Annotated in this window: 49 protein-coding genes and 1 pseudogene (2 of these 50 cut by a window edge); 17 read left to right on the top strand and 33 right to left on the bottom strand. The window is 68.4% G+C overall.

Annotated elements, in window-relative coordinates; translation table 11 throughout:
• The 3 genes from FHU13_RS13285 to bluB form a co-directional block, all read right to left on the bottom strand.
• A protein-coding gene (locus FHU13_RS13285; protein ID WP_183436350.1) for an MFS transporter crosses the window boundary here: on the bottom strand, positions 1-503 show its 5' portion. 748 nt of this gene lie to the left of the window's left edge; 503 of the gene's 1,251 nt are visible here — the first part of the coding sequence; its start codon is at positions 501-503; the stop codon falls past the left edge of the window.
• 312 nt (positions 504-815) lie between these two features.
• The gene (locus FHU13_RS13280) at positions 816-1,331 is read right to left on the bottom strand and encodes a L,D-transpeptidase (protein ID WP_183436349.1); all 516 of its coding nucleotides are present in this window, start codon (positions 1,329-1,331) and stop codon (positions 816-818) included.
• 204 nt (positions 1,332-1,535) lie between these two features.
• Positions 1,536-2,201, bottom strand: coding sequence for a 5,6-dimethylbenzimidazole synthase (gene bluB, locus FHU13_RS13275; RefSeq protein ID WP_183436348.1), 666 nt, complete (start codon positions 2,199-2,201; stop codon positions 1,536-1,538).
• 462 nt (positions 2,202-2,663) lie between these two features.
• Between bluB and FHU13_RS13270 the strand changes: the two genes are divergently transcribed.
• On the top strand, positions 2,664-3,035 hold the full coding sequence (locus FHU13_RS13270; RefSeq protein WP_183436347.1) for a DUF2794 domain-containing protein: 372 nt from the start codon (positions 2,664-2,666) through the stop codon (positions 3,033-3,035).
• Between the two features lie 54 nt (positions 3,036-3,089).
• Here the strand turns inward: FHU13_RS13270 and FHU13_RS13265 are convergent, their stop codons facing one another.
• The 6 genes from FHU13_RS13265 to FHU13_RS13240 form a co-directional block, all read right to left on the bottom strand.
• Entirely contained in the window at positions 3,090-5,267 is a 2,178-nt protein-coding gene (locus FHU13_RS13265; RefSeq protein WP_183436346.1) for a TonB-dependent receptor, read from the bottom strand.
• A gap of 429 nt (positions 5,268-5,696) precedes the next feature.
• Entirely contained in the window at positions 5,697-6,317 is a 621-nt protein-coding gene (eda, locus tag FHU13_RS13260) for a bifunctional 4-hydroxy-2-oxoglutarate aldolase/2-dehydro-3-deoxy-phosphogluconate aldolase (protein WP_183436345.1), read from the bottom strand.
• 50 nt (positions 6,318-6,367) lie between these two features.
• The gene (edd, locus tag FHU13_RS13255; protein ID WP_183436344.1) at positions 6,368-8,197 is read right to left on the bottom strand and encodes a phosphogluconate dehydratase; all 1,830 of its coding nucleotides are present in this window, start codon (positions 8,195-8,197) and stop codon (positions 6,368-6,370) included.
• 385 nt (positions 8,198-8,582) lie between these two features.
• A complete protein-coding gene (locus FHU13_RS13250; protein ID WP_183436343.1) occupies positions 8,583-9,599 on the bottom strand; it encodes an Hsp33 family molecular chaperone in 1,017 nt (338 codons plus the stop codon).
• A gap of 247 nt (positions 9,600-9,846) precedes the next feature.
• Positions 9,847-11,958 carry a carbohydrate porin gene (locus FHU13_RS13245; RefSeq protein WP_183436342.1) on the bottom strand — a complete coding sequence of 704 codons (2,112 nt, stop codon included), beginning with the start codon at positions 11,956-11,958 and terminating at the stop codon, positions 9,847-9,849.
• Positions 11,959-12,324: 366 nt separating this feature from the next.
• Entirely contained in the window at positions 12,325-12,855 is a 531-nt protein-coding gene (locus tag FHU13_RS13240) for a DUF2147 domain-containing protein (protein WP_183436341.1), read from the bottom strand.
• A 334-nt stretch (positions 12,856-13,189) separates the two neighbouring features.
• Between FHU13_RS13240 and ndk the strand changes: the two genes are divergently transcribed.
• Both ndk and FHU13_RS13230 read left to right on the top strand, forming a co-directional pair.
• Positions 13,190-13,612 (top strand): nucleoside-diphosphate kinase, encoded by a 423-nt coding sequence (ndk, locus tag FHU13_RS13235; RefSeq protein ID WP_183436340.1) that lies wholly within the window; start codon positions 13,190-13,192, stop codon positions 13,610-13,612.
• Positions 13,613-13,804: 192 nt separating this feature from the next.
• Positions 13,805-14,188 carry a hypothetical protein gene (locus FHU13_RS13230; protein ID WP_183436339.1) on the top strand — a complete coding sequence of 128 codons (384 nt, stop codon included), beginning with the start codon at positions 13,805-13,807 and terminating at the stop codon, positions 14,186-14,188.
• 98 nt (positions 14,189-14,286) lie between these two features.
• Here the strand turns inward: FHU13_RS13230 and FHU13_RS13225 are convergent, their stop codons facing one another.
• From FHU13_RS13225 to FHU13_RS13195, 7 genes are all read right to left on the bottom strand, one after another.
• Positions 14,287-15,426 carry a M48 family metallopeptidase gene (locus tag FHU13_RS13225; RefSeq protein WP_183436338.1) on the bottom strand — a complete coding sequence of 380 codons (1,140 nt, stop codon included), beginning with the start codon at positions 15,424-15,426 and terminating at the stop codon, positions 14,287-14,289.
• A gap of 7 nt (positions 15,427-15,433) precedes the next feature.
• Positions 15,434-16,723 (bottom strand): YjgN family protein, encoded by a 1,290-nt coding sequence (locus tag FHU13_RS13220; RefSeq protein ID WP_183436337.1) that lies wholly within the window; start codon positions 16,721-16,723, stop codon positions 15,434-15,436.
• Between the two features lie 391 nt (positions 16,724-17,114).
• Positions 17,115-17,348 (bottom strand): YbdD/YjiX family protein, encoded by a 234-nt coding sequence (locus FHU13_RS13215; protein WP_183436336.1) that lies wholly within the window; start codon positions 17,346-17,348, stop codon positions 17,115-17,117.
• A 7-nt stretch (positions 17,349-17,355) separates the two neighbouring features.
• Positions 17,356-19,413 (bottom strand): carbon starvation CstA family protein, encoded by a 2,058-nt coding sequence (locus tag FHU13_RS13210; RefSeq protein ID WP_183436335.1) that lies wholly within the window; start codon positions 19,411-19,413, stop codon positions 17,356-17,358.
• A 305-nt stretch (positions 19,414-19,718) separates the two neighbouring features.
• Positions 19,719-20,345 carry a TPM domain-containing protein gene (locus tag FHU13_RS13205; protein WP_183436334.1) on the bottom strand — a complete coding sequence of 209 codons (627 nt, stop codon included), beginning with the start codon at positions 20,343-20,345 and terminating at the stop codon, positions 19,719-19,721.
• Positions 20,335-21,126: a TPM domain-containing protein gene (locus FHU13_RS13200; protein ID WP_183436333.1), complete on the bottom strand. Its 792-nt coding sequence runs from the start codon at positions 21,124-21,126 to the stop codon at positions 20,335-20,337. Before FHU13_RS13200 ends, FHU13_RS13205 begins: the two co-directional genes overlap by 11 nt.
• Positions 21,127-21,151: 25 nt before the next feature.
• The gene (locus tag FHU13_RS13195) at positions 21,152-21,787 is read right to left on the bottom strand and encodes a LemA family protein (RefSeq protein ID WP_183436332.1); all 636 of its coding nucleotides are present in this window, start codon (positions 21,785-21,787) and stop codon (positions 21,152-21,154) included.
• Between the two features lie 328 nt (positions 21,788-22,115).
• On the opposite strand from FHU13_RS13195, the gene FHU13_RS13190 reads away from it, so the two are divergent.
• Together FHU13_RS13190 and FHU13_RS13185 are read left to right on the top strand one after the other, a co-directional pair.
• The gene (locus FHU13_RS13190) at positions 22,116-22,430 is read left to right on the top strand and encodes a SelT/SelW/SelH family protein (RefSeq protein WP_183436331.1); all 315 of its coding nucleotides are present in this window, start codon (positions 22,116-22,118) and stop codon (positions 22,428-22,430) included.
• Between the two features lie 100 nt (positions 22,431-22,530).
• Complete coding sequence (locus FHU13_RS13185; RefSeq protein WP_183436330.1) at positions 22,531-24,672, top strand: sensor histidine kinase; 2,142 nt, start codon at positions 22,531-22,533, stop codon at positions 24,670-24,672.
• An 8-nt stretch (positions 24,673-24,680) separates the two neighbouring features.
• On the opposite strand, the gene FHU13_RS13180 is transcribed toward FHU13_RS13185, so the two are convergent.
• From FHU13_RS13180 to FHU13_RS13165, 4 genes are all read right to left on the bottom strand, one after another.
• A complete protein-coding gene (locus tag FHU13_RS13180; RefSeq protein WP_183436329.1) occupies positions 24,681-25,517 on the bottom strand; it encodes an aldo/keto reductase in 837 nt (278 codons plus the stop codon).
• A gap of 154 nt (positions 25,518-25,671) precedes the next feature.
• Entirely contained in the window at positions 25,672-26,451 is a 780-nt protein-coding gene (locus tag FHU13_RS13175; RefSeq protein ID WP_183436328.1) for a Crp/Fnr family transcriptional regulator, read from the bottom strand.
• A 119-nt stretch (positions 26,452-26,570) separates the two neighbouring features.
• Positions 26,571-28,103 (bottom strand): glycogen synthase GlgA, encoded by a 1,533-nt coding sequence (glgA, locus tag FHU13_RS13170; protein WP_183436421.1) that lies wholly within the window; start codon positions 28,101-28,103, stop codon positions 26,571-26,573.
• 285 nt (positions 28,104-28,388) lie between these two features.
• Positions 28,389-30,017 carry an alpha-amylase family glycosyl hydrolase gene (locus tag FHU13_RS13165; RefSeq protein ID WP_183436327.1) on the bottom strand — a complete coding sequence of 543 codons (1,629 nt, stop codon included), beginning with the start codon at positions 30,015-30,017 and terminating at the stop codon, positions 28,389-28,391.
• A gap of 338 nt (positions 30,018-30,355) precedes the next feature.
• Between FHU13_RS13165 and FHU13_RS13160 the strand changes: the two genes are divergently transcribed.
• A complete protein-coding gene (locus FHU13_RS13160; protein WP_183436326.1) occupies positions 30,356-32,902 on the top strand; it encodes a glycogen/starch/alpha-glucan phosphorylase in 2,547 nt (848 codons plus the stop codon).
• Between the two features lie 177 nt (positions 32,903-33,079).
• On the opposite strand, the gene FHU13_RS13155 is transcribed toward FHU13_RS13160, so the two are convergent.
• The 3 genes from FHU13_RS13155 to FHU13_RS13145 form a co-directional block, all read right to left on the bottom strand.
• Entirely contained in the window at positions 33,080-34,033 is a 954-nt protein-coding gene (locus FHU13_RS13155; RefSeq protein ID WP_183436325.1) for a ferredoxin--NAD(+) reductase, read from the bottom strand.
• A 42-nt stretch (positions 34,034-34,075) separates the two neighbouring features.
• The gene (locus tag FHU13_RS13150) at positions 34,076-34,456 is read right to left on the bottom strand and encodes a CCDC90 family protein (RefSeq protein WP_246714643.1); all 381 of its coding nucleotides are present in this window, start codon (positions 34,454-34,456) and stop codon (positions 34,076-34,078) included.
• 208 nt (positions 34,457-34,664) lie between these two features.
• The gene (locus tag FHU13_RS13145) at positions 34,665-37,589 is read right to left on the bottom strand and encodes an EAL domain-containing protein (RefSeq protein WP_183436323.1); all 2,925 of its coding nucleotides are present in this window, start codon (positions 37,587-37,589) and stop codon (positions 34,665-34,667) included.
• A 310-nt stretch (positions 37,590-37,899) separates the two neighbouring features.
• On the opposite strand from FHU13_RS13145, the gene FHU13_RS13140 reads away from it, so the two are divergent.
• Positions 37,900-38,907 carry a glycosyl transferase gene (locus FHU13_RS13140; protein ID WP_183436322.1) on the top strand — a complete coding sequence of 336 codons (1,008 nt, stop codon included), beginning with the start codon at positions 37,900-37,902 and terminating at the stop codon, positions 38,905-38,907.
• Between the two features lie 10 nt (positions 38,908-38,917).
• The gene (locus FHU13_RS13135; RefSeq protein ID WP_183436321.1) at positions 38,918-39,841 is read left to right on the top strand and encodes an NAD-dependent epimerase/dehydratase family protein; all 924 of its coding nucleotides are present in this window, start codon (positions 38,918-38,920) and stop codon (positions 39,839-39,841) included.
• 86 nt (positions 39,842-39,927) lie between these two features.
• Here FHU13_RS13135 and FHU13_RS13130 read toward each other — a convergent pair whose 3' ends face one another.
• Positions 39,928-40,539 carry an FMN-dependent NADH-azoreductase gene (locus FHU13_RS13130; RefSeq protein ID WP_183436320.1) on the bottom strand — a complete coding sequence of 204 codons (612 nt, stop codon included), beginning with the start codon at positions 40,537-40,539 and terminating at the stop codon, positions 39,928-39,930.
• 76 nt (positions 40,540-40,615) lie between these two features.
• Here FHU13_RS13130 and FHU13_RS13125 point away from each other — a divergent pair, with 76 nt between their 5' ends.
• Positions 40,616-41,023: a winged helix-turn-helix transcriptional regulator gene (locus FHU13_RS13125; RefSeq protein ID WP_183436319.1), complete on the top strand. Its 408-nt coding sequence runs from the start codon at positions 40,616-40,618 to the stop codon at positions 41,021-41,023.
• Positions 41,024-41,042: 19 nt separating this feature from the next.
• Here the strand turns inward: FHU13_RS13125 and FHU13_RS13120 are convergent, their stop codons facing one another.
• The 6 genes and pseudogenes from FHU13_RS13120 to FHU13_RS13095 all read right to left on the bottom strand — a co-directional run bounded on the left by FHU13_RS13120 (position 41,043) and on the right by FHU13_RS13095 (position 47,085).
• The gene (locus tag FHU13_RS13120; RefSeq protein ID WP_183436318.1) at positions 41,043-43,016 is read right to left on the bottom strand and encodes a nucleoside-diphosphate sugar epimerase/dehydratase; all 1,974 of its coding nucleotides are present in this window, start codon (positions 43,014-43,016) and stop codon (positions 41,043-41,045) included.
• 103 nt (positions 43,017-43,119) lie between these two features.
• Complete coding sequence (locus tag FHU13_RS13115; RefSeq protein WP_183436420.1) at positions 43,120-43,971, bottom strand: DUF1206 domain-containing protein; 852 nt, start codon at positions 43,969-43,971, stop codon at positions 43,120-43,122.
• A 6-nt stretch (positions 43,972-43,977) separates the two neighbouring features.
• Positions 43,978-44,319: a hypothetical protein gene (locus FHU13_RS13110; protein ID WP_183436317.1), complete on the bottom strand. Its 342-nt coding sequence runs from the start codon at positions 44,317-44,319 to the stop codon at positions 43,978-43,980.
• A gap of 25 nt (positions 44,320-44,344) precedes the next feature.
• Positions 44,345-44,911, bottom strand: coding sequence for a Uma2 family endonuclease (locus FHU13_RS13105; RefSeq protein ID WP_183436316.1), 567 nt, complete (start codon positions 44,909-44,911; stop codon positions 44,345-44,347).
• Between the two features lie 71 nt (positions 44,912-44,982).
• A pseudogene (locus FHU13_RS13100) lies at positions 44,983-45,530 on the bottom strand (Uma2 family endonuclease).
• 106 nt (positions 45,531-45,636) lie between these two features.
• Positions 45,637-47,085, bottom strand: coding sequence for a homospermidine synthase (locus tag FHU13_RS13095; RefSeq protein WP_183436315.1), 1,449 nt, complete (start codon positions 47,083-47,085; stop codon positions 45,637-45,639).
• Between the two features lie 277 nt (positions 47,086-47,362).
• Between FHU13_RS13095 and FHU13_RS13090 the strand changes: the two genes are divergently transcribed.
• Positions 47,363-47,551, top strand: a complete 189-nt coding sequence (locus tag FHU13_RS13090; protein ID WP_183436314.1) for a hypothetical protein — start codon at positions 47,363-47,365, stop codon at positions 47,549-47,551.
• A gap of 145 nt (positions 47,552-47,696) precedes the next feature.
• Here the strand turns inward: FHU13_RS13090 and FHU13_RS13085 are convergent, their stop codons facing one another.
• Both FHU13_RS13085 and FHU13_RS13080 read right to left on the bottom strand, forming a co-directional pair.
• Complete coding sequence (locus FHU13_RS13085) at positions 47,697-48,254, bottom strand: GNAT family N-acetyltransferase (protein ID WP_183436313.1); 558 nt, start codon at positions 48,252-48,254, stop codon at positions 47,697-47,699.
• A 183-nt stretch (positions 48,255-48,437) separates the two neighbouring features.
• Complete coding sequence (locus FHU13_RS13080; RefSeq protein ID WP_183436312.1) at positions 48,438-49,604, bottom strand: type III PLP-dependent enzyme; 1,167 nt, start codon at positions 49,602-49,604, stop codon at positions 48,438-48,440.
• Positions 49,605-50,276: 672 nt separating this feature from the next.
• On the opposite strand from FHU13_RS13080, the gene FHU13_RS13075 reads away from it, so the two are divergent.
• From FHU13_RS13075 to FHU13_RS13060, 4 genes are all read left to right on the top strand, one after another.
• The gene (locus FHU13_RS13075; protein WP_183436311.1) at positions 50,277-51,914 is read left to right on the top strand and encodes a glucan biosynthesis protein G; all 1,638 of its coding nucleotides are present in this window, start codon (positions 50,277-50,279) and stop codon (positions 51,912-51,914) included.
• The gene (locus FHU13_RS13070; RefSeq protein WP_183436310.1) at positions 51,911-52,423 is read left to right on the top strand and encodes a GNAT family N-acetyltransferase; all 513 of its coding nucleotides are present in this window, start codon (positions 51,911-51,913) and stop codon (positions 52,421-52,423) included. The genes FHU13_RS13075 and FHU13_RS13070 overlap by 4 nt, the downstream gene beginning before the upstream one ends.
• A 155-nt stretch (positions 52,424-52,578) precedes the next feature.
• Positions 52,579-53,667, top strand: coding sequence for an alkene reductase (locus FHU13_RS13065; protein ID WP_183436309.1), 1,089 nt, complete (start codon positions 52,579-52,581; stop codon positions 53,665-53,667).
• A 95-nt stretch (positions 53,668-53,762) separates the two neighbouring features.
• On the top strand, positions 53,763-54,497 hold the full coding sequence (locus FHU13_RS13060) for an HAD hydrolase-like protein (RefSeq protein WP_183436308.1): 735 nt from the start codon (positions 53,763-53,765) through the stop codon (positions 54,495-54,497).
• On the opposite strand, the gene FHU13_RS13055 is transcribed toward FHU13_RS13060, so the two are convergent.
• Positions 54,434-54,931, bottom strand: coding sequence for an outer membrane protein assembly factor BamE (locus FHU13_RS13055; protein ID WP_183436307.1), 498 nt, complete (start codon positions 54,929-54,931; stop codon positions 54,434-54,436). The genes FHU13_RS13060 and FHU13_RS13055 overlap by 64 nt on opposite strands.
• A 157-nt stretch (positions 54,932-55,088) precedes the next feature.
• Between FHU13_RS13055 and FHU13_RS13050 the strand changes: the two genes are divergently transcribed.
• From FHU13_RS13050 to plsX, 3 genes are all read left to right on the top strand, one after another.
• A complete protein-coding gene (locus tag FHU13_RS13050) occupies positions 55,089-55,673 on the top strand; it encodes a ubiquinol-cytochrome C chaperone family protein (RefSeq protein ID WP_183436306.1) in 585 nt (194 codons plus the stop codon).
• Positions 55,670-56,188, top strand: a complete 519-nt coding sequence (locus FHU13_RS13045) for a DUF177 domain-containing protein (protein ID WP_183436305.1) — start codon at positions 55,670-55,672, stop codon at positions 56,186-56,188. The genes FHU13_RS13050 and FHU13_RS13045 overlap by 4 nt, the downstream gene beginning before the upstream one ends.
• 163 nt (positions 56,189-56,351) lie before the next feature.
• Positions 56,352-57,142 carry the 5' portion of a phosphate acyltransferase PlsX gene (gene plsX / locus FHU13_RS13040; protein WP_183436304.1) on the top strand. It continues 280 nt past the right edge of the window, so 791 of the gene's 1,071 nt are visible here — the first part of the coding sequence; the start codon lies at positions 56,352-56,354; the stop codon falls past the right edge of the window.

Raw genomic sequence — 57,142 nt, 5'->3', positions numbered from 1 at the left:
AAGAGACCGCCGAGCGAGGCGCCACAGAGTTTGGCCGAAGCGACGTAGGGCCGCCGCTCCGGGCCGACCGTCTCGACCACGAGGGCTTCGAGGGCGATGTCCATAGTGGCGACGCAGAAGCAGATGGCCAGCGCGAGCCCGAACAGGGCCGGCAGCGGCCACGTCTCGCCCCGGCTTAAGCCCAGAAGCAGGGCGATGCCCGCCCCCTGCATCAGCACGATCCAGCCGAGCCGGTGCGGCAGTCGCGGCAGGCGGATGCGGTCCACGAGCATCGCCCAGAGGAAGGTGAGCCCGACCGGCAGGTTGATGAGCTGGAGAAAGCCGACCTCGGCGAGATCGAGACCGCGGGCTCGCAGGATCAGCGGCGCGCCGCTGATCAGGAAGCCGAGCGTGGTGCCGAAGGTGACGTAGAGGCAGAAGAACGGCGCGAGCTGCGCCGCCCAGCCGGGCCTGTCCCGCTCAAGCGTCGGCGCCGTATCGCGTGCGGGATCGAGACGACTCACGTCTCCGAACCCCCTCGGTCAAGCGGAGGCCCCCAACGATCCGGCCCCCGTCCGTGCTCCATCCCCGGTCCTTCGCGCCGTGATGCCGCCTCACCGCTCCATAGGCCGGCCGGCGCGTTGCCGCCCACTCTTTCTCGGCGGCCCAGGGCATCGTCCTGGATATCGGATCCAGGACGATGCCCAAGGTCCTTGATGTTGCATCGTCCCGAAAGCCGGCAACCACCTTTCGGGACGATGCTCCAGGTCTGCGAATGATCCGCCCACGGGGCCGCAGCGACTCCTCCATGAGCCGCGCGCGGTTCGAACCGCCGCTCACCGCATCACATAGACCTGCGTGCCGACCGCGACGCGCTCGAACAGGTCGGCAATGTCCTGGTTGTACATGCGGATGCAGCCGTAGGACGCGAAGGTGCCGATCGAGTGCGGTCGATTGGTTCCATGAATGGCGTACTCGCCACCGCGCAGGGTCATCGCCGCCACCCCCATCGGATTGCTCGGCGAGCCACCGCGGATAAGGTTGGGCAGCCGCGGGTTGTCACGCTTCACCTCCGCCGGGGGCGACCAATCGGGCTGGTAGTACTTGCCGTCGATCTGGGTGGCGCCGCTCCACTGCTTGCCCGGCCTGCCGACCGCGACCGGGTAACGGATCGCCGTGCCGTCGCCGTTGACGAGATAGAGCCGGCGCTCGTTCGTGCGCACCACGATCGTGCCCGCTCCGATCCCGTCGGCGAAGGGGACGACCTCCCGGGCCTGCGCGGCCGCCGCCGCACACAGCACTCCCATGAACGCGCCCGCGAGACGCGCCCTGTACTTGCCTGTTCCCAACATCGAAGATCGCCTTTCCAAGCTGGAGCGTAACTGGCGAAGACGATCCAACGTTCCAGCTTGCCGTTCTGCTTCACGCGCAGGGAAATGCGGGCCTCATGCACGGCCTCTTGGTGGGACGGCGGATCCCGAGCTCAGAAATTGCGACACATTTTAAGTAACGGGGCCAATGTCCGGTGACGGCCTAGGCACGTCCTCTCCGCGCCCTCAGCGCTCATGGAGGCGGAGCGTCTCCGGGCACCGCTCCTGCCAGCCGTGGCGGACGAGTTCCGGGTCTGCATGCTCCTCGACCGGATGGCCGACACAGAGATAGGCGATCAGATCCCACGTGCCCGGTACGTCCAAGGTCTCCGTCACGGCAGCGGGTTCGAGGATCGACACCCAGCCGACGCCGAGGCCGTGGGCGCGGGCGGCAAGCCAGAAAGCGTGGATGCAGGCCGCCACCGAGTAGCGCAGCATCTCCGGCATGGTCGCCCGACCGAGTCCGTGGCCGGCTTCGGTCCCGGAATCGCAGAACACCGCCAGGTGGACCGGGGCCTCACGCAGGCCCGCGAGCTTCAGGCGGGCGTAGAGCGCACCCCGGTCGTCGGCGTAGCCCGCGCGGGCGGCGGCGTTGCAGCGCTCGAAGCTCGCCGCGACCGCGGCGCGCCGCCCGGCATCGGCGACCCGCACGAACCGCCAGGGCTGGCTGTTGCCGACCGAGGGCGCCAGCGCCGCCAGATCGAGACAGGTCCGCAGGTCGGCCTCGTCGACCGGGTCGTTGCGGAAGCGCCGCACGTCCCGCCGCCACGCGAAGAGATCCGCGAGACGTGCCCGGAAGGCATCGTCGAAGACGGGTGGACCGATCGACGGGGGAGGAGGGAACTCGGACATCGCCGCTGCTTCTCGCGCCGGCGGGCGCGGCTGCCAAGATGGTCATCGTGACCGCGGCATTGCCCTCGTCCGGCATCGACACGAAAAAAGGGCGGCGCTCCGAGGAGGCCGCCTGAAGTCCTTGGGTCTCGAAACCTCCGGGTGTCGGCTCGCCGAGATCCGCGGCATTGCCCGAGGGCTGGGGAGCTCGGGTTCAGGCGCCGCCGCGATGGAGAGACCGACGAGGTTTCAGGTCACAGTGAAAGCGTTTCGCGGTGGCGATGGCAAGGCGAGATCGCGGCAAGACGGTGATGTTTGCCACCTCACCGTGCGGCGACGCACATGAGTCTTGCGCCGGGCGTAAAAAATCGACGTGTGAACGACGGCTGGAACGATGGCCGGCGAAGCACCTTGCGGGCGCTCCCGACGAGTCCCATCATCTCCGCTGGCCGCAGGAAGGCCGGCACCGCTACGGGAGCGACGATGAGTGAGGGGCAGAGCGTCGATCACCGCTCGAACGACCGAGAGAATCAGGTCATCCCGTTTCCGTCCTCGACGAGCCCGCAAGTCGCCTTCCAGCGCGACGAGCTGCGAACCATCTTCAATCTCTACGGACGGCGCGTCGCCGAGGGCGAGTGGCGCGACTACGCCCTCGATTTCCGCCGGGACAAGGCGGTGTTCTCGATCTATCGCCGCACCTCCGAGATGCCGCTCTACCGGATCGAGAAGGATCCCAAGCTCGCCCGCCGCCAGGGCGCCTACGCGGTGATCGCGGCCAGCGGCCTCGTGATGAAGCGCGGCAATGATCTCGCCCGCGTCATCGGCGTGCTGGAGGGACCCTTGCGGGCCGTCTGATCCCGCCTCCGGGCCTGCCCGGAAGCGGGACTGATCGCGGCATCGCGCAGGCGGCTACCAGCGCACGACGATCTGGGCCCTGACCGTGCGGGGGGCACCGGGCAGGATGTTGTTGTTGTTGTGCGCCGTGATGATGTAGCGGCGGTCGAACAGGTTCTCGATGTTGACCTGTGCGCGCGCGTTCTCACTGATGTTGTAGAACAGCCCCAGATCGAAGCGAGAGTAGCTCGGAAGGCGCACGGTCTGATCCGAGCTCGCGAAGGTATGGGACTGGTTGATGAAGCCGACGCCGATCGAGAAGCGCGGATCGATGTCGAACTTGTTCCAGAGCGTGAAGGCGTTCAGCGGAACGAGGCCGACGAGGTTGCCGGCGACGATCGTCGGCGAGAGGTTGTTGGTGATGCGCGCATCGGTGAAGGCGTAGCCGCCCGCGACCGACCACCAGTCGGTGATGGCGCCATTGGCGCCGATCTCCGCGCCCTGCGTGTTGGTCTGGCCCGAGGTCAGGAAGAAGCCGGCCCGGTTCGGATCGGCGATGCGCTGATTGCTGCGGTCGAGGTTGAACAGCGCGCCGGTGAGCTGAAGCACGGGTGACACGTCGTATTTCACGCCGACTTCCGTATTCTCGAACTTCTCCGGCTGGGCGATGACCAGGCCCGGCGTCAACGCGCTGAACTGATCGCCGGACGAGGGCAGGTAGGAGACGCTGTAGCTCGTGTAGAAGGCGAGGTTCGGCAGCGGCTTCACGACGACGCCGGCGCGCGGCGAGACCAGATCGTCGACGCGGGCATTGGTGACGTTGGTACGCCGGTCGGTCGATGCGAAGTCGAAATGATCGAAGCGCAGGCCGCCGATGAGCTGGACATACTCGTTCAGTTCGATCTGGTCCTGCAGGTAGGCCGCGGCGAGCCCGAGATCGTAGCGGCTGTTGGCGTCGGTCTGGGTGTTGCGGAAGGTGACACCGACGCGCGACACCGGCGAGAGCGGGTTGACCACGAGGCTCTGCGGCGCGCCGGGTGTCGCGAAGAAGCCGGTCTCGCGTAGGCTCAAGCCCTCTTGGTAGCCGAGTTCGAAGCCGCCGAGCAGGGTGTGCTTCACGGGACCGGTCAGGAATTGATAGGTGAAGTCGGTCTGGTTGAAGTAATTCGTCCGGTCCGTCTGACTGTTATAGGCCGAGAGGGAGACGGCCGTGCCGGCAGCATTGACCGCTCCGCCGGGGAAGACGTTCTGGTAGAACTTGTTGTAGTCGGCGAACCGCGACTGGCTGCGCATGACGACGCCGTTCTCGAACACGTGGTCGAGTTGCGCCGTCGCGATATGGGCGTTGACGTAGGTCTGCGACAGGAATGGATTGCCGAAGAAGGTCGCCGTATTGTCGCGGTAGCGGTAGGGCCGGCCGAACTGCGAGGGGATGCCGCGATCGGTGGTGCGGTCGTCGTGGAAATACTCGTAGGACAACCGCAGCGTCGTCTGCGGTCCGAGCAGGAATGTCATCGTCGGGTTCACGCCGTAGCGGCGGATGTCGACGAAGTCGCGGTAGGTCGCCGTGTCCTCGAACACACCGTTCATGCGGAAGAACACGCTGTCCGAGACGCGGTCGCCGACATCGAGCGCCACGCGCTTGTTCGCGAACTGGCCACCCTGGGCGACGATCTCGCGGACCGGTACGCCGTCGGCTTCCTTGAGCACTCGGTTGATGATGCCGCCGCCGCCGCCGCGGCCGAAGATCATCGCGTTGGGGCCTTTCAGCACTTCGATGCGCTGAATGTTGTAGAGATCGCGGTAGTACTGCACGTCGTCGCGGATGCCGTTGACGAAGAAATCGGCATTCGAGCGCTGTCCGCGGATGACCAATTCGTCCCGGTTGCCCTCGCCCTGGGCCTGGATCACGCCCGGCACGTAGCGCATCGCCTCTCCGATCGACTGGAAACCCTGGTCGCGGATCTGCTCCTGCGTGATGACCGTGACGGATTGCGGCGTGTCGAGCAGGGGCGTCGGCGTCTTGGTGGCGGTGCGCGTCGCCTTGCCGAGATATCCGACCGTGACGCCCCCCTGCGGCTCGAGGCGCCGGGCGCCGCGACCGAGGCCCTCGACGGCCAGTTCATCCAGCGCGACGACGGCCGGTGCCTCCAGCACCGGCGCGACAGGCTGTGCCTGCACAGGGACCGCAAACGCAGCGGCTGTCCCGGTCAGCAGCACACGCGCGACTTCATTCGTTCCCCGACGTCTCACTTTCTTGCCCCCGTCTTCTTGTCGATATTTGACGACGTCGTTCCGCCGTGTGGGCGGTCATGACGGCATCTTCTGACGGGGATCAAGCGGGCTCAGTGTTACAACAAACATCAGAATTTATAATTTTACTTGGAACAATTACACTGTTGGCGCTAAGCCAATGTAATTTAAGGCAATCCTCTTAGTTTGGAAGCTCTAAAATCTTTACAATCCAGCAAGAATGTTGCCGAATGGCCACGGCTTGATTGGGAATGATTGTAATTTATCCGAGCTCTAGCGCCGAAGTCGGACTGTCATCCGCGAAAATCCTACGGCTGGCTGCGAAACGCGGCGGGCGAGCGCTCAGAGAAATCCCCGGCGCCGATGCGGCGTCCGGAGATTCGGGTATGCCGCGACGAGGCGGGCTCACCCTTTCCAGGCCGGTGGCTCCTAGCGGTTTGGGCGCAGTGTCGCGGCCCCCTCGGCAAGCCGGCGGATCACTGCCGGATCGGGTTTACCCGCCGGGACCACCCAGCTTCCGCCGACGCAGAGCACCGCCGGGTGGGCGAGCCAGTCGCCCGCACTCGCCTCGGTGATGCCGCCCGTCGGGCAGAACCGCACCTGCCCGAAGGGCCCGGCCAGCGCCTTCAGCGCCTTCAGGCCGCCCGCGGCCTCCGCCGGGAAGAACTTGAAGCGGTCGAGCCCGTGGTCGAGGCCGCGCATGATGTCGGCGGAGGTCGCGACCCCCGGCAGGTAGGGCACGCCGGAGGCGATGGCCGCCTCCGTCAGCGGCGCGGTCAGGCCGGGGCTGACGATGAACTTCGCGCCCGCGCCGATGGCGGCATCGAGATCGCGTGCGTTCAGCACCGTGCCGGCGCCGACCACTGCGCCCTCGACGCTCGACATCGCTCGGATCACGTCGAGCGCCGCGGGGGTGCGGAGGGTGACTTCGAGGGCGGTGAGCCCGCCGCCGACCAGAGCCTCGGCGATGGGCACCGCATCGGCGGCATCCTCCACCACCAGCACGGGGATGACGGGAACGGAGCGCATCAGCGCGTCGATGGTGCTCATCGGGGTCTCCTCCGGTGGGGGTTCGACGTTTCGCGGGTCGTCGGGGCGCCTCAAAGCCCCGCCGCGGCCAGCATCGCCGAGCCGCCGCGCTCGGCATCGTCGGCGCCCTGGCGCATGAAGGCGAACAATTCGCGGCCGGTGCCGAGGCCGTCCGGCGGCTGCACCGCGTCCTCGCGGCTGTCCCACTCGGCCGGATCGACGAGCACCTCCAGCAAGCCGTCCTCCGCCGAGAGGCGGATGATGTCGCCGTCGCGGATGCGGCCGATCGGTCCGCCGCCGACAGCCTCGGGGCTGAGGTGGATCGCCGCCGGCACTTTGCCGGAGGCACCCGACATCCGTCCGTCGGTGACGAGGGCCACCTTGTGGCCGCGGTCCTGCAGAACGCCCAGAGGCGGGGTGAGCTTGTGCAATTCCGGCATGCCGTTGGCGCGCGGGCCCTGGAACCGGACCACCACCACGACATCGCGCTCCAGCTCGCCTGCCTTGAAGGCGGCGATCACGTCGTCCTGATCGGAGAAGACGCGGGCCGGGGCTTCGATGGTCCGGCGCTCGGGGTCGACCGCGCTGGTCTTGAAGGTGGCGCGGCCGAGATTTCCCTTTACCAGCCGCATGCCCCCATCCGGCTGAAACGGGTTGGAGGGTGGGCGCAGCATGGCTTCGTCGAGCGGCTCGGCCGGCGCCTCCTCGAAGGTGAGGTCGTCGCCGTCTCCCAAAAACTTCGGGTCGCGGGCGTGGTCGCGCAGGCTGCGGCCGGCGACCGTGAGGATGTCGTCGTGCAGAAGGCCGGCATCGATCAGCGAGGCGATGACGTAGGACATGCCGCCGGCCGCGTGGAAGTGGTTCACGTCGCCCGCGCCGTTGGGGTAGACCCGCGCGATCAGCGGCACCACGCCGGAGAGCCGGTCGAAATCCTCCCAGTCGATGACGATACCGGCCGCCCGCGCCATGGCCGGCAGGTGGATCGCGTGATTGGTCGAGCCGCCGGTGGCGAGCAGGCCGACGATGGCATTGACGATCGCCCGCTCATCGATGCAGCGCCCGAGCGGGCGATAATCGTTGCCGTTCCAGCCGATCTCGGTGAGCCGGTGGATCGCCGCGCGCGTCACCGCCTGCCGCAGCCGCGTGCCCGGATTGATGAAGGAGGCGCCGGGCATGTGCAGGCCCATCACGTCCATCATCATCTGGTTGGAATTGGCGGTGCCGTAGAAGGTGCAGGTGCCGGCTCCGTGATAGGAGGCCGACTCGCTCTCCAGAAGCTCTTTGCGGCCGACCTTGCCTTCGGCGTAGAGCTGGCGGATGCGCTGCTTCTCCTTGTTGGCAAGCCCCGAGGGCATCGGGCCTGCCGGGATCAGGATCACCGGCAGGTGGCCGAAGCGCAACGCCCCGATGATCAGGCCCGGCACGATCTTGTCGCAGATGCCGAGCAGGGCCGCGCCCTCGAACATGCCATGGCTCAAGGCCACCGCGGTCGAGAGCGCGATGGTATCGCGGGAGAACAGCGACAGTTCCATGCCGCGCTGGCCTTGGGTGACGCCGTCGCACATGGCGGGCGTGCCACCCGCGACCTGAGCCGTCGCCCCGACCTCACGGGCGAAAATCTTGATCTGCTCCGGGTAGCGTCCGTAGGGCTGATGCGCCGAGAGCATGTCGTTGTAGGCGGTGACGATGCCGATGTTCATGGCCCGGCCCGCGATGATCGCTGGCTTGTCCTCGCCCGAGGCCGCGAAACCGTGGGCGAGGTTGCCGCAGGCGAGCTTCGGGCGGTGGACGCCCGCCTCGCGCTCGCGCTCGATCAGGTCGAGATAGGCGCGACGGCTGTCGCGGGAGCGCGCGATGACGCGCCCGGTGACCGCGGCGACTTCGGGGTGAAGCTCCGGCATGGCTCGTTCGCCTCGTTCGGATATCGACGGCACGGGCAGGCCCGCAAGAATGAGGCCCGCGCTCCCCTTTACATGGAGAGAGTCCAAACAGCATCACGCTCGTGAGAACGTTTTCATCAGCCGGCAGGCGCCGACCGGACATGCGAACTTTTCAGTTGCCGCCCGCGTCGCGACCGGTCACGAGACCGCCGGAACGCGAGCCTCCAGCGCTCAAGCCGCGCGTTCGCGGCGGGTGACCGACGTGATCGGGTTGCCGACCCTGACCATCACCGTGAGTGCGAACGCGACCGTGTGGCCGTTGGACCAACACGATCGCGTCGTTCACCGTCGAAGCGCTCAGTCAGGTTCCCGCGGCCGTTCTCGTCAAGCGTGCGGACAGGTCCCCTCACGCGCCCGGCGCGGCAGCGATCTGCCGCTCGACCTCGACCGGGTCGAGCACGTAGCGGCGCGAGCAGAATTCGCAGGTGATGGCGATGGTGCCGTCATCCGCCACCATGTCCCGGCGCTCCTCGCCCGAGAACGAGCGGATCATGCCCATCACCCGTTCCTGCGAGCAGCGGCAGCGCTCGACCACGTTCTGCGCGTCGAACACCCGCACGCCGCGCTCGTGGAAGAGCCGGTAGAGCAGCCGCTCGCTCGATACCGCCGGATCGACCAGTTCGTGGTCCTCCACAGTCCCGACGAGGCTGCGCGCCTCGGTCCAGGCGTCGTCCTCGGCGGAGGCGCCGGTAAGGATCTCGTGGCCCTCCGGCGCGTCGCCAGGCGGCAGGTCGGCCTGGCGCATCCGATCGGGCGAGGTCGGCAGGAACTGCACAAGCAGTCCGCCGGCCCGCCAGCGGCTCTCCCCACCCTCCATTTGCTCGGCAACCGCGAGGCGCACCAGCGTCGGGATCTGCTCGGACTGGCGGAAATACTGGTGCGCGGCTTCCTCCAGGCTCTGCCCTTCAAGGGCGACGACGCCCTGATAGCGGCTCTGGGTCGGCCCCTGGTCGATGGTCATGGCCAGATGCCCGTGGCCCATCAGGTCGGCGGCGCGCGCCTTCGGGCCAAGGGCCGCCACCGGCTCCGCCTCGAATCGGGCGGTGGCGCGCACCCGGTCGGGCGCCTCGAAATCGACCACCAGCATGTTCACCGGTCCATCGGTCTTGGTCTGGAGCTGGAAGCGGCCTTCGAGCTTGAGCGAGGCGCCGAGCAGCACGGTGAGCGCCGCCGCCTCGCCGATCAGGCGGGCGACGGCGTCGGGGTAGTCGTGACGGCGTAGTATGGTGTCGATCGACGGTCCGAGCCGTACCGCGCGGCCGCGCAAGTCCAGCGCCTCGACGGCGAACGGCAGAACGGCGTCGTCGCTGCCTTCGAGAGAGGTCGTGGACGGCATCGAGGAAGGGGCGTGTCCGGAGCTCATGGGCTCTCCGTGTCGGGGCTGGGAGGAGGGGCTGGGAGGGCGGCCGATCCGGCGGCATCACGCCAAACCGGCGGAAGCGCAAGGCGCGGCGCACGTCCTCGATGAGCCCTCATATGGGGAGCGCCGTGCCGCGGCGCGAGATCGGCGTATGATGCCGCCGGCCGGGACCGTCACGCAAATCCTGGACATGCGGCCCGGCACTACGGTGCCGGAGGCATCGGCCGAAGTGTCGTGTTGACGAGTCGCGTCAGAAATCCGTGTGCAGCCGCGTTCCGAAGAAGTCGGCCGGGCCTCGGTCTCGGTTATAGGCCGGGTTCTCGACGTGCTGGTAGTCGAAGGACATCGTCACGGCCTTCGTCAGGTTGAGCGCGTAATAGACCTCGACCGCCCGCTCCGGCGCGTAGTTGTCGAGGCGACCGTCGCCGATCAGCAGGCCCAGCCCGCCATTGGCGAAATAGGCACGGTGGGAGGGCGAGATCCGGTTGGCCGAAGCGCCGAGGCCGATCGTGTCCTGCGGCCGGCCCCAGGCCGTGCCCTTGAGTGAGAGCCCCCCCGAGATCGAGCCGTCGACATCGGTAAACGACAGGCTCTCGTTGCGCCCGTCATTGACGCTCGCCCGCGCGAACAGGCCGAGATCGGGCGTGAGGGCCTGTTCGAGATTGATGTAGACGCCGCTCTTGCGCCGGGGCTCCCGGGTCGCCAGCACCGCGGTGCCGATATCGGGAAAGGCGCCGGCTTGGGTCAGTGCCACGACCTGCCGGAAGTTGGCGGTGTTGCCGACATTCGAGAACAGTCCGAGCCGCAGCTTGCCCGGCTGGTCGAGCACCGGCAGCGTGTGGCGCTCCTCGAACTCGATGACGGCGCCGGCCCGTTCGAACACGCGCGGATCCAGTACGTCGGAGGAGGGCTCCTTCGGCACCTGCGTGTAGGCGGCGCGGACCGCAAACTCCGCCCGGTTGTACTCGACCATCACGCCTTGCGTGAAGCCGGGGAGGTTGGCCGGAAAATCCCAGGCGGCGGAGGCCCAAAGGCCCCAGTTCATGAAGTCGACCCGTGGGTCATGGGCGTAGACGTTGCCGTCGAAGAAGTCGCCCAGCGCGAACTTGCCGGCAATCACCGTGATGCGCTCGACGTCGCGCGTGCCGGCGATGGAGTTCGGCCCGTCGGGCACTTCCTCGGTGTCGCCGCCGAGGCCAAAGGTCTGACGCACGAAGTAGCGGTTCGAGCGCAGCTTGGGGAACGGCGCACCGGCCTTCTGCGCCTCGCCGTTGACGAAGCCGGCCACGCCCAGCGTGCGCGACAGGCCGAAGCCCTGGCTGAATTCCGGATTGTAGTAGAGTTCAGTGCCCTCGAAGAGCTTGAGGCCGAGGAACAGCGTCGCGGTCGTCGTCGCCTGCGCCTGGTCCGGCACGAGGCTCTGCGGGCCGCGATAGGGCGAGCGGAAGCCCGTCACGCCCTGGTTCACGAAAGTGGTCTGGCCGTGCAGCGAGAAGCGGGCGTCCTTCGGGACCTCGTCCTCCTCCTCCGGCACCAGGTTCAGCGCCTGGGGGTGCCAGATCAGCCGGGCCATCATCTGATTGGAGACGAAGCTGGTGCGGGTCGTCACCGGCCCGCCATCGAAGCCCGGGAGCGTGCCGAGGCCGAAGCGGCGGCTCTCGCCGAGGTCGCTGTAGCGGTAATCGATCCCGAGCGAGAGATGCGGATCGACCGCGAACTGCACGCCCGCGCCGAGCGTGAAGCCGAGATAGGAGACGTCGCGGGCGAACGTCGCCGTCGGTCCTCCGGTCAGATCCGGGTAGGTGGCGAGCACCCGCCCGTTGGCGCCCGTGAGCCCGGCGGTTGCGTAGATCAGGTTGTTGCCGAAGGCGTAGCCGAATCGTGCGCGGGCACTGCCGAACACGTCCGTCTTCTCGCGAACCAAGGCGAAGGGCGGATCAATCCCCTCATAGCCGAAGCCTATCGCGTCGGAGCGCGCGCCACGCTTGAGGTTGGCGCCAGCGAGGTCGGCCTCGATGCCGTAGACGAACGCTCCCTCCTGCCAAGTCCATCCGGCAAAGGCGCCGCCCACCACTGTCGTGGCGTCGCCGCCGAGGTCGCGGCTGCCGGTGGCGTCGCCCGTCGAGATCGACCGGACGCGGCGCGGTCCGATCGTGGTCGGGCCGAAATCGTGGTTGCCGAAGGACGCACCGGCGCTGCCCTGCAGCCCGGCATAGAAGCCGGACCAATCGAGGAAGCGGGGCCGGACGCGCTCGGCGAGGTCGGCGGCCGCTGCGGTGCCGGCATGGAGGCCGAGGGCCGCGACGAGGCTTGCCGAGGCCGCCCGACATTTCCGGATGTTCCCCGCGCGCACCTTGGACACTTGCGCCAGCCCCCGCCGCCACCTGTTGAGCGGCCTAGCAGATGCCGTTGCCGCCGTAATGGGGCCACGACCGGCAGAAGTACGAGGCTTCCGAACGGTTGCATGGGCGCCACGATGGTACGGAGAGCTGAAACATCCGACAGGACGATGACAGGCGCGCTGGCGGGGCCAAAGAACGCAGGAATCGCAGGAGGCAAGGAGCGGCTCTCGCCATTTCAGCGGCGCACGGCCAGTTGCCGCGCGGAAGCTTGGCCCTAGCTCCGGTGGGCCGTGACCCCCATCAGGTTAGGCAAACTTCAGGGCGCGTCCGCGAGGGCGCGCCCTTTTTCCGATGCGTGCGACGTCCGTGGACGTGTGCGACGCGCGTTACTCCGCAGGAGCGGCGGGCGCCTTGGCCGGAGCCGGCTTGGCGGACTTCGCGGGCTTGGCCGACACGTCCACCGGCGCTGCGGCGGCCTGTTGGTTCACATCAGGCACGCGGGTCCAAGTCTGCGAGCCGCACAGCACCTTGAGCATACAACCCTGCACGTTCAACTCGCTCTCGCTCTCGCGCTCCAGGCTGACCTGGTAAATCTTGCCCTCGTCGGCGTTGTAGATCTCGCCCGCGAAGCCCGCATCCTCGGGCTTGAGGTTGTCGAGGAGCGTGAGACCCATGATCGGACGCACCCGCTTCTTCGGATCGGGGTTCTTCGCATCGGTGCGCGGCGCCCCGGCCTCGTCGGTCGGGGACTTCAGCCAGACCACCTTGCCGCAGGCATTGCCGCCGCTCGGGCCGCAGCGATCGATGCGGATCTTGGCGCGCCCATCCCCCGTCAGCCACGTGCCAGAGAGATCCTTGGGGCCGGCGAAGGCCGTGCTCGAGGCCAGGAGAGCGGCGAGACCGAGGGCGATACGCATGAATTGGCTCCTGAGACTGAGCCCGAAACGGGCCTGAGGCTTGCGGAGAAGGGATCGTCCCGGCGGCGAGCCGGGGCAGGCGAACCGTTCGCCGACTCAGCCCGCGCAATCCGGCGATTTTTCGGCAGTGTTGCGCTGAAGCCATGGCAGGACCGAAAAAGGCCGCGCTTAACCCGCATGGGCCTGTCGCCGTGCGCGGCGCTTGCCGGTCGGTTGAGGGGCTATCACTCCGCCGCTATAAGCCCGGCGCGCCGGCAGCCCTCCGGGTGGTTTTCGAGCCGCCCTCAATCCAGCGCGTCGCGCGCCCCCTTTCTCCAACGAACCGGACCGGACCATGGCCAACGAGCGCACCTTCTCCATCCTCAAGCCCGACGCGACCCGCCGCAACATCACCGGCGCGGTCAACGCCGTGATCGAGGCCGCCGGCCTGCGGATCGTCGGCCAGCGCCGCATCCGCATGACCCGCGACCAGGCGGAGAAGTTTTACGAGGTGCACAAGGAGCGCCCGTTCTTCGGCGAACTGGTCGAGTTCATGACCTCCGGCCCCGTCGTCGTGCAGGTGCTTGAGGGCGAGAATGCCGTTGCCAAGTACCGTGAGGTGATGGGCGCCACGAACCCGGCCCAGGCCGCCGACGGCACCATCCGCAAGCAGTTTGCCGAGTCGGTCGGCGAGAACACCGTCCACGGCTCCGACAGCGCCGACAACGCCCGGCTCGAGATCGCGCAGTTCTTCACCGACGCCGACATCGCCGCGTAAGACACTCCCTCGCCGGCCTCGGGTGACGGGGCCGGCGAGAAGCAGCCTCAAGCTTGCGCGAGGCTGACCCCGAAGATGCGAGGCTGGCGCAATCCTGCGGGGTGTGACTCTCCTGCCCTAGCGGCGCGCGGCGGGCGGACCGAAGAACGGAAGCGATCGACGATTTCCCGTCTCTCTTCGGATTTTCGCTCCATGCGCCCCACGTTTTCGCGCACCGGCCGCCTGCTCGTCGCGGCTGGTCTCGTGTCCCTGCTCGCCGCTTGCAACTCCGCCGGCCGCTCGACGCAGTACACCTCGCTCGAAGGATACGTGCCCGATCCGGCGCTGAAGACCGCCACGAAGACCAACCTCACCGGCCGCGTGCGCCACGCCTGCACCGTCACTCAGGCCAAATTCCAGAAGGTCGCCGAAGAGACGCTCGTCGCTCCCTGCGGCTGCTACGCCGAGCGCACGCTCTCTGCCCTCGACCAGAACGAGATCGCCTCCTACCGCACCACCGGCTACTTCAACGACAGCGCCCGCGCCAAGGCGCTGACCGCGCTCGATAGCTGCAAGCTGCCGCGTCCGATCGTGTGATCGAGGTACATGGGGCGGCGCAGCGCGCCGTCCCTTCGGGAAAGAGGCAGGGCACGCCCTGCACCTTTGACAAGGCCTCGGCCTTACGAAACCAGACTTTACAGCTTCTTGGTCGGCGTCGTCGTGGTCTTCCCGTTGTCCGGTTTCGTCCCCTCCGGCTTGACCGGCTTCGGGCAGATGCCCTGAAGGCTCTGCCACTCCGCGTCCGACAGAATGCCTGAACCGGCCGGTTTCTCCCCGGCCAGCGACCGAATCCGCGCGGCCCGCTCCGCCGTGAACGGGTGGGAGCGCAGGAACGAGATCGCGTCCGGCTTCTCGTCGTCCGCGTCGGTGATGCGCTCCAGGATTGCGGCAAGCGCGGCCCCGTCTCCGCCGGCCCGCTTCACCGCGGCCACGGCGAAGGCATCCGCCGCCCGCTCCGCATCGCGTGAGTAGCCCGCCGAGATTGCCGCCTGCCCGACCGTTACCAGCACCGTCGAGCCTGTGAGGTCGCCGAGCACGAGGCTCAGCAGGAACGAGGTTCCCCCCGCCGTGATCACCGAACGCATCGGGTCGCGCGCGGCGACGTGGCCGAATTCGTGGGCGAGGATGCCGGCCAGCTCGTCGCCGTTCCTGGCCTTGGCGATGATGTCGGAGAGCAGGATCACCCGGCCGCCCGGCAGAGCGAGGGCGTTGGCAATCTTATGGCGGCGCACGCTCACCTGCGGGGTTTCCGGCAGAGCCATGCCTTCGGCGAGCCGCGCCGTCAGCCGATCGAGGACTGCCCGCGCCGCCGCCTCGTTGCAGAGTGGCGGATCGTCGAGCAGGCTGACGATCTGCCCATCGACGCTGCGCCCGAGCTGTGCCTCGATCGCCTGCGGCACCAGCGGCGCGATCAAGCCTGACGCCGCCGGCACGCCGTAGATCGCGGTCAGCAGCACGGACACACCGGCGGCGACGGACCAGAGCACGAGGCGGGTGAGACCGCCCTCGCTCTCGGTCCGGTTCAAGTCGGGGCAGCGCGCCTTCAGGGCTTCCGCGAACGGATCGTCGGCGAACTCGACGCTCTCCGGCCCCTGCGCATGGGTGACCCGCATCAAGGGTCGGGCGGTTTCAGAGGCGCGCAGGTCGAGCAGGCTCCAGTCGCGGGCGATATCCTCGCCGGCGATCTCGAGCCGGAACGTCAGCCGCAGCGTCACCGGCCGGGGCCGGGCGCTGATTCCGTCGAAAAAGGTGCCGGCGGTGGTGATCGCCTCCATCGGCGGCCTAGAACCCGATCTCGAGAGCGCCGCCGACATCGAGCGCGTCGGCCAGCCCCTCGTTCAGGCCGCTCGCCGGAGCCCGGGTCGAGGCGAGCACCGCCTCCAGGGCCGGAAGGTTCTCGATCTGCATCGTGGTCGCCACCGCGTGCCACAGGCGTACCGTGATGATGCGGACGTAGAGCACGTTCGTGCCGAGGATCGCGCCGAGATAGAGCAGCACGGTCGAGACGATGACGAAGGCCTGGATGCCCGGATTGGCTCCGTCCTTGGCGATTAGCGGCACGAGGAGAACGAAGATGATGCCGAGCACGATAATGAAGCCGATCACCGCCAGCATATAGACGAGGTAGGGGAAGTAGAACTGGCGCGCCTTGAGCGAGGAGGTCAGCCGGGCCGCGCCGAGATGCGCCGCGTTGAGGAAGGCCCGGGTTTCGCGGGCGCGGTAGTAGGGGATCAGCAGAAGCGCCAGCGGGATCGACACGGAAGCGGCGATCCCAACCGCGCTGGCATAATGCGCGAGCGGGGTGCCGTCGTAGGCCGGGTTGAAAATGAGATTGCTCTTCTCGGTGGCCGGATCCTGGATCAGCAGATCGCTCGGGATGTCGAAGCCGGTCGCCGCCAACAGTGCCAGGATGCTGAGCACGATCGGCAGCAGGCCGACGATGTAGAACATCATCCACGGCAGCAGGATCGAGCGGCCGGTCGCGGTCGAGCGCATCCGGCTCTGTCCGATCAGGGTGTGGTCGATGCGGTAGCGCTCCAAGGCAGCGCGCATGAAGGGGAAGACGAGGCCGAGGCTGACGATCGTCCCAAGCCACCACAGGCTGGCGAGCCCGGCATAGGCGAAGCCCGATCCGTCCTGGCCGAGGCGGATGCCGCGCCAGCGTGTGCGCGACGCGCGGTAGCGCCGGCCGCGGAACAGCGCGTACTGTCCGAGGACGAAAAGGCCGATGAACGAAATCGGCGCGGCGAGCGCCGCCAGCGCCGGGCTCAGAAGGCCGACGACGAACAGGGCGATGTAGATCGGCACCAGGATGGCGAGCGCCACGAGGAAGCCGAGGAACAGCTCCTTGCCGGTACCGAGATATTCGGCCGGGCTGCCGGCCACGACCGTACGGCTCCAGAAGAAGCGCCGGAGGTTGGTGATGTACCAGAACCGGTAGATCGAGAAGGTGATCAGAGAGAGCAGGAAGCCCTTGACCACGATGCCGGTGAGGCCCGTAGCCCGCCGATCGAATGCGATCTCACCTGTCCGCGCCGGAGCCGGACCCGGCACGCCCCCAAGATGGTTCATCGTCGCAGTCCCCCTGAGTGTCTCGCTCAAAACTCCCGCCGCGCTGACCTTGCCAAAGCGAGAATGGCTGGCGGCCAGGAGTTTGGTGAGCACTCTTAGTCAGGGGAGACTAGAATCCGGCCCGAGTGCGTTGCAACAGGGCGGGCTGCACAATCATCGCTTTAAGCGTTTTCGCACAGGGATAGGCGTCCGTCCGAGGGGAACGCCGCGGTTTCATCATTAATTTCACGTGAAAATCACGTCCGCAGTGGTGGCCCGAAATGACCGCGAGACGACCACGGACGATCGGCCCTGACCACAAACGAAGAACGCCGAGTCCCGTCAAGACTCGGCGTTCTTCGTGGGTGTTACCGTCTGGAGAGCGGAAACGGCGTCTTCGGTCGTTGCGGGCTCAGCAGCAGCGGAAACCCGACGTGTTGCCGACGCCGAAACGGGCGTTCTCGCGATTGCGAAAGAACTCGCGCTCCGTCATCGGCGTCTGGTCGGGATGGGTCTTGGCGATGTGGGCGACATACGTCCCGTAATCGCCCTGACCCACCATCAACCGCGCGCCATCGCAGACGCACTTGTTGAAGGCCCGAAGGCGATCGCGAAAGTTCTGCGATGGTGCGGCGGTGCTGGTCATGTCCGCCTCACTCCGCAGGCGCGAGCTTGGGGTCGGCTTCGAGGGCCGTCCAACGGTCGGCGCGGTAGGCCTTGACGCAGGCCATCACCCCGAAGACGACGATCGCCACGACGAGGCCGACGAAGAGCACGGCGAGTGCCGCGTCGATCCGGTCGTTGAAGACGATCTTGTGCATGTCGTCCATGCTCTTGGCCGGTGCCAGCACCTTGCCCTCGGCGATGGCAGTCGAGAAGCGGTTCGCGTGGCTGAGGAAGCCGATCTTCGGGTCGGGCGAGAAGATCTTCTGCCAGCCGGCGGTGAGGGTGCAGATGCACAGCCAAACGGTCGGGATGATCGTGACGAAGGCGTAGCGTTCGCGCTTCATCTTGAAGATCACGACGGTCGCCAGTGTCAGCGCCACCGCCGCGAGCATCTGGTTCGAGATGCCGAACAGCGGCCACAGCGTGTAGATGCCGCCGAGCGGATCGGTGACGCCCTGGTGGAGGAAGAAGCCCCAGGCGCCCACGCAGAGAGCGGTCGCGACCACGCTCGGTCCCCAGGACGCGGTGTCCTTGAAGGTCGGCGAGATCAGGCCGAGCAGGTCCTGCAGCATGAAGCGCCCGGCGCGGGTGCCCGCATCCACCGCGGTGAGGATGAACAGCGCCTCGAACAGGATCGCGAAGTGGTACCAGAAGGCCATCATCGTCTTGCCGCCGATGGCGGACGAGATGATGTGGGCCATGCCGACCGCCAGCGTCGGCGCGCCGCCGGTGCGGGAGATGATCGAGTGCTCGCCGACATCCTTGGCGGTCTGGGCGATCACGTCCGCGCCGACCGGGAAGCCGAGCGCCGTCACCGCCGCCGCCGCGCTCTCGGGTGTGGTGCCGACGAGGCCGCCCGGCGAGTTCATGGTGAAGTAGATGCCCGGCTCGATCACGCAGGCGGCGACCAGCGCCATGATCGCGACGAAGCTCTCCATCAGCATGCCGCCGTAGCCGATGAAGCGGGTGTCGAGTTCGTTATCGACGAGCTTCGGCGTCGTGCCCGACGAGATCAGGGCATGGAAGCCCGAGACCGCGCCGCAGGCGATGGTGATGAACAGGAACGGGAACAGGGAGCCGGCCCAGACCGGACCGGTCCCGTCCACGAACTTCGTCATCGCCGGCATCTGCATGTGCGGCGCCACGAACACGATGCCGATGGCCAGCCCGACGATGGTGCCGATCTTGAGGAAGGTCGAGAGATAGTCGCGCGGAGCGAGCAGCAGCCAGACCGGGAGGATGGAGGCGACGAAACCGTAGCCGATCAGCATCCAGGTGAGCTGCACGCCGGTGAAGGTGAAGGCGGGACCCCAGTACGGGTCGGCGGCGATCTGGCCGCCGTAGACGATCGCGGCCATGAGCAGGACGAAGCCGATGATCGAGACCTCGCCGACCTTACCCGGCCGGACGTAGCGGGCGTAGAGGCCCATCAGCAGGGCGATCGGGATCGTCGCGCCGACGGTGAAGGTGCCCCAGGGGCTCTCGGCCAGCGCCTTGACGACCACCATCGCCAGCACGGCGAGGAGGATGACCATGATCATGAAGGTGCCGAACAGCGCGATCACGCCGGGGATCACCCCGAGTTCGGCCCGGATCAGCTCGCCGAGCGAGCGCCCGTCGCGGCGCATCGAGATGAACAGGATCATGAAATCCTGCACTGCGCCCGCGAGCACGACGCCGGCGAGGATCCAGAGCATGCCGGGCAGGTAGCCCATCTGGGCCGCGAGAACCGGGCCGACCAGCGGACCGGCGCCGGCGATGGCTGCGAAGTGGTGACCGAACAGGACCGACTTGTTGGTGGGGACGTAGTCGAGGCCGTCGTTGTGGCGGTGGGCCGGCGTCTCGCGCTTCGGATCGAGCCGCATGACGTTGTCGGCGATGTAGAGGGAGTAGTAGCGGTAGGCGATGAGGTAGACGCAGACCGCGGCTACAACGACCCATAGGGCGTTGATCGGCTCGCCCCTCTGTGTGGCGACCACCGCCAGTGCCGCGGCACCCAATGCCCCGACGAGGGCCCAAGGCCCGTGTTTCTGTATCGCGCCCATGCGACGCCTCGCTCCGTCATTGGCCGCATTCTTGATGCAGGCGGCCTTACACGGTTCTGTTTGGCGCAATTTTTCCCGCGATGCCAGTTGCGGTGAGCCCACACGCACGGGTTCCAGCCGTGTCTGCGGTAACATCTACCATCCTGCGTCACCTCGCTCATCGAATGAGATCGGTATCGTGGGGGGAGAGGGGCGTAGCGCTTCGAGGGGAAAGTCTACTGTGCGGAGGGTCTCGACTGTATGGAACACGGCTTTGCGCCACATGCAGTCTGTCGAGCGCCTGGGCCGGGTCACACGCGGCCGCCTCAATCGAGGACGATTACCCGGTTGGGAAGCTGGTTGTCGTCGTGCGAGCCCGGCAATTCGGCCTGCAGCACCGCTCCGACCCGTTCCACCGCCGTCACGAGCCCCTCGCCAAGCGCGCCGCGCCCGGCGGCGCTGAGCAGGTCGGAGACGATGGCGTGCCACTGCGCCTCCTCGACGCGGGACCGCACACCCCTGTCGGCGACGATCTCGGCGTAGCGCTCCGCGAGTGCCACGTAGACCAGAACGCCGGTGCGCCCCCGCGTTCCGGCGAGGCCGTGGCCGAAGAACTCGCGGCGGGCAGCCGCGTGCGCCCGCTCGCGGCGCCAGCGCCGCGGGGTCAGCGCGACGCGCAGGCGCCCGTTCAGGGTCAGCAGCAGGGTCGCGAGCACTGAGGCCGCCTGAGCGAGCGCGATCTCCCCCGCGCCAAGATCACTGAGCAGGATCAGCGGCCAGGGCAGGGCGAGCGCGACCGCCAGCGCCAGGGCAAGGCCGGGCGAGCGGTAGAGCCCGGCGCGAGCGGCCACGAGCACGACGATCTCGCCCGAGGTTCCGGCCTCCGCCCGCCCGATCGCCGCGGCGATCCGCTCCCGCTCGGATAGGCCGAGGATCGTCGCGCTACCAGTCACCGGAGGCTCCTCCGCCGCCGAACGAGCCGCCTCCGCCGGAAAAGCCGCCGCCCCCGCCATCCGAGAAGCCGCCGCTCCATCCGCCGGACGGTCCTGGAATGACCACGAAGCCGCCGCCGCGGCCCCCACGTCCGCCACCGCTCATCCGCGTTAGCACGACGACGAGGGCGATGATGACGATGATCCAGAAGATCACCGTCACGGGATCGATCGAGTCCTCGCGTACCGGTGCCCGGCGCTGCCACTCGTCGGCATCACCCGCGAGGATCGGCAGGATGGCGTCCACCCCCGCCTCCACCCCGCCCGAAAAATCGCCCTGGCGGAAGCGGGGCGTGATCGCGCTGGTGATGATGGTCTTCGACAGCGCGTCTGTCAGGGCTCCTTCGAGCCCGTAGCCGACCTCGATCCGGACCTTCCGCTCCTTCGGTGCCACCAAGAGCAGCACGCCGTTGTTGGTCTTCTTCTGGCCGATGCCCCAGGCCCGCGCGAGACGGTTGGCGTAGTCCTCGACCGTGAGATCCTGAAGGCTTGGCACGGTGGCGACGACGAGTTGGTCGCCGGTCTTGTCCTCGTGCGCCTTGATCTTGCCGTCGATCCGCGTCCGTGCCTCCGTCGAGAGGATGCCGGCCGCATCCACCACCCGCCCTGTGAGCTTGGGGAAATCGGGCTCGGCCGCGGCGGCGAGCCCGATGAAGATGGCCCAGATCAGCAGCGCGAGCGACAGGGCCGGCAACAGGCCGGGCGCGGGAAGCCGGGCGGTCCGGCCGAGGCGCGTCGTCATCACCAGGAAGGCTCGCGCGGGCGTGCTAGAACTTCACGTTCGGTGCGCGCTCCGCGCCCGGCGTCGAGGTGAAGGTCTCCATCGGCTTCGCTTCGGGATAGAACCACGAGGCGATCCAGCGGCCGGGGATGGTGCGGATCTCGGTGTTGTAGGCCTGGACCGCCTGGATGTAGTCGCGCCGCGCCACGGCGATGCGGTTCTCCGTGCCCTCGAGCTGCGATTGCAGGGCCAGGAAGTTCTGGTTGGACTTGAGATCCGGATAGGCCTCGACCGAGGCGAGCAGCCGCCCGAGTGCCCCTGAGAGCTGGTTCTGGGCGTCCTGGAACTGCTTGAACTTCTCGGGATCATTGACCGTCGAGGCATCGACCTGGACGCTGGTCGCCTTGGCCCTGGCTTCCGTCACCCGGGTCAGGGTTTCCTGCTCCTGCTTGGCGTAACCCTTCACCGTCTCGACGAGGTTCGGGATCAGGTCAGCCCGGCGCTGGTACTGGTTCTGAACCTCGCTCCAGGACGACTTCGCCTGCTCCTCCAGGCTCGGCACCCGGTTGATCGCCCCGCATCCCGACAGACAGGTCGCCAGCCAGAGTGCGGCGAGCGCGGACAAGATCCGCCCGAGTACGCTGGTGCGAGCAGGCGCTGCAGGGCTGAAGGAGAGGGACATGGCAGGCGATCTCCGGGGCAAGCTTGGCGGCACGGCTGACCGTGGAGATAGGGACGTCTTACCGCTGCGGGAAGGGTTGAGGTCGGAGCAATCGTTTCCGCGTCGATCGTGGGCTTCCGAACGAGGGCTGAGGGGCCGTTCGGGCCAAGCAGTGGGCCGACGCAGTAGAGCTCAAGAGATTCATTGATTGTCATGGGGCCTGCTTCGGCCTCATGGGTTTAGCCAATTCATGGGTTTAGCCAATACTGTCGAAGTTTTCAGCCGAGCGAAGGTCCGATGTCGGCCCGCCGCTTGACAATTTGCTTCAGATCACGCCGGCATCCCCTTCATGAACGATGCGCCTGGCTCCGCTCCCCTCCGCCCCCGCATCACCATCACCTACTGCACGCAGTGCCAATGGCTCCTGCGTGCGGCGTGGATGGCGCAGGAGCTTCTGTCGACCTTCCGTGACGATCTCGGCGAGGTCGCCCTGCGGCCCGGCACCGGCGGCGTCTTCGTGATCGAGGTCGAGTCCGAGATCATCTGGGAGCGCGTGCGCGACGGCGGCTTTCCCGATGTGAAGGCGCTCAAGCAGCGGGTTCGGGACCGGCTCGACCCGGGGAGGAGCCTCGGTCACGTCGATCGGCCGAAGCGGGAGGACTGAGGCGGGGCAGTTGGCACGCGTGCCCGCGCTGGGGCATGATGGGTCGGCGCCATCCTCAAAACCCTTCAGCGCAAAGCCGCGGGACGCCTTGATCCGACGCATGCTCTCCCGGCTCGGCCAGCGTGGCTTCTCCACGCAATTCTACCTGATCATGCTCGTGATCGCGCTGATCGGCCCGGGCCTGATCTTCACCGCGATCCTGCTGACCCGCTACGCCGCCACCGAGCGCGCTCGCTTCGAGCAGGATGCCCGGGAGAACGTGCGCGGGATCGCCCTGTCGATCGACCGCGACACGGCCGGACTCGTCTCGGTGCTGCAGACGCTCGGCACGTCGCCACGGCTCAAGGACGGCGAATTCGCCAATTTCGAGAATCAGGCTCGTCTGGTGCGTGAGGCGATCGGCCTCGATCTCGTGCTGCGCCGGCCGGACGGACAGCAGGTCGTCAATACGGCCCTGAAGCCGGGGGCGCCCCTGCCGGTGAGCACGCTGCCGATCGACCGCGAGCTCATCGATAGCGGGCAGCGCTCCATGGTCACCGGCTATCTCGCGGGGGCGATGCCGGATCAGGCGCACTACGCGGTCGCGGTTCCGGTGCGGATCGACGACAGGATCGCGTTCATCCTCAGCTTCTCGGTGCCCTTGAATCGCATCGCCGGCATCCTCGCCCGCGAGCAGGTCCAGGGCTGGGTCACCGGCGTCTCGGACCGTGACGCCGTCGTGCTGGCGCGCCTGCCCGAAATGCCGGGGGTGGTCGGGCAGCCTCGGCTCGCGACTTTGCGCCAGACGACGACGGGAACGCCCGGCGTCTGGGAGGGGCGCGACCGCAATTTCAAGCCCGTCACCGTGGTCGAGGCGCGCTCGCGCCTCAACGGCTGGACCGTGGGGGCGAGCATCCCGCGCGACTTGGTCGACGCCCGGCTGCGGCGCTGGATCTGGGCCTTCGGCGGCTTCGGGCTTCTCGTGCTCGCCACCTCCTCGGTGCTGGCCGTGCATCTCTGGTCGCGGGTCTCGAAGCCGCTGCGTCAGCTTGCGGCGTCGGGGCCGGCGCTCGCCCGAGGGCAGGCGATCCCGCGGGTCGCCTCGCCAATCCACGAGATCCGCCGCCTCGCCGACGTGCTCTCGGAAGCCTCCCTGCGGCTGCGTACCCGCAGCGAGGAGCGTGACCGGGCGCTCGCCGAGACCCAGCGCGGCCTCGCGGCTTTGCGCGAGAGCGAGGCGCGCTTCCGCCACATGGCCGATTCGGCCCCGGCGCTGATCTGGATGACCGACGAGACCGGGGAAGTGGTCTTCGCCAACATGCATTTCGATCACCTCTTCGGCCGCCCCGCCGCGGAGATGGCCGGCGGCGGCTGGGAGTCGATCCTGCATCCGCCCGATCTGCCGGCCTTCCGGAAGACGTTCCAAGAGGCGTTCGAGCACCGGCATCCCTTCCGGGCGGAGATACGGGTGGTCGATCGCAACGGCGAGATCCGCTGGCTGCGCTGCGAGGGCGTGCCGCGGCTCGACGATCACGGCACCTTCCTCGGCTTCACCGGATGCAACGTCGACGTCACCGACGCCAAGCGGGCCGAGGAGCATCTGCGCCTGCTCATCAACGAGCTGAATCACCGGGTGAAGAACACCCTGGCCACCGTCCAGTCGATCGCCATGCAGTCCCTGCGCGGGCTCGATGGGGAGGAGGCGCAGGCGGCCAAAGCCGCCTTCGAGGCGCGGCTGCTGGCGCTCGCCCGCGCCCACGACGTGCTGACCCGCGAGAGCTGGGAGGGTGCCGAACTGAAGACCGTGGTGGCCGACGCGATCCGACCGCTGGAGGCCGGAGACGGCGAGGCCTCGCGCTTCGCGGTCTCGGGGCCGCGCCTGAGGCTCGCGCCGCGGCTGGCGTTGTCCATTGCCATGGCCCTGCACGAACTCGGCACCAACGCCGTGAAGTACGGAGCGCTCTCCAAGGAGGGCGGGCGGGTCACGATCACCTGGACCGTGCAGCGCCGGCCGGAACTCTCCCTCTCCCTGCGCTGGAGCGAGAGCGGCGGCCCGCCGGTCACGCCGCCGACCCGCCGCGGCTTCGGCTCGCGCCTGATCGAGCGCAGTCTCGCCCGCGAACTCGCGGGCAAGGTCGAGTTGCTCTACGAGCCCGACGGGGTCGTCTGCACCATCGAAGCGCCGGTGCCGCCGCCGGGCCTGCTGGAACGGAAGGGCGGCACGCAGCTTGCCGCCACGAAGCCACTGCCGCTCGCTGGGTGAGGCGGCACTTACTGGAACGTCATCGGATCGGGTCCGATCCGCCCGTCGGCCCGGTCGAGCCCGGCGATGGCCGCGTGGTCCTCTTCCGTGAGAGCGAAACCGAACACGTCGATGTTCTCGTGCATCCGGGCGGGCGTCGCGGATTTCGGGATCGCCACGAAGCCGTTTTCGATGTGCCAGCGCAGCACCACCTGAGCCGGGCTTCGCCCGAGCCGGTCGGCAATCCGGGTGATGGCGGGTTCATCCAGCACCTGGGCCTGACCCAGGGGGCTCCAGGCCTCGGTGACGATGCCGAGCCGGGCATGGGCCGCCCGCAAGGCGTGCTGCTGGAAGCGCGGATGCAGCTCGATCTGGTTGAGGGCCGGGGTGACGCCGGTCTCGCTCACGAGCCGGTCGAGCTGGCTCTCGGTGAAGTTCGAGACGCCGATCGAGGCCGTACGACCCTCCTCGCGCAGGCGGATCAGGGCCCTCCAAGTGTCGAGATACAGCTCCCGGTCGGGGCAGGGCCAGTGAATCAGGTAGAGGTCGACCTGCGCGAGGCCGAGCCGGGCGAGACTCTGGTCGAAGGCGCGCAGCGTGGCATCGTAGCCCTGGCTGTCGTTCCAGAGCTTCGTCGTCACGAACACCTCGGCCCGGGACACGACCGTCTCCCGCAATCCGCGCCCGACGCCACTCTCGTTGCCGTAGGCCGCGGCGGTGTCGATCGAGCGGTAGCCGCTGCCGAGCGCCGTGCCGACGAGGGCGGGTGTTTCCGCCTCCTGCAGACGCCAGACGCCGAAGCCGAGCTGAGGGATGGACCGTCCGTCGTTGAGGGCAATCTGAGGGACGGGATCGGGAGCTGTCATGGCGTCTTTGTTCTCATGCGCTGCCCGAGCGACGAGCCGGGGGCGGGGCACAGAGAATCGGCACGATCCTGCCTGACGTACAGGCATCCTTCCGGGGGGCAGGCCTGCGCGCGCGTCAGGGCCGGCGTCCGAGGCCAGCGTGTCAGGGCCGGCATCAAGACCCGACGCCCGCAACGTCCTCGGCAGCCTCGAGATCGGGCCTTCGGACCAAGTGCAGGTAGGTCGGATCGAAATCGCAAAACGCCCGCAGGCGCGCGACGTCCGGAATGTGCAGCCGGCGGTCCTTCAGCCGGATCAATCCGGCCAAGCGCAGGTCACGCAGGATGCGACTCACGTGGATCGTCGTGATGCCGAGGATATCGGCGAGCATCGGCTGGGTCAGGGGCAGGGGGCAATCCCGCTCTCCGGCGGCGCCGACGAGTTGCTGGCGCAGCAGCAGCTCGCAGAACAGGTGGGCGATGCGCTTGTCGGCAGGGCGCTGGCCCATGCTGGCGAGCCATTCCCGCAGGATGCTCTCATCGACGAGGGTCGCCCACCACAAGGTCCGGGCGAGGCGCGAATCGCGGAAGACGAGAGCGTCGACCCGCTCCTGCGGGATGTCGGCGACGGTGCATGCGGTCAACGCGGCGATGTAATGGTCGGACGGGCCGAGTACGATCGATTGCAGGTCGCAGAAATCGCCCGGCAGGAGCAGCCCGAGGATCTGCCGATGCCCATCATCGATGAGCTTGTAGCGGAAGGCGTAGCCTTCGAGGACGAGGTGGACGCCTGCCGCCCGGTCGCCGGCCCGGACGATGTCCTGCTGCGGCTCCAGGCTGCGCCTGGATCGGGCTAGGTCAGCCAGGAGGGCCCGATCGCCGGCATCGAGATCCGCGCCGTAGCGAAGTCTGAGGACCAGAGGGTTGCTGCGTGGGAGCGTCACGGTCGCGTCCATGGACGCTCAACGCGGAACGCTCCGTTCCGTGCCATGGAAACCAAGCAGACTTTTGTAGGAAACCGCCCTCCGGAGGCGGTGTTCCCATAACCCTGGTCAACCCTGGCCCCAGTTGCGCCTCAGGCTGCCTTCCAGCGCCGTGCGGTGTGGTTGCCGAAGGCGCGGGCGTAGAGATTGCAGTAATTCAGCGCCGCCCCGTCCCAGCCGAACGAGCGGGACATCGCGCTGCGCCGCATGGTGTTGAGGCGCTTCTTCTGGCCGAAAGTCTCGAAGGCACGGCGGATGGCCGAGGTCAGTCCCTTGGGCGAGGCCTCGCCGAAGGTGAAGCCCGTGACGCCGTCCTCGACCGTGTCGTTGAGACCGCCGGTGCGGCGCACGATCGGCAGGGAGCCGAAGCGCTGCGCGTACATCTGGGCCAGCCCGCAGGGTTCGAAACGTGAGGGCATCAGCAGGAAGTCGCTGCCGGCGAAGATGCGGCGGGCCTCGGTTTCCCTGAAGCCCACATGGACACCGACATTCGTGGGATGGCGCCCGGCGAGGTCGCGCAATGCCTCCTCGAACCGGCCCTCGCCCTGGCCGATCACCACGAGCTGACCGCCCTCGGCGACGATCGATTCGGCGGCGCTGATGCTGAGATCGATGCCCTTCTGGTGGACGAGGCGCGAGACGATGGCGAAGAGCGGGCCGCGGGAGACCGCCATTCCGAACTGTTTGCGCACCTCGTCGGCATTGGCCCGCTTGCCCTTCCAGTCATCGGGCTCGAAACGGGTGGCGAGGTGCGGGTCGGTGCGCGGGTCCCAACTCTCGTCGATTCCGTTGAGGATGCCGGTGAGGCGTCCCTGCGCGGCGCGGGTGCGCAGGAGGCCGTCGAGGCCGCAGCCTCCCTCGGGCGTGGTGATCTCGCGCGCGTAGGTCTCGCTCACCGTGGTGACGTGAGACGCGTGGTAGATGCCGGCCTTGAGGAAGGAGAGCTGGCCGTAGAACTCGACGCCGTCCATTTGGAACGCGTAGTCCGGCACGCCGATCCGCCCGAGATTGTCGCGGTGGAACAGACCCTGATAGGCGAGATTGTGGATCGTCAGCACGCTCGGGCGGCGGATGCCGAGCCAGGACATGTAGGCGGGCGCCAGCGCCGTCTGCCAGTCGTTGAGATGCAGCAGATCGGCCGACCAGTAAGGATCGATGCCGGCGGCGAGTTCCGCCGCCGCCCGGCTGAGGCGGGCAAACCGCAGGTCGTTGTCGCCGAAATCGCCGCTGGCATCGCCGTAGGGCGTGCCGTCGCGCTCGTACAGGTCGGGCGCGACCAGCACGTAGACGCCGAGCCCGTCCGGCGTGGTGCCGAAGCCGAGTTCGCAGCCCGGTACGCTGGCGAAGCTGCCGAACCGGGCGATCATCGTCAGGTTTTCGAGTCCGGCGAGCACCCGCGCGTAGCCGGGGATGAGGATGCGGACGTCGTAGTGGCGGCGCAGGGCGCGGGGCAGTGAACCCGCGACCTCCCCGAGGCCGCCGGTCTTCACGAAATCCGCCATTTCCGGCGTAGCGTAGAGGATCCGGGGAAGAAGAGTGTTGCCGAGCCTGATGCCGGGCTCGGATTGCGGGATCAGCGACGATGCCTCGGCGACCGGGCGATCACCGAGATCCACGTAAGCCATCGACACGCCCCCAGACCAGCGGCGCGGCTCGTGGAAAGCGGGAACCGCCGCTGCTGCGCTCGGCATTGAAATGCTCCGGAAGGCAATCCGTTCCGTTGCATCGCACAATTCAGGCCAGGTTCAGACGGATATTTTTGCGATGCGACCCGCGTTGCGATCATGGGCTGCCTGCGCTGCAGGAATATGTCCGCTTCCCAGCGCATCGAGCCCCGCCTTGGGTGGTGAAACGCACAGGGTGCGGCGCAGCGTAAGAGCCGCAGGCAGCGAGGCGAGGACGGGAGGACCTTAGCGGTCTGTCGGCCGGAGGATGACTCCCTCGTCCGGGTGAAGCTGGAGATTGCCTTCGGCCCTGCCGCCCGCCCGTCCCGGATGGGTCGAGAGCAGAATCGTCCAGGCGCTCTCAGCTCCCAGTGGCACCAACCAATCCCGATGACCGAAATTGAGCAGAATGCGCAGGGTTTCACCACCGGCGAAACGCTCGTAGGCGAACACCGCGGCGGCGAGATCCGGAGGCAGGGAGAGGCTGCGCCACTCACCGATCGACAGAGCGGAATGATCCCGACGCAGGGACAGGAGCCGGCGGTAGAGCGTCAGGATCGAGCGGGAATCATCGCGCATCTCGTCGACGTTGCGCCGCTCCGCGTCGGCACTGAGCGGAAGCCAGGGCGTACCGGTGGTGAAGCCCGCATTCGGTGCGTCCTCCCACTGCATCGGCGTGCGCTCCGGGTCACGCCCGTGGCCGGGCTCGTTGCGCCCCCACGGATCCTGTGCCCGCTCGGGCGGCACCGCGACGTGTCCGAGACCGATCTCATCACCGTAATAGAGCGTCGGCGTGCCGCGCAGCGTCAACAGCAGGATGGCCGCCACGCGCGCCTGCGCCTCGCCGACACGGGCGGCGATGCGGGGCTGGTCGTGGTTGCCGAGCACCCAGTTCGGCCAGCCGCCTTCGGGCAGGGCCGCCTCGTATTCCGCCACCAGAGTCGCCACTGCGTCCGCGCGCCACGGCGTCTGGATGAGCTGGAAGTTGAACGGCAAGTCGGCCCCCGTCAGGCCGGGGCCGTAATAAGCCATCAGCCGCTCGATCGGCAGGTAGATCTCGCCGATCAGCACCCGCTCGCCGTATGCGCGCAGCACCGTGCGCATCCCGGCAATGACGTCGAGCACCTCGGGCCGGTCGCAGGAATAGACCTGATGGAAGCGGTTGATCCCGGCCTGATGCGACTGGAAGGCGGGATTCTGCGGGTTGTCGCGAAATCCCTCGTCCTTGATCAGGTGCCAGATCACATCGACGCGAAAACCGTCCACGCCGCGCTCCAGCCAGAAGCGCAGGGCGTCGTGCATCGCCGCCCGCACGTCCGGGTTGCGCCAGTTCAGGTCCGGCTGCTCGGGCAGGAAGGCGTGATAGTAGTACTGGCCGGTAGCCGGATCCTGGGTCCAGGCCGGGCCTCCGAAATTCGAGAGCCAGTTATTCGGCGGACCGCCGTCGGGGGCCGGATCGCGCCAGATGTACCAGTCGCGCTTGCGTGCCTCGCGGCTCGCACGGCTCTCGGCGAACCACGGATGCTCGATCGAGCTGTGGTTGGGCACGAAGTCGAGAATCACCTTCAGCCGGCGCCGATGCGCCTCGCTGATCAGGGCATCGAAATCCTCCAGGGTGCCGAACAGCGGGTCGACGGCGCAGTAATCGGCCACGTCGTAGCCGAAATCGGCCATGGGCGAGCGGTAGAACGGCGAGATCCAGACCGCATCGACGCCGAGCCATGCGAGGTAGTCCAGCCGCGCCGTGATCCCCCGAAGGTCGCCGACGCCGTCCCCATCCGTGTCCTGGAATGAGCGCGGATAGACCTGATAGACTGTCCCGTTCTGCCACCAGACCGCTTCGGAGCCGCTCGTCCCGGATATCGGACCGCCCATCGGACCTCCCGCGATGCTGCCACCGACACCATGCGCATCATTCCAGGGTTGGGTAGAGCCGTTCAGCAAGCCTTCAAGCGTCCGGTGTCATTTCTCCTGCCGGTCGGCGACCGATGCGCGAGCGTTGTGTCCAAGGTGACACAGGCGTGAGGGCATACGACTTGCGAAAGACATGTTTGCACGCATGTGTCGCGATGTGTCTCGACAAGGCCGGCCACCGGCAACACCATGGTGCGGCAGGGCGACAGACCACGTCGCGGATCATCGGGCCGCCGCGAGAAGCGGCCGGGCTCCGCGCTCAACCGACATCCTCGGCTGCAACGAAGGGGGATACCCAGGTGCTGAACGAAGCTCTGTCCGTTCTCGTCAGGAACGGCGAAGCGGACACTTCCGCTTCATCGGCGAAGACGGCGAAGGCCGCCGCCACCTATGTTAAGCCGCGTGAGAGCGCCGGAAGCGACGCCGTCGTGGCTTTGCGCGAGGACATCCGCGCCAAGCTCATCTACGTGATCGGCAAGACGCCCGAGGCTGCCCGCGAGCGCGACTGGTTCGCCGCCACCGCACTGGCGCTGCGCGACCGGATCGTCGATGCCTGCTATCGGGCTCACGCCGGCACCGTGCCGGACAAGCGGGTCTATTACCTCTCGCTCGAATTCCTGATCGGCCGGCTTCTGTCGGATGCGATGAACAATCTCGGCCTCGTCGAGACCACCAAGGCGGCGCTTCGCGACCTCGGCGTCGATCTCGCCGACGTCGAGGGGGCCGAGCCCGACGCGGCGCTCGGCAATGGCGGCCTCGGGCGGCTCGCCGCCTGCTTCATGGAGAGCATGGCGAGCCTGTCGATCCCCGCGATCGGCTACGGCATCCGCTACGACCACGGCATCTTCCGCCAGTCGCTGGAAGACGGATGGCAGCGTGAGGCGCCGGAGACCTGGCTCGCGGAAGGCAATCCTTGGGAGTTCGCCCGGCCGGAATCGACCTACAAGATCGGCTTCGGCGGCCACGTCACCATGACGAGCCAGGGCGACCATCAGATCCGCCGCCACTGGCACCCGGCCGAGACCGTGAACGCGGTTGCCTACGACGTGCCGATCGTCGGCTGGCGGGGTAAACACGTCAACGTCCTGCGGCTGTGGAAGGCGGAGGCCGACGCGCCGCTCGAACTCGCCCGCTTCAATGCCGGCGACCATGTCGGCGCGGTGGCCGACCGGGCCCGGGCCGAGGCGATCTCACGGGTGCTCTACCCGAGCGATTCCTCCGCCGAGGGCCAGGAACTGCGCCTGCGCCAGGAGTTCTTCTTCACCTCCGCGTCTCTGCAAGATCTCGTGCGCCGGCACGTCGCCGAGCGCGGCAGCTTGCGCTCCCTGCCCGACCACGCCGCGATCCAGCTCAACGACACGCATCCGGCCATCGCCGTGCCGGAGCTCATGCGCATCCTGATGGAGGATCACGACCTTCCCTGGGAGGATGCGTGGCAGATCACCTCCAACACTTTGCACTACACCAATCACACCCTGCTGCCCGAGGCGCTGGAGACCTGGCCGGTCGAGCTGATGGAGCAACTGCTGCCGCGCCACATGCAGATCATCTACCTGATCAACTGGCTGCACCTCGAGGAGCAGAGCAAGAACGCCAAAGGCGGGGCATCGGGCGGGGCGTTCGATGTGTCCACCGTCTCGCTGATCGACGAGTCGCACGGCCGGCGCGTGCGCATGGGGCCGCTGGCCTTCCATGGCTCGCGGCGGGTCAACGGCGTCTCGGCGCTCCACAGCGAGCTGCTGAAGTCGACCGTGTTCAAGGATCTCCACGCAATCGAGCCGGAGAAGATCATCAACAAGACCAACGGCATCACCTTCCGCCGCTGGCTTCACAACGCCAACCCGGAGCTGACGGCGCTCGCCGTCGAGGCGGCGGGCGAGGGCGTTCTCGATGATCCGACACTGCTCGAGCGGCTGGTGCCGTTTGCCGACGACCCGGAATTCCGCAAGCGCTACGCAGCGATGCGGAAGACCCGCAAGAAGCGCCTCGCCCACGTGATCGCCGAGCGCACCGGCGTCACCGTCGATCCCTCGGCGCTGTTCGACGTGCAGATCAAGCGCATCCACGAGTACAAGCGCCAGCTCCTCAACCTCATCGAGACCGTGGCGCTCTACCAGGCGATCAAACAGGCGCCGCACAAGGATTGGACGCCACGCGTCAAAATTTTCGCCGGCAAGGCGGCGCCGAGCTACGTCCAGGCCAAGCTCATCATCAAGCTCGCGGGCGACATCGCCAACGTCGTCAACACGGATCCCGAGATCGGCGACCGGCTGAAGGTGGTGTTCCTGCCGAACTACTCGGTGAGCCTGGCCGAGGTGATCATCCCGGCCGCCGACCTTTCCGAGCAGATCTCGACCGCGGGCATGGAAGCCTCGGGCACGGGCAACATGAAGCTCGCCCTCAACGGTGCGCTGACCGTCGGTACGCTCGACGGCGCCAATATCGAGATCAAGGATCATGTCGGCGCGGAGAACATCTTCATCTTCGGCCTCGACGCCGAAGGGGTGCTCGCCCGCGCGGGCGAGCCGGATTACGCTGCCAAGGCGATCGCGGCCTCGCCGCGGCTGGCCGCGGCACTCGATGCCATCGCTGGCGGCGCGTTCTCGCCGGATGATCCGGCCCGCTTCGCGCCACTCGTGGACGAGCTGCGCCACAGCGACCGCTACCTGACCACGGTCGATTTCGAGGATTACTGGCGCGTCCAGCGCGAGATCGACGCCGCATGGAAGCGTCCGGCCCAGTGGTGGCGCGCGGCGATCCTCAACACCGCCCGCATGGCGTGGTTCTCCTCCGACCGCTCGATGCGCGAATACGCCGAGGAGATCTGGCGGGTGAAGGTGGCCTGAACCCGTCAGCCGTTGAAATCGAAAAAGGGGCAGGACGGGTGATCCGTCCTGCCCCTTTTTGTGTGAACTGAGACGGGCAAACTGTGCCCGATTGGTAACGAGCGGTCAGAGCCCGTTCGTCCAATCCTTAGCCTCAGGATGAGGGAGGCGGATAGGAGACCCGTTTCGAAGAGCGTCTCACGCCCCCGGTTCGAGCGGGATCGGGTAGTACCGCGCGCCCGCCGCCGCCGCCAAAACCTCGACCGCGCCGAGTGTCGAGGGACAGCCGGAGGCATGCACCACATCGGTCGCCCGCAGGCTTGGGATGTGGGCGGTGAGCGGACCGGGGCGCACGTCCGGGGCCCGCTGGCGGTGGCGGTCGGCGGCGAGCGTGATGCGGGTCACGCCGGTGGCGCGCAGCCACTCCAGGGATGGGCGCATGTAGAGGTCGAGGGGATCGCGGGCGCCGATCACGAGGCAGATCTCGCGGGCGGGCTCGACGTAGCGCGCGGCACGGGCAATGGCCCAGATTCCGGCAAATCCGGTCTCCGCCGCGACCAGCACGAGACGGCCGCCGCCGGGACGGTAGGTGCCGTTGCCGACCGGGCCTTTCACCTTCACCGCGCGGCCGGGCTCGACGGCGCAGCCGAACAGGGCGGTGAGATCCTCCGCGCACTCGCCGCGCAGGTGGAAGACGAGTTCATTCAGCTCCGCGCCGCCCTCGACGCCGAGCGTCGGCGTGAGGGTGACCGGGCGCCCCCCCTCGAGCGTGACGACGACCTGATCGCCCGGCTCGAAGGGAAGCCGCCGCTCCAGGGTTGCGACCACCTGCAGGACCCGCGGCGCAAGCGCCGTAACCGTGTCGATGCTGCCGGTGCGGCGCGCGAGTGTCCGCGCGGGTGTCCGCGCGGGTGTCTTGACGGGCCGGATCGTCGCGTCCGGATCGGGAACGGACAGCGTCACCGCCTCCGCTCTCCGGGCTCGAACGGGCAGCCGTCGCGAGGCAGGACCGGCGCCCTGGCCGAACAGGCCGGTCATCGGGGCGATCACCCCGTCAGCGAGCGCAGTTTCCAGCGAGGTGTCGCCGGGGGAGACCCGCAGGGGCTGGCCGTTGACGACAAGCGAGCAACGGGCGCTCGTGGGAGCACGCATGGCGGCAACCCGCTCCGATCTGATGTCAGGTGTTTCGAAGGATCAGCGCGGGTCGTGGATCAGGCGCTCGACCAGGGCGGCCCAGCGCGCGCGCACGGCCCGCGACTCCTCGCTCAGCGTCTCCGCTTCCACGAGGCCGAGGCTGCTGCGAAGGGCCTCGCTCTCCCGGCGCTCGGCGGCCAGCGCCGCTTTCATCATCGCGACTTCGAGGCGCAGGCGCGTGAGATCCGCCTCACCCGTATCGACTTCAGGCTCGGAGAGCAGGGAAGCGGGGACTTGCGCCAGAGCATCCGCTGGTGCTTCCACCACGACCTGCGCGACGGCTTCCGCCGGAGCCTTCGTCACCGCTTCCGCCGCACTTTCCGAAACGAACGCCCGCGGCTGCACCGCCCCGGCGAGATGCGCGTGGATGGGGCGTGTCATCAGGCGCCGCATCGCGCTACCGGAGGGGGCCGGGCTCCTGCGTCTCGTCGCCTCGATCATCGTCCATCCTCAGACCGGCGGGCCCGCCGAAGCGGCGTCCCGGATAGCTCGGATGGACCTTCCTTCAACATGGTTAAGGGAGGTTTAAACAGAAACGCGAGCGACCTGCCTCATCGTGAGATCAGGATGGCGGAACCCGACAGCGGGATCACGCCGCCTCGGGCGCGGCGCCGACGAGCTGGCGGGCCTGGAGCACGGTCATCGGCTCGCCGAAGGCCGCCCCCTGCGCATAATCGCAGCCGAGCTCCTGCAGCCCTTGCGCGTCTTCCTCCGACTCGGCGCCCTCGGCGATGGTGGCGAGGCCCAGTTCCTGCCCCATCCGCAGGACCGAGCGCAGCATGGCGGTGCGTCCCTGGCCCATCTGGCGCACGAAGCTGTGGTCGATCTTGATCGTGTCGAAGGGGAAGCGCTGGAGATAGGAGATTGCCGAGTAGCCGGTGCCGAAATCGTCGAGGACCAGACCGGCGCCGAGGTCGTGAATGCGGGTGAGCATCTGGGCGGCGTATTCCGGGTTCTCCATCACCAGCCCCTCGGCCAGTTCCAGCTTGAGCGAGCCGGGCAACACGCCGGTGCGGGCGATCACCGTCTTCACGTCATGCAGGAGGTCATGGCGCAGGAGCTGCCGCGAGGAGACGTTGACCGAGGCGAAGATCGGCGGCTCGACATCGAGGGAGCGCTGCCAGGCGGCGAGTTCGAGCGCCGTGCGCTCGATGGCGAAATTGCCGAGCTGGACGATGACACCGGTCTCTTCCGCCACCGGCAGGAAGGTCGAGGGCGCGATGCGGCCGAGCTTCGGATGGTCCCAGCGCAGCAGCGTTTCGAAGCCGGCGACGGTGCGGTCCTCGAGCCGGACGATCGGCTGGAACAGCACCTTGATCTCGTTGCGCTCCAGCGCCTTGCGCAGATCCGCCTCCAGCATCAGCCGGTCGGAGCGCTCCAGCCGCATGTTGGCGCGGAACACCTCGATCCGGTCGCCGCCGCCGCGCTTGGCTTGGATCATCGCCATCTCGGCGTTCTTGAACACCTCTTCCCGGCGTGGCTGGCCGTTATTCCCCGCCCCTTGCGCCGCCTCGTGCAGGGCGGTGCCGATGGAGACGGTGAGGAACACCTCGCGGTCGGCATAGGTGACCGGGGTGGCAATGGCACGCCGGATCATCTCGGCGAAGGAGAGGATGCGGTCGGGCTCGCGCTCGGAGAGCAGGATCACCGCGAACTCGTCACCCGCGACCCGGGCCAAGGTGTCCTGCGGCCGCAGCAGACGGCCGAGCCGGCGCGAGAGGGTGAGCAGGATCGAGTCGCCCGCCGAGAGGCCGATGGCGTCGTTGATCGCCTTGAACCGGTCGATGTCGAGGGCGATCACTGCCGGCTTGAGGCGCGGATCCTGGCTCGCCAGGGCCAGCGCAGCCTCCAGCCGGTCGTGGAACAGCTCGCGGTTCGGCAGCCCGGTGAGGCTGTCATGGACGGCGTCGTGCAGCAGTCGCTCCTCGGCGGTCTTGGCCTCGGTGACGTCGCTGATGGTGCCGACGATGCGGATCACCTCGCCGTCGGTGCCGATCACGGGCCGCGCCTTCAGCCGGTACCACGCGTAGGGGCCGTCGGCCGAGCGCAGGCGAAAATCGTGCGTGATGCGCCCGCGCCGCTCCTCGATCACCGTGTCCAGGGCGGCCGAGTAGCGCTCCACGTCGAAGGGATGGAGCAGGCCGAGCCAGTTCGCTGCCGGCCCTTCGAGGGTGCCGCGCTTGAGCCCGAGCTGCGCCTCGATCTCCGGGCCGGCGAAGACGCGGTCGCCGGGCACGTCCCAGTCGAACACGATGTCGCCCGCCCCCGTCAGCGCCAGCGCCCGGCGCTCGGTGTCCGAGACGAGGCTGTGGCTCAGGCCCCCCCCGGCGAAGGCGTGCTGCATCACGGTGAAGCCGATCAGCATGACGATGAGCACGAGGCCGCCGATGAGCGCCGGCTGCACGAGGTCGGAGCCGATCTGCCCGGTGATGGCAAAGCCCGCCGCCACCACCCAGACCAGCAGCAGCAGCCAGGTCGGCACCAGCAGGATGGCGCGGTCGTAGCCGTTATGGACGGCGAGATAGAGGATCAGCAGCAGCCCGACGCCGGCCACCGCCGCGATCGAGATGCGCGCCACGCCTGCCGCCACCGGCGGATCGAACACCGCGAGCGCCACGAGACCGGCGAGGAAGGTGAGCCAGAAGAAGGCGACGTGGCTATAGCGCACATGCCAGCGCGACAGGTTCAGGTAGGCGAACAGGAACACGAGCAGGGTCGCGCCGAGCACGGCCTCGGCGGAGGCGCGGTAGATCCGCTCTGCGAGTTCGGTGACGGGAAACACCCGTTGCAGGAAGCCGAAATCGATGCAGGCATAGGCCAGCACCGCCCAGGAGAGCGCCGCGGCCGCGGGGAAGATGATTGCGCCCTTCACCACGAAGATGATGGTGAGGAACAGCGCGAGCAGCCCGGCGATGCCGATGATGATGCCCTTGTAGAGCGTCAGCCCCGAGGTCTTTTTGCGGTAGGCGTCCTGGTCCCAGAGGTAGACCTGCGGGATGTTCGGACCCTTCAACTCGGCGACGTAGGTGACCGTGGTGCCGGGATCGATGGTGATCAGGAACTGGTCGGCGTCCAGGCTCTCGTCGCGCTCGGGCCGGATGCCCTCGCTCGCGGTGATCGCGGCGATGCGCGAGCCGCCGAGATCGGGCCAGATCACCCCGGAGCCGACGAGGCGGAAATGCGGGGCGACCAGCAGGCGGTCGATCTGCTCGTCGGTGTCGTTGGTGAGCGCGAACACCATCCAGTCGGGCCGCGCCCCCGCCTCGCGTGCCTTGACTGCGATGCGGCGCACGATGCCGTCCTTGCCCGGGGCGGTGGAGATCTGGATCAGGTCGCCGTCCGAGCGGTAGCGCTCGATCGTCGGCGTCAGGTCGATCGCGGGCGCGTCGAGGGTGACGCGCACGGCTTCGACCGCGGAGGCGGGGGCGGTGGTCCCGAGGAGGCAGGCGAGGGAGCCCGCCACGGCCGTCAGGATCGCGAGGGCCAGGGCAAGGGCCAGTGAAAGCGTGCGCAACGGGCGATTCTTGACAGCCGGCTTGAGCGGTGGAGGCGAGCGGCCAAGTCGTATCGGCGGCTCTCCGCCCCCGCAAGGCAAGCCGGCCGGGACGCGCGGCCCGCCCACCGCTCTTTCGGGGGACCGTGTCAGGCGGATCGCGTGGCTTTGCGGCCAAAACAAGTTGGGATCGCCGCAGCGGGGCTACGCTGGCCTCGCTTGGTCGTGCCGGGGCGGGTAGAGCGGAACCTATGCGAATGATCGGAACACGCCGCCCCGAAACTCCCTTCCGCAGAAGCGGGAGAGCGGCAGAGCCCTGACTTGCGATCCGATGATCCTCGCTCCCCTCCTCGTCGTGCCGCTGGCGGCGCTCCTCTCCGCCGGACTCATCGTGCTGCTGAAGCCGCTGCTGCAGCGCTATGCCCTGGCGCGCCCGAACGCCCGCTCGAGCCACCGGGTGCCGACGCCGCAGGGTGGCGGGATCGCCATCGTCGCCGCCGGGCTGATCACGGCAGCCGTCCTAGCGATGCCAGCCGGAATCACGCTCGCGGGCGTCGAGCTGCCTGTGCTGGCTCTCTCCGTGCTCGCCCTCGCCGCAATCGGCGCCGTCGACGACATTCGGCCGCTGCCGGCCTCGCTCCGGCTCGTGATCCAGGCCGGCGCGGTCGCCGCCGTCGTGCTCACCGCTGAGGGCCGCCTGTTGCCGTCCGTGCCGCTCGGGATTGAACGGAGCTTCGCGATCCTCGCCGGGCTCTGGTTCGTGAACCTCGTCAATTTCATGGACGGGCTCGACTGGATGACGCTGGCCGAATTCGTGCCGCCCGCCGCGTTCCTGTTCGCCCTCGGCCTCTCCGGCCGCTACGCCCCCGAGCCGACGCTGGTCGCCGGCGCGCTGCTCGGCGGCCTCCTCGGCTTCGCGCCGTTCAACCGGCCGGTGGCGCGGCTGTTCATGGGCGATGTCGGCTCGCTGCCGATCGGGCTGGTCGTGGCGTGGCTGCTGTTTCGCCTCGCGGGGGAGGGGGGCCTCGCCGCCGCGCTGATCCTGCCGCTCTATCCGCTGGCCGATGCGACGCTCACCCTGCTCTGGCGCTTGCGGCGGGGTGACGCCGTCTGGCAGGCCCATCGCAGCCACTACTATCAGGTCGCTACCGTCAACGGTTTCTCTGTGCCGGAGACCGTCGGCTCGGTCTTCGCCGTGCAGGCGGCACTGGCCGGGCTGGCGGGCGCGACCTTGCTTTGGCCGTCTCTGCCCGTCACGCTCGCCTGTCTCGGCCTCGCGGCGGGGCTGGTCGGATGGCTGCTGCGCCGGTTCGCGACGCCGCGGGCCGCTAGCGCGTGAGGGAAAACGGGTGAGCGGAAAGCTGATCGCGCTGACGGGAGCCACCGGCTTCATCGGACGCCACTTGCTGCGGACCCTCTCGGCGCAGGGCTACCGGGTGCGCGTGCTGCTGCGCCGACCGGTCGAGGTGCCGGAGGGCGCCAGCGGCGCCGTCGTCGGCGATCTGGCGCGGCCGATGAACATGGCCGCCGCGCTCAGTGGGGTCGACGCCGTGGTCCATTCGGCCGGCCTCGCCCACGCCATGTCCGGCGCGCCCGAGGACGACTTTCGCAACTCGAACACCGAGGCGACGCGCAAGCTCGCCGAAGCGGCGCAGCGGGCACGGGTGGGCCGCTTCGTGTTCCTGTCCTCGATCCGGGCGCAGGTGGGATCGAGCGCCCCGGCGCCCCTGTCCGAGGCGGACGCGCCGGAACCGACCGATCCTTACGGCCGCTCGAAGCTCGCAGCAGAGGAGGCGCTGGCCGTGACCGGCCTCGATTGGGTCGCCCTGCGCCCGGTCCTCGTCTACGGCGCGGGAGTGAAGGGCAACATGGCGGCGCTGCTCAAGCTCGCCCGCACGCCCTATCCGCTGCCGCTTGCGAGCCTGACCGGGCGCCGCTCGCTGGTCTCGGTCGAGAGTCTTGCGGGCGCGGTGGCGACGGTGCTGGAGGCATCCGGTCCCCTGAGGCGTTCGCTGGTCGTGGCCGATCCCGATCCGCTGACGCTGCCCGAGATGCTCACCGCGCTCCGCGCCGGCCTCGGTCGGGGTCCCGGCCTGCTGCCCTGTCCCGTTCCGCTGATCGGCCTCGCTTGCCGCGCCACCGGCCGCGAGGCCGCCTTCGACCGGCTATCCGGCTCGCTCGTCGCCCGCGCCGAGGGCTTGGAGGCCCTGGGCTGGCGGCCGGCGCAAGCGTCGCGGGACGGGCTCGCGGCGCTGGCGCGGGCGGGCGGCTGAGGTCTGAGTGTCAGTCACAAAACTCCCGCCGCGCTGTCGTAGCCAGAGCGGCAACCCATCAGGGACCGGGAGTCTCGTGAGCACTCTTAAGCGGCCTTGAGAGCCGCCGCAGCGTCCAGGGCGCCGGCCAGCGCCCGCTCGCGGGCCTCCGGGCCCAGGGCGATGCCTTCGGCGACGATGATCTCCGGTGCCGTGATGCCGATGAAGGCCAGCACCGCGCGCAGATACGTTTCCGCGTGCTCGGCCGCCGCGGCGGGCGTGCCCGGCCCGTAGAGGCCGCCGCGCGAGACGACGGCGATGACCCGCTTGCCGCCCGCGAGGCCCTCGGCCCCGGACGGCCCGTAGCGGAAGGTGACACCCGCCACGAGGATGCGGTCGATCCAGGCCTTGAGCTGGCTCGACAGGGTAAAATTATAGAGCGGCGCACCGATCACCACCACATCGGCCGCCAGGAACTCCTCCAGCACCTGCCGGCCGAGATCGACGTCGTGCTGCACGTCGGGCGTGTTCGTCGCGTTGGGCTGCGCCCCGGCGAGGACCGCGCCCGAGAGGTGCGGCAGCGGCGTCCCGGCGAGGTCGCGGTAGATGACCTCGAGACCGGGATGCTGCGCCCGCAGGCGGTCCACGATGGCGGCGGAGACCGTCCGGCTGACGGAGTGCGGCCCCAGAATGCTGCCGTCGACGTGAAGGAGCTTCATGTTTGATCCTCGGTATCAGAATTGAACCGAGGCGCTATAGATAACCACCGTCAGCCGCGCGCAAGGAGGCACATTCTTGGAACCCGGGCACATTGAGGGAACCGACGCGCCGCCGCGGCCCGAGCATTCCGGGCAGGATTGCCGCCTCGTCGGCACGGTGCTCGCGCGGATCGGCGACAAGTGGAGCGTCCTCGTCGTCATGATGCTGGGAGACGGTCCGCGGCGCTTCAACGAGCTGAAGCGGATGATCGGCGGCATCTCGCAGCGGATGCTCACCTTCACCCTGCGCGGGCTGGAACGCGACGGCCTCGTGACGCGCACGATCTTCCCGACGATCCCGCCGCGGGTCGATTACGAGCTGACCGAACTCGGACGCTCGCTCCGGGAGCCGATCCAGGCTCTCGGCGCCTGGGCCTTCGCCCACCTTCCCCAGATCCAGGAGGCCCGCGCCCGCTTCGACCGCCGCAGCGGCGAAGGAGCCTGAGCCGCAGCGGGTCGAGGCGTCAGGCGCTCGCCGCCTCGGCGGCTTGGGGCGGCGGCGCAAGGCTCTCGGGCTTGGTGTTCGGAACGGCCCCGGCGCGATTGCGGAAATCCGGGATCGCCTCCTCGAAAACCGCCTCCGCCGCCGCCCGGTCCCCGGCGGCCACGGCCTCGTGCAGGCGAGAGATCCACCCCTCCAGCACGGCGCGGTCGGCGAAGACGGGCTTGGCCGCCATGACGCCTTCGATGCCGGCCAGCGTGACGCGCGGCTCCTCCTTCGCGAACAGAATCTCGTTGAGCCGCTCGCCCGGCCGCGCGCCGGTGACTTGGATCTCGATGTCCTCGCCGGGCTCGAAGCCCGCGAGCCGGATCATCCGCTCGGCCAGATCCCGGATGCGCACGGGCTGGCCCATCTTCAGCACGTAGACCGCCGCGCGCTGGTCGCCGGTATCGCCGCGCCCTTCCGCGTCGGCGTGGGAGGCGGCCGTGAGCACGAGGTCGGAAGCCTCGCGCACGGTCATGAAGTAGCGCACCATCTCGGCATGGGTCACCGTGACAGGGCCGCCGCGGGCGATCTGCGCCTTGAACACCGGCACCACGGAGCCGGCCGAGCCCAGCACGTTGCCGAAGCGCACGGCGATGAGCCGGGTCGCCTCCGCGCCGCTGCGTTCCGCGTCGAGGGATTGGGCCACCATCTCGGCGAAGCGCTTGGTGACGCCGAGCTGCGAGACCGGCTCGATCGCCTTGTCGGTCGAGATCATCACCAGGGCGCGGGCGCCTGCGGCGACGGTGGCTTCGGCGACGTTGACCGAGCCGAACACGTTGGTCTTGATGCCCTCGGTCCAGTCGCGCTCGAGATACGGCACCTGCTTCAGAGCGGCTGCGTGGAAGACGTAGGTCGGACGGAAGTCGCGGATGATGGCGTACAGCCGGTCGCGGTCGCGGATGTCGGCGAGCGCGCCCTCGACCTCGGCCTCGGCATGCAGCAGGGCCGGGCCGTTGAGGACGGCGTGCAGCGCCGGCTCCGAGTTCTCGATGACGAGCAGCGCCGAGGCGCCGAAGGCGACCGCGCGGGCGCAGATCTCGGCACCGATCGAGCCGCCGCCGCCGGTCACGACCACGCGGGCACCGGTCAGGAAGCGCTCGAGCCGCGGCCGATCGATCGCGACGGTGGGGCGCAGGAGCAGATCCTCGATCTCCAGCGGCGCGAGTTCGGCGTCGCGCATGCCTTCGCCGAGGCTGGTGACGCGGGCGAGCGGCAGGCCGAGACGCCTTGCGCGGGCGATGAGGTCATCGGGCTCGGATTCGGGCGCCAGCGCGCTCGGCGTCGCCACGAGCCGGCGCACCGGCAGGCCACGATTCGCGAGGTCGGCGACGACCTGCTCGAGGTCGCGAAACCCGCCGAGCACGGGCACGCCGCGCATCATCTGGCCCGCCTCGTCCGCCCGCGGCGAGAGGATGCCCTTCGGCGACAGCCGCTTGACCGAGCCGGATTCGATGGCCCGCAGCACGATCTCGATATCGGCACCGCGGCCCAGCAGCAGCGTCGGCGTGGTGGCGGCGCGGGCGTGGCTCTGCCGCGAGCGGGCGTATTTCAGGTAGCGGAAGGCCAGCCGCGGTCCGCCGAGCAGGAAGATCTGCAAGACCCAGTAGAGGAGGATGGCGACCTTGCCGAAGAAGTAGAACCCGTAGAGGTTCGAGGAGACCAGCACGTAGTCGAGCACGAGCAGCGTCAGTGCGGTGACGCTCGCGGCGCGCACGATGCCGGCGAGGTCGGGCAGCGAGGCGAAGCGCCACTTGGTGCGGTAGAGCCGGAACCACGCGTAGATCAGTCCGGCATAGGCCAGGAACGGCGGCAGCAGCAGCGGCAGCGCGTGCAGGCGCTCGGTCAGAGCCCCGTCCTGAAAGCGGAAGACGAAGGTCAGCACCACGGCCGCCGCGGTCGCAGCGAGATCGTGGACGACCATCACCGCCGTCTTGAGGGTGCGCTTCTGCATGGTGCTTCGTGTCAGAGCATCGGCCCGAACGATGGATACCGGTTTTCGGCCATAGGCCGATGCTCGAGGCGGAGCGCGGTATCGGCGCCGACCGGGGGGAATGTCAACGCGCGGCGCGGACCGCCTTGGCGACTGCCCCGTTCCCCTCGTCGAGATCCGGGGCGTCGATGTGGCGATAGCGGGCCTGGATCAGGCCGAAGGTGCCAAAGGCGAAGTGGCCGGCGGCGACGATGGCGAGCAGCACCCAGCCGTAGGGCTGCGCCCTCAGCGCCGAGAAGGCGCCAGAGAGACCCGTGGCGTCGGAGGAGGCTTGCGTCCAGGCGGCCGTGAGGACGAAGCCGCCGATCATCAGGAAGACGAGCCCTCGCGCCGCGTAGCCGAACCGGCCGAGCCGGTCGATCCAGGCCTCGGAGCCGGCGGGAAGAGAGAGCCGTTCGGTGACGTTGCCCTTCCAGGCCTTGGCGGCATAGCCGATCCCGGCGGCGACGATGCCGAGCCCGACGATCCCGACGAGCCAAGGGCCGAGGGGCTGGCCGAGCAGCCACTTGGTCCAGTCCCGCACCCCGTCGCCGCCGGCCGAGGCGCGGCCGATGCCGAAGGCGAGGCGGGCCGCGGTGAGGCTGAGGCCGGCATAGATCAAGGCGCTGATCAGGTGGGCGCCGCGCACGGCCAATGCTTTTGCCGAATGCCCACGCCGGTCCGCGTCGGTCGCACCTTCGAAGAGGCGCCACAGCGCGAAGCCCGCGAGGCCCAGAGCGATCAGTCCGACGATGACGACGCCGAACGGACCGCCGAGCACGGCCCGGATCGCGCTCTTGCTGTCGCCGGCCGAGCCGCCCTGCCCGAGGGCGGCGAGCACGGCGAGCGCCCCCACGACGCAATAGACGAAGCCGCGCGCCCCGTAGCCGAAGCGAGCGAGGTGCTCCAACGCGTTGTCGTTCCGACTCCAAGCAATCCCGGTTCAGTCGCGCTCACGGTCGGGCTTGCCGGCCAGCGCCACGTAAAAGCCGAGCCCATCGCCCGCGGGCAGCGTCTGGAGCCGCTCGATCCAGCCGCGGCGCTTGGCATCGAGGAGTTGGCGCCCGATCGGCTGGAATAGGGTCTCGCCCCCGCCCTCCGGCGGCGGATCGAGGCGGATCGCCACGGTCTTGCCTTTGGCGAAGCGGCTGCGCTCCAGCATCTCAGTCAGCGAGGCTTCCGCGGTCGGGCGGTTGGCCCCGCGCAGATCGAGCACCGATTCCGCGTCGGTCACCCCGAGAGAGCCGCGCAGCTTGTTGGCGTAGAAGTCTTCGAAATGGGGCAAGGCCGGTCCCGCGCGGGTTCGTCGTCTAGAAGGCGATGTCGTCGTAGATCTCGGCAACGGCCAAGCGGCCGCCGAGTTCGGGCAGCTCGATCGCGCCGTCGAGGCCGCGGGCCTCGAACGCCCAGCCGCCATCGGGCGCGCGACGCCACACTTCAACTCGCGGCTCGTCCTGATAGACGATCAGGAAAGCTTTGAGCGAGACGATGTTGCGATAGAAGTCGGTCTTGCGGCCGCGATCCCGGCTCATGGTCAAGGGCGAGAGCACTTCTGCCACGAGGACGGAATCGCGGGCATAGCCGTCCTTCAGCATCGGGCCGCAGCGCACCGCCACGTCGGGGATCGGTGCAAAGGTGTCCATGGCGTCGCTCAGCACGGCGATGCCGGGAATCGCGCGGCAGCCGCGGTCGCGGACTATGTCGGAGAGCTTTCGGGATAGGTTCAGCACGATCTGCTGGTGCCGCTCGCTCTGCGGCGCCAGCAGCACCGGCTCGCCGTCGATCAGCTCCCATCGCTCCTCGTCGGGACGATCGGCGACCCAGGCCTGATACTCCGCCACCCGCATGCCGGGGTCGCGCCGAAAGGCGAGCGCCATCGAGGGGCCTCCGAATTCGGAGGCGATGCTAGCACCGCCCCGGAGCCAAGCAAGCGGTGTGCGGCGCGGGGTCAGAAGGTGAGACGCGCATAGATCTCCGCCACGGACAGCGTGCCGCCGAGTTCGAGGGCAGGTCGATGACGGCGCCGGGGCCGGCGAACTGAACCGTCCAGTCCGGGCTACGGCGCCAGATCTCCACCCGCGCTTCGTCCTGATGCACGAGCAGGAGGACGGCGTGAGAGGGGATAGTCTGATAGAACTCCGTCTTGCGGCCGCGGTCGAGCACGAGGGTCGAGGGGGAGAGGACTTCCACGACGAGCAGGGGATCGCTCGTGTAGCCGTCTTCCGGCGGCTCGCCGCATCGCACCACCACGTCGGGGATCGGCGCGTAATCGTCCATGGGCTCGCTCAGGATCGCGAGGCCGGGATAGCCGCCGCAGCCCCGGCGCTCGGCGAGGTCGTCGAGATATTTGACGAGGTTGGTGACGATGCGCTGATGCCGACCCTTGGCGGGCGACATCATCACCGGGACGCCGTCGATCAACTCCCAGCGCTCGTCGTCCGGCCGGGTTGCAACCCAAGCCCGATACTCGGTGACCCGCTGGGCTAGCACGGCCATCGATCAGCCTCCGGTACGAAGACTTGGACGGTAACAAAAAAGGGCCGCCCGGACAGGGCGGCCCTTTTCGCTTAGGTGCGCGCGGCTTCAACCGTGGACGAGCACGTTAGCCGTGGACGAGCACGTTGCGGAACTGCCAGGGGTCGCTCGGGTCGATGTCCTCCGGGAACAGGCCCGGACGGTCGGTGAGCGGGGTCCAGTCGGTGTAGACGCCCACCACCGGGCCGAGATACGGCCTCTGCACTTCCAGGCAGCGGCGGAAGTCGATCTCGTCGGCCTCCACGATGCCCGCCTCCGGGTTCTCCAGCGCCCAGACCATGCCGGCCAGCACCGCCGAGGTCACCTGAAGGCCGGTCGCGTTCTGGTAGGGGGCGACGCGCCGCGTCTCCTCGATCGAGAGCTGCGAGCCGTACCAGTAGGCGTTCTTCTTGTGGCCGTAGAGGAGCACGCCGAGTTCGTCGATGCCGTCGACGATCTCATCCTCCTCGAGGATGTGCTGCCGCTCCTGCACCTTGCCGGCATTGCCCCACATCTCATGCAGCGAGAGCACCGCGTCGTTGGCCGGATGGTAGGCGTAGTGGCAGGTCGGGCGGTAGACCGCCTCCTCGCCCTCGCGCACCGTGTAGTAGTCGGCGATCGAGACCGCCTCGTTGTGGGTCACGAGGAAGCCGAACTGCGCACCGGCCGTCGGAACCCAGGTGCGCACGCGGGTGTCGGCGCCGGGCTGGAGCAGGAAGATCGCGCAGCGCGAGCCTTTGGTCTGCTCCTCGGCATTGGCCGGCTTCCAGGTCTCGTGGGTGCCCCAGCCGAGCTCGGCCGGCTGGTTGCCCTCGGAGACGAAGCCCTCGACCGACCAGGTGTTGACGAACACGCCCATGGGCTTGGGGTGTTTGGCGCGCTGAGTGTCGCGCTCGGCGATGTGGACGCCTTTGACGCCGAGCTCGCGCATCAGCGCGGCCCACTCCTCGCGGGTCTTCGGCTCGGGCGTGGTCGAGCCGGTATCCTTGGCGATGTTCAGGAGCGCCTGCTTGACGAACCACGAGACCATGCCGGGATTGGCCCCGCAGCAGGACACAGCGGTCGGACCGCCGGGCGCAGCGCGGCGGGCGGCGAGGATGTTTTCGCGCAGCGCGTAGTTGGTGCGGTCGGCTTGGCTCAGGTCCTTGTCGAAGTAGAAGCCGGCCCAGGGCTCGGCCACCGTGTCGATGTAGAGCGCGCCGAGTTCGCGGCAGAGTTCGAGGATGTCGCGCGAGGAGGTGTCGACCGACAGGTTCACGCAGAAGCCCTGGCCGCCGCCCTCGGTGAGGAGGGGCGTGAGGACGTCGCGGTAGTTCTCCTTGGTGAGCGCCACCTTCTCGAAGCGCAGGCCATGCTTGTCGGCGAGATCCTTATGGGTGTCGACGGGATCGATGACCGTGAAGCGGCTCTTGTCGTACTCGAAATGCCGCTCGATCAGGGGCAGGGTTCCCCGCCCGATCGAACCGAAGCCGATCATCACGATCGGGCCGGTGATGCGGCCGTGCACGGGCCACTCCTTCTGCGGACCATCGGACATGGCGCGGACACTCCTTCTCAGGGCTTGCGCTCGAAACGCGAGCGGCGTGCTTTGATGCTTGGAAATGACGAGCGGATGACGGTTCGGCGCCCTTGGGTCAACCGGCGCAGTCACGCGAAGATTGCGGAATCATGAAGGTCTCAGCTTTCAGCTATGCGGCCAGCGCAGAACTGAGGCCGAGATGCGTTGAAGCCAGCTGCAGTGGAAAGGCCTATATTGCAGTGCAACAAGAGGGAGACGCTTCAAGGGCTGACAGTACGCACAAGGGATCCGAGCCATGCTGACCGTCCTCACTGCACCGACCCTCCATCCGGAAGTCGAAACGATCGACCGCGATCCGGGCATCATCACGCTCCTGTCCGCGCTCGTTCGCGCCGGCCGCACAGCCGCCGGCCAAGCCCGCGCCTTTCACGAGAGCGCCAGTCGTCTGTCCTTCTCCGCGACCGCTTGGCCCTATCAGCGCTGAGGCCGCGGAGCCGGTGTTTCCAATCGCCTGCCGGACGAGGCGCAGCGAACCGGCCGGAATCCGCTGCCGTTCGGGAGCGATGGCAGAGATCCCGGTCCACACTCAATCGAATGAGGTGAGGCGGACACCGCGGTCCGCCATCGTCTCAGGCGGCGCGTCGTCGCGCAGCCACGGCGGCGGCCTCGGCCGCGATCTCCGGCAGCACCTCGAATGCGCCGGTCGCCCGCAGCACGCCCTCCGCCCCCGCCAGCGCGCCGGCCTTCAATTCCAAGCCGAGGAAGCGCTCACGCTCGAACGGGCCGGGCATATAGAGGGCGTCAGCCTTCGCCTGCTCGAAGCCGAAGCGGGCGTAATACGGCGCATCGCCCACCAGCAGCACGGCGCCGTGTCCACACTCGGTCGCCTTGGCGAGGACTTCGCGCATCAGCAAGCCGCCGAGACCGACGCCCTGAACCACCTGATCGACGGCGAGCGGGCCGAGCAGCAGGGCCGGACGGCCGCACCCGGTCTCGACATCCCACAGCCGCACGGTGCCGACGAGCGTTTCACCCTGCACGGCCGAGAGGGCGAGGCCGCGCGCCGGCAGGCGTCCTTCGCGCAGGCGCTGCGAGGTCTTCAGGAAGCGGCCCGGCCCGAAGCAGGCGTCGAGCAGGTGCTCGCGGGCCACCGCGTCGGAGGCGATTTCATCGCGGATCTGGATCACGGCCGTACCCTCCCAGGTCGCTGACAAGCGGGAAGAAACAGCCCTCGCACCCGCTTGGTCAGCGGGCCGTCCGGGACATATCGACGGCGCGTCTCGTGAGACGCGCGGCTCTTCTGACGGAAAAGGCGTGAACGAAGCCTGACCGGTGCCGGCCCCGCAGCAGAAAGCGGGGACCGCGCGGGATCAGATCACGATCTGCTCGAGCGGCGGGAAGCCGTTGAAGGCGACTGCGGCGTAGGTCGTGGTGTAGGCGCCCGCGCCCTCGATCCACACCTTGTCGCCGATCGAGAGGGAGACCGGCAGCGGGTAGTGGTTCTTCTCGTAGAGCACGTCGACCGAGTCGCAGGTCGGCCCGGCGACGACGCAGGGCGCCATGCGATCCTCGTCGTGGTCGGTGCGGATCGCGTAGCGGATCGACTCGTCCATGGTCTCGGCGAGACCGCCGAACTTGCCGATGTCGAGATAGACCCAGCGCACCTCGTCCTCGGCCTCCGACTTCTTGGAGACGAGCACGACCTCGGCCTCGATCATGCCGGCATTGCCGACCATGCCGCGGCCCGGCTCGATGATCGTCTCCGGGATCCGGTTGCCGAAATGCTTGGTGAGCGCGCGGAAGATCGCGTCGCCGTAGCTCTCCACGCCCGGCACCTGCTTGAGGTACTTGGTCGGGAAGCCGCCGCCGAGATTGACCATCGACAGGCCGATGCCGCGCAGTGCGCATTCCCGGAAGATCTCGGAGGCCGAGGCGAGCGCCCCGTCCCAGGCTTCGGTGTTGGCCTGCTGCGAGCCGACGTGGAACGAGACGCCGTAGGCGTGCAGGCCATGCCGATGAGCGTGCTCCAGCACGTTCACCGCCATCTCCGGCTCGCAGCCGAATTTTCGCGAGAGCGGCCAGTCGGCGCCGGCGCCGTCACACAGGATGCGGCAGAACACCTGCACGTCACCGGTCTCGATGTCGGCCTGCGTCGTCGCGGAAACAATCTTCTCGACCTCGGCCTGGCAATCGACGGCGAAGAGGCGGATGCCGAGCTTGAGCGCGCGGACGACGTCGCGCTCCTTCTTGATGGTGTTTCCGAAGGAGATCCGGTCGGCGGTGGCGCCGGCGGCGAGCGCCATCTCGATCTCGGCGACGGAGGCCGTGTCGAAGCAGGAACCCATCTCGGCGAGAAGGCGCAGCACTTCCGCCGCCGGGTTCGCCTTGACGGCGTAGAACACGCGGGTGTCGGGGAGCGCGCGGGCGAACGCCGTATAGTTGTCACGCACGACATCGAGGTCGAGCACCATCACCGGACCCTCGTCCCGGCCGAGGTCACGGCGCGCGCGCAGGTAATCGCGGATGCGATCGGTCATTGGTCGTCCCCACCACAGGTTCGAGGCGCCATCGTCGGGCGCGAGATCGAATCAAGACGGCCCGGGAACGAGCCGTCGGCGTCAGGGGGCGATGCGTCGCTACCGCTTCGCGCTTTGGAGACGCGAACCGGTCAGCGGGCGCAGAGCACCCGGAAGCTGCCGTGGATTGGATGGGGAAACCCCAACCGCACGCCGGGCAAGGATAAACAAGCCTCTTCGGTGTCGGCCTTTGGAGGAGCCGACGAGACCAAAAAAGCCCGTTCGTCGTTGCTTTAAGCTGCGTCCCCCGTGGAGAGCGGGGTTCGCCGGTTTCGCCTCCGGCTGCCGGTTGTTGTTGGAGTCTGGTGTCGCCACCCGGATGCCGGCCGTAGGGATCCACCCTTTACGACCATCGATCCTTTAAGACCCCTGGCGGCTGTCCGGCAGTTGACCGGATGCCCACCAACCGACACGCGGCCACAGGCACGTGCGAAATTGGGCAGGCACGATATACGGCCGAGTGCCCCTGACCACAAGGGAAAAAGGCCGGTTCCGCTCTGGATTTCGGGGATGGACGGGCGAAGAGCAGGATTGTGGCGCGAAAGACGCAGTGACCTCTCGCGCCAACCCGGACGGCCCCTTCCCAAGCCCGACCGAAGCAGCCATTGAACCGTGGCATTTCGGGATGGGGTCATGATCCGCGCCAAAGGCCATCACGCCACCAAGGGCCATGCCGATGGAACGACACCTATGAGCGCGCCTTCGCGCCGGGTTGTCATGTCAGGGCTGGCCGCCGCGGGGCTCGCCGCTTCCCTGCCGGCGGCCGCCGACGACAAGGCGAATGGCCTTCCCTACAATGAGCGCCTTCCCTTCGGGCCCGGTGCGGTCGAAAGCTGGGCACAGGCACTTGCTGCGCAGCCCTTCGATGGAAGCTTCCCGCCGCTGCCGGCACCGCTCGCGGGCCTCGATTACGATGCCTATCGTGACATCCGCTTCCGGAAGGAGCGTGCCTTCCTCGGCGAGGCCGGCGGGCCGTTCCGGCTCCAACTGTTCCACCGCGGCTTTCTCTATCCGCGGCCCGTCGCGGTGAGCCTCGTGCGCGACGGCGTCAGCACGCCGATCGCCTACGATCCGGCTCTGTTCGATTTCGGCAGGACGCGGATTGAGGGGACGCTGCCGAGCGACCTGAACTTTGCCGGCATCCGGATCCACGCGCCGCTCAACCGGCCCGACCGCCTGGACGAGCTCATCGTCTTCGTCGGCGCCAGCTATTTCCGCTTCCTCGGACAGGATCAGCTCTACGGCCTCTCGGCCCGTGCCCTCGCGATCGGCACGGACTCTGACAAGGAGGAGTTTCCCTTCTTCCGTGCCTTCTTCATCGAGGTGCCGCCCGCGGAAGCCAAGGCCCTGACGATCCATGCCTTGCTCGACAGCCCCTCCGTCGCCGGTGCCTACCGCTTCACGGTCGAGCCGGGCCGAAACACGACGGTGCGGGTGAGCGCCACGCTCTATCCCCGGCAGGACTTGTCCTCCGTCGGCATCGCGCCGCTGACCTCAATGTTCTTCATCAGCGAGACCGACCGCGGCCACAGCGACGATTACCGGCCGGAACTCCACGACTCGGATGGCCTGCAGCTCGCCACGGGCTCCGGCGAATGGCTGTGGCGGCCGCTCGACAATCCGCACGGCCGGCAGATCTCGACCTTCCTTGATCGCGAGCCGAAAGGCTTCGGGCTGATGCAGCGCGACCGCCACTTTGCCAGCTACCAGGATCTGGAAGCCGGCTACGAACGGCGCCCCGGCTATTTCGTCGAGCCGGAGGGTTCCTGGGGCGAGGGCAGTGTCGTGCTGATGGAGCTGCCGACCGACAACGAGACCGCTGACAATATCGTCGCCTTCTGGCGCCCGAAGCAGCCCTATCCGGTGGGTCGGCCGGTGCGGCTCGCCTATCGGCTTCGCGCGCTCGCCGGCGAGGATCTCCACCCGAACGGCAAGGTGGTGAACACCTTCGTCGCCGAACCCGCCGCCAGCGGCGCTGCCCGCCGGGCCGCGGACGCGGTCGCCTTGCGCAGCCGGCGCTTCCTGATCGACTTCGGCGGCGGGGAGTTGGACAAGCGTCTCGGCGATCCGGCGCCGCCCGAAGTCGTGGCCAGCGCGAGCAGCGGTCGGATCGCCGCGACCTCGATCGTGCCGAATTCCCATATCGGCGGCTTTCGCGTCGCCCTCGACGTGCGGCTCGACGGGCCGAGTACCACCGAGTTGCGGGTCTATCTGAGGAAGGGCGACCAGGCGCTGACCGAGACGTGGTCTTATCCTTGGAGCGTGGCGTGAGCACCCGGAGTAAGCGCGTCGCTGCCCGCTTGCCCGTAGAGATCCGGCCGGCCCGTCTCGCCGACCTCGACGCGCTTGTGGCGCTCGAACACACTGCCTTCACCACTGATCGCGCCGAGCGGCGGGCGATCCGCCACGCGATCCGCTCGATCAGCATGACCCTTCTGGTCGCGACCGTGCGGGAACCGGTGGAGGGCGGCGAGGCCGAAATCCTCGTCGGTGCCGCCACGATGGAACGGCGGCGCACCAGCCGCGTCGCCCGGCTCTCCTCGCTCGCCGTGGCGCCCGCTCGCGCCGGGCTCGGGCTCGGTCGCCAGCTCTTGCAGGCGGCGGAGCTTGATGCCCGCGCCCATGGCTGTCAGCGGCTGCGCCTCGAAGTTCGGGCGGACAACGGCAGCGGCATCCGCCTCTATGAGCGGGGCAGCTATGCGCGCACCGGGACGAAGCCGGACTATTACGAGGATGGCATGGAGGCGTGGTGCTACGAGAAGGTGCTTACCGAGAGGTAAAGTCTAGAGGCACCTTGGTTTGTGCGCCGCGTCGCAGGTGCGACAGCGCACTGGCGAACCGGCCGGTCGGATACAAGGTTCAGCCCATCCGAAGGCCGCTTTCGCGCTGACCACGCAGCGCTCCCGAGAGCCGCCCCCTCCAGACAGAGTCTCGAATGCCCTCACTTTTCGACCCGATTACGCTCGGCGCGTTGAAGCTGCCGAACCGCATCCTCATGGCCCCGCTGACCCGCGCCCGCGCCACGCGGACCCATGTCCCGACGCCGATCATGGCCGAGTACTACGCCCAGCGCGCCGATGCCGGCCTCATCATCTCCGAGGCCACCGGTATCAGCCAGGAGGGACTCGGCTGGCCCTACGCACCCGGGATCTGGTCCGACGAGCAGACTGAAGCCTGGAAGCCGGTGGTGAAGGCCGTGCACGACGCGGGCGGCCGCATCGTCTGCCAACTCTGGCACATGGGCTACCTCGTCCATTCCGACTTCCTCGGCGGCGAGCCGCCGGTCGCCCCCTCGGTCGCCACGGCGCCGGACGAGGCGCACACCTACACGGGCAAGAAGCCCTACAGCCAGGCGCGGGCGCTGCGTGAGGAGGAGATTCCGCGGCTCATCGCCGATTACGAGCGGGCCGCGCGCAACGCCGTCGCGGCGGGTTTCGACGGCGTGCAGATCCATGCGGCGAACGGCTACCTGCTCGACGAGTTCATCCGCGACGGCAGCAACAAGCGCAGCGACCGCTACGGCGGTTCGGTCGAGAACCGGGTGCGGCTGGTGACCAAGGTGGCGCAGGCCGTGGCCGGCGTCGTCGGCGCGGATCGCACCGGCATCCGCTTCTCGCCCAACGGCCCGATCCAGGGCGTGGACGATTCGAACCCGCACGAGGTCTTCGGGCTTGCCGCCGAGATGATGGAGCGCGTCGGCCTCGCCTTCATCGAGATGCGCGAGCCCGGTCCGGACGGCACCTTCGGCAAGGCGACGGTGGCGCCGGTGGCCCCCGTCATCAAGCAGCGCTTCGGCGGTCCGGTCATCCTCAACTGCGACTACGACGCCGAGCGCGCCAAGGAAGCGGTCGCCTCGGGCGAGGCCGATGCCATCGCCTTCGGTCGGCCCTACATCGCGAACCCGGACCTGGTCGAGCGCATCGCCAAGGGTCTGCCATTCGCCAAGGACGACATGAAGACCTGGTACAGCCAGGGGCCGGAAGGCTACGTCGATTACCCGACGCTGTCGCAGAAGGCGGCGTAAGGCCGAGCCGGCCCTCTCGGGCCGCTCGCACGATCGTCACGGAAGGCGGCCTCGCGGGAGCGGGGCCGCCTTCGTCCGTCCGGAGGCTTGATCCCGTGAGCGTCACAGCATCGGGGGGCTCCGCAGCGGCCCCCAACCGCCTTATCGCCTTCGACTTCGACGGGACGCTCGCCGACACCTTCCGCTGGTTCTGCGACAACCTCAACGAGGTAGCCGCCCGCTACCGCTTCCGCCGGGTCGAGGCGGATGAGACCGAACGGCTACGCGGTCTGGGTGCGCGGGCGATCCTGAAGGATCTCGGCATTCCCGCCTGGAAGGTGCCCCTGATCGCCCGCCACATGCGCGCGCTGGCGACCCGCGATGCCGGGCAGGTGCGGCTGTTTCCCGGTGTGCCGGAAATGCTGGCGGATCTCGACGCGGCGGGATTTCGGCTCGCCGTCGTCAGCTCGAACAGCGAGGCGAATGTCCGGCGGGCGCTTCGCGCATCGGCCGGGCTGATCCGCCACTACGATTGCGGCGCCTCGCTCTTCGGCAAGGCCCGCCATCTGCGCGCGGTCGCGCGGGCTGCCGGCGTCGAACCGGCTGCGATGTTGGCGGTGGGCGATGAGCTTCGGGACGCTGAAGCGGCGGCGCAGGCCGGTTGCGCCTTCGCCGCGGTGGCCTGGGGCTATAACAGCCCCGAGGCTCTAGCCGGCGCGAGGCCGGTCCACCTATTTGCCGAACCGGGCGAGGTCGCGCCGGCCCTCGCGGGTTCGAACGGACGCTCTTACTGCCCCGTGCGGGCGCCGGGCACGACCGAGGCGCCCGCGCCGCTGCCGAACGGCTCGTAGCGGGTCAGGCCGCGGAAGAGTTGGCTGATGAAGGCGCGGTCGGCGCCGCTGGCTGGCGTCGTGCGCTCGATGAAGTCGAACACGCGGCCGTCCTGCAGGCCGTAGAGCGCAACGCGCTCAACCTTCATACCCTGGTTGAAGTAGACCGCCGTGACCTTCTGGTCCTCGACCTGCTCACCCAGGAACATCACCGTGCGGCGGGTGTTCTGGCTGATGTAGTACCAGGACTTGTTGCCGACCGTGGAGACGGTGGACGGAGTGCCGAGGATCTGCAGAACCTGCTCGGCGCCCATACCCGGCTTCACCGTGGCCAGAGCGGCCTGATCAATCTGATAGCCGTGGCGGATATCCTCGCCGATGCAGCCTGATACGCCGACCGCGACGGCGCCGAGAACGGCCGCGCGGGCAAGCGACGAGACGAGACGGCGCGACATCGGCCCCCCTGATTTTCTGTCAAAAGGGTTTTCATCCGCGGCGCGTTTGAACGCGCGCATCTTCGGACTTGCACCCTGGTCCGCGGTTGCCGTACCGCGGGGTTATGGCTTTGACAAGGCAAGCTTGGCCACAGCGTCGGCACATCCGGTGGAACGTATGATCGCGGGCTTATTCCGCCGCGCCGACCGGCGGCGGCGGACGATCCAGTCGTTGCATCAGCGGATCGGCGAGGCCGCGCGCCGTCCCGGCCTTTATACGGCGCTCGGCGTGCCCGACACCGTGGAGGGCCGGTTCGAGGGCTTGAGCCTGCACGTGATCCTCGTGCTGCGCCGCCTCGGCCAGTTGCCGCCGCCCGCCGCGGACGTGGCGCAGGATCTGGTCGATTCCGTCTTCATGCAGCTCGACGCCTCGCTGCGCGAGCTCGGCATCGGCGACATGGGTGTCCCCAAGCGCATCAAGAAGCTCGGTGCCTCGTTCTATGCCCGTGCCGGAGCCTACGGCGCGGCGCTCGATACGGGCGACCGGGAGGCGCTTGCCGGCACGCTCGCCCGCAACGTGCTCGACGGGACCGAACTCGACGCTGCCCGGCCGCTGGCGGCCTATGTGGAGGCCGCCGCGGCGGCTTTGGCGGAGCAGGATCTCGACGGCCTGCTCGGTGAGGGGCCGCGCTTCCCGGAGCCCCTGCCGGAGCGCACCTCGGAGCCTGCGCCCGCGACAGGTGATTCAGGAGACGACCGATGACGCGTAAGGCCGAGGGGCCGCTCTCCCGCTCCGTCAACGTCGAGCGCCTGCCCAAGGACCGCGCCGAGATCGTGGTCGAGGCGAGCCCGGCCGAGTGCGAGGCGCTCGCCCGCGACTACAAGATCCCCGCCATCCGCGACCTCGTCGGCCGCTTCACCTTGAGCGGTTCGCTGACCCGGCTGCGGGCCGAGGGCCGGGTCGAGGCCTTCGTGACCCAGGTCTGTACGGTCACGCTGGAGCCGTTCGAGGCGAAGGTCTCCGAGCCCGTCGAGGTGGAGTTCACCAATGCCGACATGCTGGAGGGCACGGAAGCCGAGGATGTCGATCTGCCCGACCCGATCGTGAACGGGCGCGTCGATTTCGGCGTGCTGACCGCGGAGTTCCTGGCGCTCGGCCTCGATCCCTACCCGCGCAAGCCCGGCGTCGCCTTCGACGCGGTCACGGTCGGCGACGATCCGCTGCCGTTCTCCGACCTCGCGGCGCTGAAGGCCAAGCTCGGTCAGGACAACGGGTGACGGGTGGGCCGCCCGGCCCCCTCGAGCGCTGCCGTCACGACGACGGGTGAGTTTTTATTTGCCCGGCGGGGCGCTGCCGTTATTTTGCGCCGCCGATTCCGGGGCCTGTGATGCCCCTTCACGCTCGCTGCCCGCCGGCTCCCCGCGGCGCCCCGAAGGAACCATGTCGAACCGCGTTTGCATCTCGCTCGACGCCATGGGCGGCGATCACGGCCCCACGACCGTCGTGCCCGGCGCGGCCATCGCCCGTGAGCGGCACCCCGAACTCCACTTCATCCTGTTCGGCGACGAGGCGGTGGTGCGTCCCCTCGTCGAGGCCGAGCCGCGCCTCAAGGGCGCCGTCGAGATCCGCCACACCACCGTCTCGGTCGCGATGGACGACAAGCCGAGCCAGGCGGTCCGCCAGGGTCGGGGCAAGTCCTCGATGTGGCGGGCGATCCAGGCGGTGCGCGACGGGGAGGCCCAGGCCGCGGTCTCGGCCGGCAATACCGGCGCGCTGATGGCGATGTCGAAGATCTGCCTGAAGACCATGGCCGGCATCGAGCGCCCGGCCATCGCCTGCCTGTGGCCGACCGTGCGCGGCGAGAGCGTGGTGCTCGATGTCGGCGCCACCATCGGCACCGATGCCGAGCATCTGGTCGAGATGGCGGTGATGGGCTCGGCCATGGCCCGCATCGTCCTCGATGTCGAGCGGCCGACGGTCGGCCTGCTCAATGTCGGCACCGAGGAGATGAAGGGCAACGAGGCCGTGAAAGAGGCTGCCCGCCTCCTGCGCGAGTCCGAGCCAGCCAACTTTTCCTATCACGGCTTCGTCGAGGGCACCGATCTCGGACGTGGCACCACCGATGTGGTGGTGACGGAGGGCTTCACCGGCAATATCGCCCTCAAGACGGCCGAAGGCACCGCCAAGCAGATCGCCTCCTACCTCAAGGCGGCGATGGGGCGGACCCTCTC

Source organism: Methylobacterium sp. R2-1 (assembly GCF_014191355.1).
In the GTDB taxonomy this organism is placed as follows: domain Bacteria; phylum Pseudomonadota; class Alphaproteobacteria; order Rhizobiales; family Beijerinckiaceae; genus Methylobacterium.
Note: the sequence above shows the minus strand (reverse complement) of the source record. Positions and strands in the feature narration are given on the sequence as shown.

Excerpts from the sequence above, each read along its gene's own strand:
- FHU13_RS13195 (WP_183436332.1), bottom strand. The coding sequence starts at position 21,787 with ATGTCCCTCTCCTTCAGCCCTGCAGCGCCTGCTCGCACCAGCGTACTC.
- glgA (WP_183436421.1), bottom strand. The coding sequence starts at position 28,103 with ATGGCTTACGTGGATCTCGGTGATCGCCCGGTCGCCGAGGCATCGTCG.
- FHU13_RS13200 (WP_183436333.1), bottom strand. The coding sequence starts at position 21,126 with ATGACGACGCGCCTCGGCCGGACCGCCCGGCTTCCCGCGCCCGGCCTG.
- FHU13_RS13270 (WP_183436347.1), top strand. The coding sequence starts at position 2,664 with ATGAGTGAGGGGCAGAGCGTCGATCACCGCTCGAACGACCGAGAGAAT.
- eda (WP_183436345.1), bottom strand. The coding sequence starts at position 6,317 with ATGAGCACCATCGACGCGCTGATGCGCTCCGTTCCCGTCATCCCCGTG.
- FHU13_RS13055 (WP_183436307.1), bottom strand. The coding sequence starts at position 54,931 with ATGTCGCGCCGTCTCGTCTCGTCGCTTGCCCGCGCGGCCGTTCTCGGC.
- FHU13_RS13075 (WP_183436311.1), top strand. The coding sequence starts at position 50,277 with ATGATCCGCGCCAAAGGCCATCACGCCACCAAGGGCCATGCCGATGGA.
- FHU13_RS13050 (WP_183436306.1), top strand. The coding sequence starts at position 55,089 with ATGATCGCGGGCTTATTCCGCCGCGCCGACCGGCGGCGGCGGACGATC.
- FHU13_RS13175 (WP_183436328.1), bottom strand. The coding sequence starts at position 26,451 with ATGGACGCGACCGTGACGCTCCCACGCAGCAACCCTCTGGTCCTCAGA.
- FHU13_RS13090 (WP_183436314.1), top strand. The coding sequence starts at position 47,363 with ATGCTGACCGTCCTCACTGCACCGACCCTCCATCCGGAAGTCGAAACG.
- FHU13_RS13215 (WP_183436336.1), bottom strand. The coding sequence starts at position 17,348 with ATGACCAGCACCGCCGCACCATCGCAGAACTTTCGCGATCGCCTTCGG.
- FHU13_RS13165 (WP_183436327.1), bottom strand. The coding sequence starts at position 30,017 with ATGGGCGGTCCGATATCCGGGACGAGCGGCTCCGAAGCGGTCTGGTGG.
- FHU13_RS13230 (WP_183436339.1), top strand. The coding sequence starts at position 13,805 with ATGCGCCCCACGTTTTCGCGCACCGGCCGCCTGCTCGTCGCGGCTGGT.
- ndk (WP_183436340.1), top strand. The coding sequence starts at position 13,190 with ATGGCCAACGAGCGCACCTTCTCCATCCTCAAGCCCGACGCGACCCGC.
- FHU13_RS13065 (WP_183436309.1), top strand. The coding sequence starts at position 52,579 with ATGCCCTCACTTTTCGACCCGATTACGCTCGGCGCGTTGAAGCTGCCG.
- FHU13_RS13130 (WP_183436320.1), bottom strand. The coding sequence starts at position 40,539 with ATGAAGCTCCTTCACGTCGACGGCAGCATTCTGGGGCCGCACTCCGTC.
- FHU13_RS13210 (WP_183436335.1), bottom strand. The coding sequence starts at position 19,413 with ATGGGCGCGATACAGAAACACGGGCCTTGGGCCCTCGTCGGGGCATTG.
- FHU13_RS13240 (WP_183436341.1), bottom strand. The coding sequence starts at position 12,855 with ATGCGTATCGCCCTCGGTCTCGCCGCTCTCCTGGCCTCGAGCACGGCC.
- FHU13_RS13150 (WP_246714643.1), bottom strand. The coding sequence starts at position 34,456 with ATGACACGCCCCATCCACGCGCATCTCGCCGGGGCGGTGCAGCCGCGG.
- FHU13_RS13080 (WP_183436312.1), bottom strand. The coding sequence starts at position 49,604 with ATGACCGATCGCATCCGCGATTACCTGCGCGCGCGCCGTGACCTCGGC.
- FHU13_RS13185 (WP_183436330.1), top strand. The coding sequence starts at position 22,531 with ATGCTCTCCCGGCTCGGCCAGCGTGGCTTCTCCACGCAATTCTACCTG.
- FHU13_RS13180 (WP_183436329.1), bottom strand. The coding sequence starts at position 25,517 with ATGACAGCTCCCGATCCCGTCCCTCAGATTGCCCTCAACGACGGACGG.
- bluB (WP_183436348.1), bottom strand. The coding sequence starts at position 2,201 with ATGTCCGAGTTCCCTCCTCCCCCGTCGATCGGTCCACCCGTCTTCGAC.
- FHU13_RS13155 (WP_183436325.1), bottom strand. The coding sequence starts at position 34,033 with ATGCGTGCTCCCACGAGCGCCCGTTGCTCGCTTGTCGTCAACGGCCAG.
- FHU13_RS13120 (WP_183436318.1), bottom strand. The coding sequence starts at position 43,016 with ATGCAGAAGCGCACCCTCAAGACGGCGGTGATGGTCGTCCACGATCTC.
- edd (WP_183436344.1), bottom strand. The coding sequence starts at position 8,197 with ATGCCGGAGCTTCACCCCGAAGTCGCCGCGGTCACCGGGCGCGTCATC.
- FHU13_RS13225 (WP_183436338.1), bottom strand. The coding sequence starts at position 15,426 with ATGGAGGCGATCACCACCGCCGGCACCTTTTTCGACGGAATCAGCGCC.
- FHU13_RS13280 (WP_183436349.1), bottom strand. The coding sequence starts at position 1,331 with ATGTTGGGAACAGGCAAGTACAGGGCGCGTCTCGCGGGCGCGTTCATG.
- FHU13_RS13140 (WP_183436322.1), top strand. The coding sequence starts at position 37,900 with ATGATCCTCGCTCCCCTCCTCGTCGTGCCGCTGGCGGCGCTCCTCTCC.
- FHU13_RS13250 (WP_183436343.1), bottom strand. The coding sequence starts at position 9,599 with ATGAGCTCCGGACACGCCCCTTCCTCGATGCCGTCCACGACCTCTCTC.
- FHU13_RS13190 (WP_183436331.1), top strand. The coding sequence starts at position 22,116 with ATGAACGATGCGCCTGGCTCCGCTCCCCTCCGCCCCCGCATCACCATC.
- FHU13_RS13095 (WP_183436315.1), bottom strand. The coding sequence starts at position 47,085 with ATGTCCGATGGTCCGCAGAAGGAGTGGCCCGTGCACGGCCGCATCACC.
- FHU13_RS13105 (WP_183436316.1), bottom strand. The coding sequence starts at position 44,911 with ATGGCGCTCGCCTTTCGGCGCGACCCCGGCATGCGGGTGGCGGAGTAT.
- FHU13_RS13045 (WP_183436305.1), top strand. The coding sequence starts at position 55,670 with ATGACGCGTAAGGCCGAGGGGCCGCTCTCCCGCTCCGTCAACGTCGAG.
- FHU13_RS13220 (WP_183436337.1), bottom strand. The coding sequence starts at position 16,723 with ATGAACCATCTTGGGGGCGTGCCGGGTCCGGCTCCGGCGCGGACAGGT.